The following is a 55,095-nucleotide window of genomic DNA, read 5'->3' as shown; positions in this document are numbered from 1 at the left end:
GCGGCGTCAAGGCCTCCGGCTTCGGCCGCGAGTACGGCCCCGAGTCCCTCGCCGCCTACACCCAGGTCAAGTCCGTCGTCGTCGCGCTCGGCTGAGCCCCGCCCACCAGGAGTCCCTACGATGCCCATCACCACCCGAGCCGCCGTGGTCGAGTCCGGCGGCGCGCCCTTCACCCTCAGCGACGTCGAACTCGACGAGCCGGGGCCGTACGAGGCGGTCGTCCGCATGGTGGCCACCGGCCTGTGCCACACCGACCTCAGCGTGGCGAGCGGCGCCCTTCCCTTCCCGCTGCCCGGGGTCCTGGGCCACGAGGGCGCCGGAGTCGTCGAGGCGGTCGGCTCCGCCGTCACCGCCGTGGCCCCCGGCGACCATGTCGTGCTGTCCTTCACCTCCTGCGGCAACTGCCGCAACTGCCACGGCGGCCACCCCGCCTACTGCGCCACCTGGCTGCCGCTCAACCTGATCGGCGGCCGCCGCGCCGACGGCACCGGCACCGTCGTCCGCGACGGCGAGCTGCTCGGCGGCCACTTCTTCGGCCAGTCCTCCTTCGCCGAACGGGCGCTGGTGGACGAGCGCAGCCTGGTCAAGGTCGATCCCGAGGTCCCGCTGGAGACGATCGCCCCGCTCGGCTGCGGGGTGCAGACCGGGGTCGGCGCCGTGTGGAACGTACTGGAGCCGGCCACCGGCAGCACGATCGTCGTCCTCGGCGCCGGCGCGGTGGGCCTGTCGGCGGTCATGGCGGCCGCGCTCACCCCGGCCACCACGGTCGTCGCCGTCGACCGGATCGCCGAACGCCTCGAACTGGCGCGGGAGGTGGGCGCCACCCACACCGTCGACGCGACCCGGGAGAGCGTGCCGGAAGCCGTCCAGCACCTCTCCGGGGGCCACGGCGCCGACGGCATCGTGGAGACGACCGGCAGCGTCGCCGTGCTCCGCCAGGGCGTCGACGCGCTGGCCGCGCGGGGCACTCTGGTCGTCGTCGGCGCCCCGCCCTTCGGCACCGAAGTCCCCCTGGACGTCAACGGGTTGCTGGCCGGCAAGCGGATCGTCGGCCTGACCCTCGGCGACAGCGAGACCCAGGCCTTCATCCCGGCCCTGGTCCGGCTGGTCAGGGAGGGGCGCCTCCCGCTGCACCGGCTGATCAGCACCTACCCGTTCGCCGAGATCGACCGGGCGGTGCGGGACATGAGCACGGGCAAGGCGATCAAGCCCGTGCTCACCTTCTGACCCCGGGGCCTCTGCGGCTCCTGGGGTCAGTCCACCACCAGGACCAGCTTCCCCGTGGTCCGGCCGGTGCCGCCCAGCTCATGCGCCTTGGCGGCATCGGCCAGCGGGAAGGTGCCGGCGACGGTGGCCCGCAGCTTCCCCTCCGTCACCAGGTCGGCGACCGCCCGCATCCCGGCCCGGTCGGCGTCCACCAGCATCCGCACCGCCCGCACCCCGAGCCGCTCGGCCTCCTCGTACAGCTCCGCGGAGCCCACCGGCAGGATCGACACCAGGACCCCACCCGCCCGCAGCACCCGCAGCGAATCGACCGAGGTGTCACCGCCGATCGTGTCGAGCACGACGTCGACGTCCCGCACCGCCTCCGTGACGTCCACGGACCGGTAGTCCACCGGCTCGTCCACGCCGATCTCGCGCAGGAAGTCGTGCTTGGCGGCGCTCGCCGTGCCGATCACGTACGCGCCGCGTGCCTTGGCGATCTGCACCGCCACATGCCCGACCCCGCCGGCCGCCGCGTGCACCAGCACCCGCTGCCCCGGCTGTACGTCGGCGTTCTCCACCAGCGCCTGCCAGGCCGTCAGCGACACCAGCGGCAGCGCGCCCGCCTGGACGTGGTCGATCCCGGCCGGCTTCGGTACCAGGGCGCGGGCGGGGACGATCGCGTACTCGGCGTGCGTGCCGTGGCCGAACGGGTAGGACACCATGCCGAAGACCTCGTCACCGGGCTTGAAGGCGGCGACACCGACCCCGGTCTCCTCGACCGTGCCGGAGACGTCCCAGCCGAGGACGAAGGGCGGCTTGCCCAGGAAGCCACCGGTCTCCCGGTGCTTCCAGTCGGTCGGGTTGAGTCCGGCGGCCCGCACCCGGACCAGCACCTCGTTGGCGCGCGGCTGGGGCCGGGCCGCCTCGATCACTTTCAGTACCTCGGGGCCGCCGAGGACGTCCTGGCTGACCACACGCATCGTGTTCACATTGCTCATGGTCACCCAGCCTGCCGGGATGCGCCCGCCCGGGAAATGGCACGATGGCCAACCTTCGATGGAATCGTGCCATCCCTGGTGGTGGCGCACCCTCGCCTGCGCCGGCACTCTCAGCGGCTCATGTGCAGGGCGACCAGCAGTTGCCAGACCTGGTCGGCGACTTCGTCGGGGCCGGCGTCCAGCAGGCCGTGCAGCCAGTCCGCCAGTACCCCGGCGAAGGTGGCGGCCACCGCCGAGGCCACCAGCGGGGCGTCCGCCGCGCCGGCCAGCTCGCGCTCGGCCAGGCTGCGGGCCCGCAGGTCCCGGTGCAGCACTCGGCCCAGCGGGCCCCCCCCGCCCGGCGCGAGCAGCTCCCGGTACAGGGCCGTGTGCGGCACCAGCCCCGCGAAGAACTCCAGCAGCGCCGGCGGCGCGTGCACCGGATCGGGCCGTCCCCGCCAGGCGTGCAGCGCGTCCACGGCGTCCCGTACGACGTCCGCGCAGGTGTCGACCGCCAGCGCCTCCAGGCCGTCGTAGTGGACGTAGAACGTGGCCCGGCCCACCCCGGCGCGGCGCACCAGCGCGGCCACCCCCACCTCCGCCAGCGGCCGCTCGGCGCACTCCGCCAGCAGGGCCGCCCGCAGCCGCGCCCTGGTCCGGGCGGCGCGTGGGTCCTCGACCGCAGGGCGGGGCACCGGGCCGGTCACCGGGCGGCGAGGACGGCGGCCAGCGCGAGGGCGCCGGGCAGCGCCTGCGCGAACAGGATCCGCCGGTTGGCGGTGACCGCGCCGTACACCCCCGCGACCACCACGCACGACAGGAAGAACACCTGGGCCCGGAAGCCCGTCGGGTCGGCCGCCACCAGCCCCCATACCAGGCCGGCCGCCAGGAAGCCGTTGTACAGGCCCTGGTTGGCGGCCAACGGCGCGGTCCGCCGGGCCAGTTCCGGGTCGAAGCCGTGGAAGCGCATGCCCGGCCCCTTCTGCCACAGGAACATCTCCAGCACCAGGATGTACATGTGCAGCGCGGCTATCAGGCCGACCAGCACGTTCGCCAGGATTTCCATGATCGACGGACCCTCCCATTCACTTGGACAGGTGTCCACTATAGCGGGACAGGTGTCCAGAAGGCGTCCCGGCCGCCCGGAGTCCGGCCGAGGGGAACATGTCGGCAAGTCGCAGGCAGAGATGGGTATTTGTTGATTTGCCACCAACTGGCGGAGCGTGACGGAACCCTCACTTCCTCTCGCCGCCGAGGTTGATCCTTTCGGGTTCAAACCCGATAAGCTCCAGTCCGTCACAGCGAGTTGACGCACCCCACGGTGGGTCCGTCCCGCCGTGCGCAGTCATGGGTGCGACCTCGCACACTGCCCTTGTTCGCTGTTGTTCGATTGTGTTGCTTCGAAGGATGCAGATGGAACTCGCCACTCCGCCGCCGGCGGCGCGGGCCCCTGTCGCCTGGTACAGCTGGTGGCTGATGCCACTGGCCTTAGGGGGAGGGACTGTCGCCGCCACGTTCATGAGCTCCGAGCGAATAACCGCGGCCGTCGCCGGCGCCGCGGCCACCGTGGCGAGCACCGTGTGCGTGCGGCTGCTGATCCGCTCGCAGCGTCAACTACGCAGCGCCGAAGGGGCGTTCCGCAACTCACAGACCGAGCACTCCCAGCAGTGGCAGCAGCATGTCTCGGGCCTGGAGCGGAAGTTCTCCGCCGAGCGCGCCACGCTGGAGAGCCAGCTCAACGAGCAGTCGGCCGGGTTCGACGCCCAGCTCGGTGAGCGGACGTCCGCGTTCGAGGCCGGGCTCGCCGACCGGACCGCTCACTACGACGCCCAACTGGCCGAGCAGGCACGGGCGTACGAGGAGCGGCTCGCCGACCAGCTGAAGTCCTCCGAGGCACAGCTCGCCGACCAGGCAGAGGTCTGGCAGGAGCAGCTCACGCATCAGCGGGCCGCGATCTCCCGGCTCGCCGACGAGCAGCTGCCCGACGCGCTGAAGCGGCTGCGCGACGGCGACGCCATCGACGATCTGCTGCCGGTCACCGAGCAGTGCGCCAAGGTCGACAAGGACGTCCGTGCCGACCTCCGCCGCATCCTGCGCACTTCGCTGATCGGTGTGGAGGAGGAGTTCAACCGCTCCACCTCCGCCGAGCAGGCCGTGATCAGCATCGGCAACCGCATCCACGTCCTGACCAGCAAGCTGCGCGGCCGGCTGCACGAGATGCAGGGCGAGCACGGCCGGCTGCCCGCCGTGGCCCGCGGTCTCATGGAGCTCGACCAGGAGCTCGGCCCCGCCGACTCGCTCGCCGGCAGCATCGGCGTGCTGGGCGGCTCGGACCGCCCGGGCCGCCAGTGGCAGGAGCCGCAGCGCCTGCTCAGCGTGGTACGCGGCGGCATCGGCCGGATCAAGGACTTCCACCGCGTCGAAGTCCGGCATCTGCCCGAACTCGGCGTCGACGGCGGTCTGGTGGACCACCTCACGCTGATCTTCGCCCACCTGCTGGACAACGCGGCCCGCTACTCGCCGCCCACCGAGCCGGTCGTCGTCTCCGGCAAGGAGGTACCCAACGGCGTCGGCATCGAGATCCAGGACTCCGGCAAGGGCCTGAGCGAGGAGAAGAAGCGCGAGGCCGAGCACTCCCTGGCGGGCACCGAGCACGGCCCCGGCATCGGCGGCATCTCCGAGGACGCCAACATCGGCCTGCGGGTCGTCGGCATCCTGGCCCGCCGCTACGGCATCCGGGTCACCTTCGCGGACTCGCCCTGGCTCGGTACCTCGGTGGTCGTCGTGGTCCCGCACAAGTTCTTCAGCCCGCTGCCCGCGGCCGGCCCGGCCCCGGTGTCCGCGTCGGCCGCTCCGGCCGCCGCGTCCCCGGTGCAGGCGCACGGCCCGGTCACCGTCGAAACCGTCACTCAGCCGGAGTCCGGCGAGGCCCCGGACACCACCCCGGGCGGACTGCCCCGGCGGCGCAGCCGGCGCCGCGAGGAGGAGCAGCCCGAGGAGCGCACCGCCCGCACGGAGGGCGCCGCGTTCCCCGCGGTCCCGCCCGAGGAGTCCTTCGCGGGCCTGGCCGCCTTCGCCACCGCGGGCCGCGCGCCCGTGGCGGACGAAGCCGCGGACAGCGAGGCCGAGTTGACCGGAGACGTAGACGACGCGGCACCCGCGACCCCGGCCGGCGCCGATGACGCCGCCGCCGGACGCGAGTCCGCCGAGCACCGCACTGAAGAGAGCGACTAGTCCACATGACGCAACAGGGAACCGACGTGAGCTGGGCGCTCCGCGATCTGGTGGAGAGCATCCCGGAGATCCGCTTCGCCCTCGTGGCCTCCAGCGACGGCAAGGCCATCACCTCCTTCGGGGCCGAAGACCCGGACGACGTGGACCGCTTCGCGGCCGTGGTGGCGGGACTGCAGGCGCTCGCCCAGCCGGTCGCCGAGCAGTTCCCCAAGTACGCGGGGCAACTGCGGCTGGCGATGATCGAGGTCGACGGCGGCCACCTCTTCGTCGTACGGGCCGGTGTGGAGACGTATCTCGGGGTCCTGGCCCGCGAAGGACTCGACCAGGGGCTGCTCGGGCACCAGATGAGGGACCTGTCGCGGCGGATGGGCGAGCTGCTCGGCACCTCTCCGCGTCTGGAGGAGCACTCTGGATGAGTGCTCCCCGTCGGCCAACGGACCCGTCCGGTCTAGAGCGTTATTACGTCCTCACCGGGGGACGCAGTGGACCGGGCGGGTCGGCGTCGAGCCTCGACGTGGCGACCCTCGTCGTCTCCCGCACCGCCCCGGTCCCGGGGATGCAGCACGAGTACGAGGAGATAGTCCGGCGTTGCCGCGATCCGCTGTCGGTGGCCGAACTCACCGCCCATCTCGGATTGCCCTTCAACATTCTCGCGGTGCTGTTGGCGGATCTGCTGGACGCAGGCCGTATTGAAGCCCGTGATCCGATTCCGGCCCACCACGCCGGCCGCGGGCCCGACCTCGCGCTCCTCCAGGAGGTACTCAGTGGACTTGAAAGGCTTTGACCATCCCGGCGACCCCGGTGCCGGGGGGACCCGCTCGGTCAAGGTGATGATCGCCGGGGGATTCGGCACCGGTAAGACCACCATGGTCCGCTCCGTCAGTGACATCAAGCCGCTCACCACTGAGGAGACCCTGACCCAGGCGACCGTCGGCGTCGACAACCTCATCGGCGTCGCGGACAAGGCCGAGACCACGGTCAGCCTCGACTTCGGCAAGATCAGCCTCAACGAGGGCCTGATGCTGTACCTGTTCGGGACCCCCGGGCAGGAACGGTTCTGGTTCCTGTGGAACGGCCTGTTCAAGGGCGCGCTCGGCGCGATCGTCCTGGTGGACACGCGCCGGCTGGCCTCAAGCTTCCGGGCGATCGAGGAGATGGAGCGGCAGAACGTGCCCTTCGTCATCGCCCTGAACGTCTTCCCGGACTGCAAGGAACACCCCATCGAGGAGATCCGGGACGCCCTCGACATCTCCCCGCACACCCCGATCGTGGCCTGTGACGCCCGTGACCGGGCCTCCAGCCGTGACGTACTGATCGCCCTGATACGTCATTTGAAGGAACGCTCCGCCGTCGCACTGGAGCCGCGATGAACGACCAGAGCCTCGACAGTCCCGGCGCCCCCCGCGGCTGCCCGGTCGCGCACGGTTCGCCCGACCTGGCCCGGCTGTACGGGCCCGAGGCGGCGACCGACCCGCTCGGCATCTACGAGCGGCTGCGCAAGGAGCACGGCTCCGTCGCGCCGGTGCTGCTGGAGGGCGACATCAACGCCTGGCTGGTGCTGGGCTACCGGGACAGCCGGCGGGTGCTCGACAATCCCCGCCAGTTCGCCCGGGACGCGCGGATCTGGCGAGACTGGCGGGAGGGCCGGGTCGCGGAGAACCATCCGCTGGTTCCGATGGTCGCCTGGCGGCCCGACTGTGTGTCCCAGGACGGCGAGGCGCACCGCCGGCTGCGCGGTGCCGTCAACGACGGGCTCCAGGCAGCCGTGGGCCGCGGCATCCGGCGCCACGCCACGCACTTCGCCAACAAGCAGATCGACGCGTTCGCGGACAACGGCCGCGCCGATCTGGTGGCGGACTACGCCGGCTACCTGCCGATGCTGGTCCTCACCCGCATCCTGGGGCTCACCGAGGCGGAGGGGCGCCGGCTGGTCGAGTCCAGCGCCCTGGTGTTCCAGGGCGGCGAGAACGCGATCCTGCACGACGGCATCATCCGGGAGATCCTCGGTGAACTCGTCGAGCGCAAGCGGGCCGAGCCCGGCTCCGACTTCACCACCGGCCTGCTGGAGCATCACGCGGCCCTCGACCACGACGAGGTCGTGAGCCATCTGCGCCTGGTGCTGATGGCCGGGCACAACACGACCAGCAATCTGCTGGCCCGGGTGCTCCAGCTGATCCTCACGGACGCCTCGCGGCTCTCCGACCTGACCAGCGGGCAGCTGACCATCTCCGCGCTGGTGGAGGAGGTCATGTGGAACTCGCCACCGCTGGCCGTCCTGCCGGGGCGCTTCGCCGTCAGCGACGTCGAACTGGGCGGGCACCGCATCGAGGAGGGCGACCTGCTCGTCCTCGGCCTCGCACCGGGCAACCTCGACCCAGAGGTCCGGCCCGACCCGGACGTCTCGGTGCAGGGCAACGGGTCGCACCTGGCGTTCAGCTCCGGCCCGCACGAGTGCCCCGGGCAGAGCATCGGGCTGTCCATCATCGAGATCGCGGTCGACATCCTGCTGCACCGGCTGCCGGGCCTGCGCCTGGCCGTGCCGGCGGAGGAGCTCACCTCGACCGCATCCACATGGATGTCCCTGCTGGACAGCCTGCCGGTCGAGTTCGCGGTATAGGTCCGGACACGCCGCTGCCCGGTCGGGTCACCCGACCGGGCAGCAGCCGTACGGAGGCGTCAGCCGTCGAGCCAGTCGCCCGCGACGTCCGTGGGGCGGTATCCCGTGGCGTTCCAGAGGAAATGCGGGTGGGCGCAGCCGAACATGTAGGCGAGCAGGGTGGTGTCCTCCCTCCCGGTTCGAGGGTCGTGCAGGGCGTGGAATCGTTCGGCTCCGACCGCGCCGGCGTCTTGTTGTACCTGACGGGCGCGGGCCGTGGACGGTGTGGCGCCGGCCGCCTCCACGGCGGCGATGTAGGTGCGGCGCAGGATCTCCCATGTGCTGTCGGTGTCGCCGTGCCAAGGGCCGTGCAGTGCTTCGAAGGCATGGAGCTCGGCGTCGAAGAGGGGCCATGTCCCCGGGTACTGGGCTCGGCAGCGGGCGGACAGCTCGGCGGTCCGGGGGCTCAGTGCCGGTGCGGTGGGCCGCGGGGCGATGGTGAGGGTGGTGCCGTGGGTGAGGATGCCGGTGCATGCGTTGGGCTGCAGGTCGCACAGCGGGCACCCCTCGGCCGGGGGGAGGCCCTGGGTGATGCCGTCGAACCACAGGGCGTGGCGGCCCGTGAGCCCCATCCAGACGATGGTGGTGGTCATCAGCCAGGTGTTCCACATCGGGCGATGTGCCTCGGGCATGCAGCCGTACTTGACCAGGGCTATGGCGCAGGCCGCGTAGAGGGCCTTGGTGTGGGTGGGCATCTCGGCGAGCCAGAAGTTGCTGATCTCGCCGGTGAGGGCGTCGGCTCGTACGTCGGCCATGTCGTCGATGACGCGGCACAGCAGCAGGGAGGCGAGGTTCTCCTCCTGCCAGAGCTCGGTGTCGGGTGCGACGTGCCAGAACAGGCAGTCCAGCATCTGCAGGAGTGAGTAGGTGCTCTGGCCGAGAGGGTTGGTCTGGGGGAGCGTGACGCTGCCCGCGTGGTGCTGCTGGAGCCAGTACTCGTCGACGGATCGCTTGTGGGCCGCGAAGAGTCCGGAGACCAGGGCCCGTGCGCTGTTGGTGCTGAAACTCTCGGCCAAGCGGCCTTCGACGTGCTGAGTCAGGCGCGTGGTGTCGATGGTGTCGATCACGCGCTTGTATTCGTGGAAGACGAGGATGTCGTCCTCGAAGCGGTGGCGGAGGCCGAGGTCTCGTTCAAGGTCGTTCATCTGCCGGGTCCAGGACCATCCACCGGTCAGGACGCTGTCCAGTTCCCGGCGGTTCGGCCAGGTCTTGACGGTGAGGGGACGACCGGCGCTCTGCCGCCAGCTGTAGTCGCCCAGCGTGCGTGCGGGGGGCGTGGGCAGCCGGCGGCACAGCGGGCAGGCGCAGGCGGTTGTCGGCTCCTCCTCGCGCGGCGGGGCGAGTGCCCGGCTCCGCCAGGCCCCTTCCAGCATCGTGCAGGTCAGCCGGCAGAGCTCGACATCGGTGCTGACCTGGGGGAAGGCCGCTTCGATCATGCGCAGGCTGGTGTCGAGCCGTTTCAACCTGGCGTAGCCCTCCTCATCGGGCGGGAGGAACGCGCGTGGCGCCAGTTGGAGGGCTCCCTCCACATGCAGCGTGGTGCCGGCGTGGGGGGATCCGAGTGCGTCCAGCCGCTGCTGAGCGGCGTTCTGGGCCCTTCGGTACTGCTCCGTGCTCCCATGGATGCGTTTCACCAGGAGGCCGGCCAGGGCGTTCCCCGCCTCCGCGGGCTGCAGCTGGGCGCTTGGCTGCGCCGGGAGCAGGCTGTCGGCGGACGCCTTCTGAACAGCACCTACGCCTTGAGATGTCACACCGGTCTCCTTCAATGTGGTCCTGGCAACGGAATCGACCGACCGTGGTCGTGGGCCGGTCGTGTCCGGGAATCTTCTGTTTCTTCCGCGACGGCCTCGCCGAACAGCCGGACTCGCACGCCCGGCTCCGGCTCCTGCTGCGAACGACCGCGAAGGGTACGACTGCTGCGTTCACGGCCCAGGAAGTGGAGCCGGTCGCCCACCTGCCCTTCGAGGACGAACCGCCGGTGCCCGCCCGGGTTCTCCAACGCGGCGAGCCGCTCGGCCATGGCGGATTCACCCTCGACACCGCGGGCCTTCCATGAGCGGGCCGCCCCTGTCGAAGCACTCTTGCTACAGGACGAGCACCTGCATCGCCGCTTCAGCTGTGGTGATCGGGAAGCACTCGCGGCCCGTCAGGCGTGGCGCGACCCCCGGATCCGAGGTGCGTGACCACTCCGGGAAGGCCAGAGGATCCGACGACGGCCGCCCCGTATGCCCGATCAGCGCCCGTCTCGCTTCGAACGGGCAGGGCGACCCACGGCCTGCGGCAGGTCCCACGACGTGTACTCCTCGAACCCGGCTTCGCCGTTCACCGGGTCCATGTCCCGGATCCGGCACGGATGGTGGGCGCGCGCGAACTCCGGATGCTCACTGACGGGGGTCTCGAAGGGCAGGTCGAAGGTGACGTCCTGAGGCATGTGTTTCCTTTCGGGCGACAGTGCGCAGAGTCCCCCCGTCCCTGCGAACGGGTGGCCTGTCGGCCACCCGTGCACTCGAACTGGCCTTCGTGGCTCGAAAGTTGAGCCGTGAGGCGCTACGAGGCTGCCCAGAGCGTAAATGATCTACGCGTGACCTGACCGTGACGTGTGTTACTGCTCACGCCTCCTGAGCTGAGTACACTCGCGCGCCCGCCACGTATGTGTGCGCGACGCGTGTGTCCGCGATGCGCCCGGGGTCCCCGGTGAACGGATCGCGGTCCAGGACCACCAGATCCGCGAGCGCCCCGACCGCCACCCGCCCGGTGTCGTCGAGGTGGTTCACATAGGCCGATCCGGCCGTGTACGCCGTGATCGCGTCCCTGAGCCCGAGCCGCTCCCCGGGCAGGAACACCGGCGCGTCGCCGCCCGGTTCGACCCGGTTCACCGCGACATGGATGCCCTGGACCGGGTCGGGGCTGCTCACCGGCCAGTCGCTGCCGGCCGCCAGCCGCGCCCCGGAGCGCAGCAGCGCCCCGAACGGGTACTGCCATCCGGCCCGTTCGGACCCCAGGAAGGGGATCGTGAGCTCGTCCATCTGCGGCTCGTGCGCGGCCCACAGCGCCTGGATGTTCGCGGTCGCGTCGAGCCGGGCGAAACGCGGTACGTCGGCGGGGTGCACGACCTGGAGATGCGCCAGGTGGGGCCGCGTGTCGCTGGGACCGTTGGCGGCCCGCGCCGCCTCGACGGCGTCCAGCGCGTCCCGTACGGCCCGGTCGCCCAGCGCGTGGAAGTGGCACTGGAAGCCGAGCGCGTCCAACTCGGTCACGTACTGGGGAAGGTGCGCCGGGTCGATGAAGCTCTTGCCCCGGTTGGCCGTGGCGCAGCCGCACTTGTCGAGATACGGGTCCAGGAGCGCGGCCGTGCCGTTCTCGGCGATCCCGTCCAGCATCAGCTTGACCGTGCCCGCCCGGAACCGGCCGTGGCTCAACGCGGCCCGCTTCTCGACGAGTTCGGGGATCTGCTCGGTGCCGCGCTCCCGGTCCCACCACAGCGCGCCGACCACCCGCGCGGTCAGCGAACCGTCCCGGGCCGCCGCCAGATACGCCTGCGACGGGTCGTCCATGCCGAGGAAGTCCCCGACCAGCGCGTCCTGCCAGGCCGTGATACCCAGCGCGTGCAGATACCGCTGGGCGTGCAGCAGCGCCGCGAGCCGGTCCGCCGGGGTGGCGGGCGGCGCGAGCCGGCCGACCAGTCGCATCGCCCCCTCCTGGAGCGTGCCGCTCGGCGCGCCGGACGCGTCCCGCTCGATCCGCCCGTCGGCCGGGTCGGGCGTGTCGCGGCCGATCCCGGCCAGCTCCAGAGCCCGACTGTTGACCCAGGCCCCGTGATGGTCCCGGTTCGGCAGATACACCGGCCGGTCCGGTACGACGGAGTCCAGCAGCTCCCGCGTCGGCGTACCGCCCGCGAACGCCTCCATGGACCAGCCACCGCCCAGGATCCACTCCCGCTCCGGATGCGCCTCGGCGTAGGCGCGTACGGCGGCCACGGACTCCGCGGCGGTCCGCACCCCCGTCAGGTCGCACTGGCTCAACTCGAGGCCGGCCGGCACCGGATGGACGTGCGCGTCCTGGAAACCGGGCAGCAGCAGCCGCCCGGCGAGGTCGACCACCTCGGTGCGCGGCCCGGCCAGCTCCCGCAGCTCCTCGGCGGAGCCGACGGCGGTGATGCGCTCACCGGTGACCGCGACGGCGGTGGCCGTCGGGCCCTCGGGGGTGAGAACGGGGCCACCGGTGAAGAGCAGATCTGCGTGCATCGTTCCTGTTCCTTAGTTGGGGGTCGTGAGCAGCTGAGGTGCGTCGGCGTCCGTGCCCTCGCCGGTGCGGAAGTGCGGCGAGCGGCGCACATACTTCGCCCATCCGGCCGCGACGAACCCGGACGCGATCATCACCAGCGGAGTGGTCAGCAGGAACCAGCCGTTGTCCGCGCTGACCTCGAAGTGGTCGGTCGAGGTGAAGAAGGACCAGCCGAGGTAGCCGCCCAGGCCGAGCAGCGCGCAGGCGCTCAGCGCCGGGAGCACCACCGCCCGGACGCCCTGCCGCAGGTCCTCCCGCAGCAGCGCCCGGAAACGCACGGCGGCGGCCAGCGCGGTGAGCGCGTACGACAGGGCGACGACGATGCCGACCGCGTTCACCGTCGCCATGATCATGTCGGCCAGTCGCGGGATCACCAGGGCGAGCGCGGCGACCGCCGTGGCCAGCGCCCCGATCAGCAGCGTCCCGGCCGCCGGGGTGCCGTACCGGGGGCTGACCCTGGCCCACACCGGCCCGAGGGTACGGTCCCGGCTCATCGCGAACATGCCCCGCGCCGTCGGGATCACCCCGGCCTGGAGCGAGGCCATCGCCGAGAACATCAGCGCCACCAGGGGCAGCGCGGCCCACGGCTGGGAGGCGAGGCGGTCGCCGAAGAACGCCAGCCCCTCGGCTCCGTGCCCGGCCAGCTCCGGCTCCGACAGCACGCGCTGGAAGGCCACCGAGCCCAGCAGGAACAGCCCCAGCATGGTCACCAGCGTGATCAGCCCGGCCCGGGAGGCGTCCCGGGGGTCGCGGACCTCCTCGTTGACGCTGAACGCGGCCTCGAAACCCCAGTAGCAGAACACCGAGAGCAGCATGCCCTGCGCGAGCGCCGTCGCCGACGGGATCGCGAACGGGTCGAACCAGCTCAGGCTGAAGGGATGCGGGCCGGTGACGATGCCGTAGCCGCAGAACCCGAGCAGCACCACGTACTCGAAGACCAGCAGCCCGGTCTGGAGCCGGGCGGCGGTGCGGATGCCGGTCACCGCGGTCAGGGTGACGGCGACCAGGACGACGATGCCGACGGCCGTGGTCTGCGCCGTCGAACCCGGGTCCAGGGCGAGCCCGCCGACGCGGTGCACCCCGGCCTCTCCGGCCAGTTGCAGCATCGCCGACCCGGTGACCGCCGTGGTGTACGCGAGAAAGGCGACCGTCGCCACGATGTTCACCCAGCCGACCAGGAAGCCGAGCCAGGGACTGAGCGAACGGCCCACCCAGACATAGCCGTTGCCCGCGTTCGGCTCCACCCGGTTCAGCCGGGAGTAGGCGCCCGCGATGCCGAGCACCGGCAGGAACGCCAGCAGCATGATGGCCGGCAGGTGCAGCCCGACCACCCCGGCTGTCACCCCCAGGCCGATGCCGATGCTGGTGGTCGCGGCCGTACTGGAGGCGGCGACCGCGACGCCGTCGAGGACGCCGAGGGACCTGCGCAACTCAGGGGGGTCGACTGTGTAGGGCTTGTCGGTCATGGCCAGCACTCCGCTCGCACCTGGGGGCCGGACCTGGTCGGCCCCGGTGACCGCACATGAAACTGCCGGTGCACTTCACAGGTCAACGGTGTTGTCATAAGGTGCGCCACCAGGAAGGGAGGCCCCATGAGCGAACGAGTCGTCCCGGCCGCCGACCGGCGGCGCAGGCGCCCCACCAAACAGGGCGTGGTCCTCTCCGAGGAGCTGATCGTCGAGACCGCGCTGCGGCTGATCGAGGAGCATGGCGCCGAGGCCCTGTCGGTGCGCCGCCTCGGCCGCGCATTGGGCGCCGACCCCAGCTCCCTCTACCGCTACTTCCGGCACACCGACGACCTGATGCTGGCCGTCGCCGACGAGCTGATCGGCCGTACCCTGCGCGTCTGGCGGCCCACCGGCGACTGGCGCGCCGACCTGCGCGACCTGGGCCTGCGCATGCATGCCGGCGCCCTCGCCCACCCCCGGGCGGCGGTGCTCAGCGCCCACCGGGTGACCGGGCGGACGTACGAGATCCAGGCCGTCGAGACCATCCTCGGGGTGCTGCGGAGCGCCGGTTTCCCGGACCCGGAGGCGGTCCGCGTCTATCACGCCTTCGTCGACCAGGCCCTCGCCTACAGCGCCCTCGACTCCGCCAACACCGCCCTGCCCAGGCCCGCCCGCGAGGCCGAGGCGGACGTGTGGCAGGCGACGTACGCCCGGCTGCCCGCCGCCACCCACCCGAACATCGCGGCCACCGCCCGCCACCTCGTGGCCTCCATGCGGGGCAGCTCCTACCCGGCCGCCCTGGACCTGCTGCTCACGGCGGCCGAGGCCCGGCTCGCGCAGATCCACGGGGCCGCGGGGGCCTGACGGTCGCGCGGACCCGCCCTTCCCGAACCACCACGGCGCCCGGGCGCCGGACCGGGTACGACCGGAGGTGACCGGAGGGCGGCCGACTGAATCCGGTGATCGGGGACAGACGCACCGGGAGGACCCCCCCGAGGAGGAAGCATGGCACTGGTGACCGCGGCCGTCGTGGTGCTCGACTGCGCCGAGCCCGAGAAACTCGCCTATTTCTACCGGCAGTTGCTGGACGGTGAGCCGGGTGACACGTCCACCGGCCACGTGGAGGTGCGCCGCGCCGACGGCATCCGGATCGCCTTCCGACGCGACGGCGTCTCGACCCCGGCCAGCTGGCCGCGCCCCGAGAACTCCCTCCAGTCCCATCTCGTCTTCCTCGTCGACGACATGGACGAGGCGGAGCGCCGGGTGGTCGGCCTCGGCGGACTGCCCACCGAGACCCGGGACCCGACCGGACCGTACGAGGAGCGCGGCTACTCCGACCCGGCCGGACACCCCTTCACGCTGCGTCCGGCCCTGCCGGCGGCGGGCTGACCCGGTCCCGGCCGCCCCTGCGGGTCGTCGGCCATGCCCCGGTGGAGCGCTCGATGGCGGTGGCGCCGGTGCGGTCCACGGCACTGCGCACCACCGCGAAGACGGCGCCCTGGAGGGCCGCGGCCAGCAGCACCTCGCCCCAGCCGCGGTCCCGGTCCAGGGCGTCCGGCGCGTCCTCCTCGCCGCGCAGGGCCCTCCAGGTCCGGCGGAAGGCCAGTGCGCCCAGCGCCCCGCCGGCCCAGCTCAGCAGAAAACCGAGCGGTGCGTAGACGAGAGGGAGCTTCTGTTTCTTCCTGCGCTTGGCCATGTCTGCCTCCGCGTTGTCAGGGCCGCCCGGCGACCGGGACCTCCTCGGCCGCCGGCACCGGGCCGGGCGGCGTCCCGTCCCCGAAGGGCCGGCCGCCCAGCTGCTCCCGGTGATGGGGCGTCAGCCACCCGGCGAGATCCGGGCCGAGGGGAACGATACGGGTGGGGTTGATGCCGGTGTGCACCTGGTAGTAGTGCCGCTTGATGTGGTCGAAGTCGACGGTGTCACCGAATCCCGGCGTCTGGTAGAGGTCCCTGACGTACGCCCACAGCACCGGGTTCTCCGCGACCTTCCAGCGGTTGCACTTGAAGTGGCCGTGGTAGACGGCGTCGAACCGCACCAGCGTGGTGAACAGCCGGATGTCGGCCTCCGTGATCGTCTCCCCGACCAGGTAGCGCTGCCCGGCCAGCCGCTCGGCGAGCAGTCCGAGCCGCCGGAACACCGCCGCGCACGCCTCCTCGTACACCTTCTGCTCGTGCGCGAACCCGGCCCGGTAGACACCGTTGTTGACGTCCTCGTAGACCTCGGCCAGCACCGTGTCGATCTCGTCCCGGTGCTCGGCCGGGTACAGGTCCGGCGCCCCGTCCCGGTGCAGTGCCGTCCACTCGGTGGCCAGGTCCAGGGTCAGCTGCTGGTAGTCGTTGGTGACCAGTCGCCCGCTCGGTACGTCCACGATCGCGGGCACGCTCACCCCGCCCGGGTAGCCGGTCTCCCGGCGGTCGTAGGCCTCGCTGAGGAACTGGATGCCGAGCACCGGGTCACGGTCGCCGGGGTCGAGGGTGAAGCGCCAGCTGCGGTCGTCCTGGATCGGGTCGGTGACGGCCAGCGACAGGGCGTCCTCCAGGCCGAGCAGCCGCCGTGACACCAGTGCCCGGCTTGCCCACGGGCAGGCACGGCTGACCACCAGACGGTAACGCCCGGCCGCCACCGGCCAGCCGTCCCGCCCGTCCGCCGTGATCCGGTCCGCGAAGTGACTGGGGGACCGTGAGAACGCCTTGTGCCCGAGCGAGGTGTTGCCGCTGTCACCGCTCATGGTGCCTCCTTGCCGATACGCGCCCGATGGGCCGTGTTCCCCGATCTTGCCCGATTCGCGCCTCCCGTACGTGTGATCAGCTCGGGCCGGGGCAGTCGGCGGGCGTGAGTGGGACTTCATCGAAAGAGCAGCCGAGGGAACAGCCGAAAGAGCAGCCGCACGGGCGACCGCAGGAACAGCCGGAAGAGCATTCGGGCCGGTCGAACGCCGATCGCAGGACACGGCTGACCGTGTTCGTGGCGCTCGCCGCCAATCTGGTGATCGCCGCGGCCAAGGCCGTCGGCGGAGTCGTCGCCGGCTCGCCCGCACTGCTGTCCGAGGCCGCGCACTCCGTCGCCGACAGCCTCAATGAGGTGTTCCTGCTGGCCGCCCTGCGCCGCAGCCGCCGGCCGCCCGACGAACGGCACCCCTTCGGCTACGGCAAGGAGCGCTTCTTCTGGTCGCTGCTAGCGGCCGTCGGGATCTTTGTCATGGGCGGCTGCTTCTCCGTCTTCCAGGGCGTCGAGGCGCTGCGCAACGGCGCGGACGAGAAGCTCAGCGGCTACGTGGCGGGCCTGATCGTGCTGGGAGTCGCCCTGCTCGCCGAGGGCGCCTCGCTGGTCCGGGCGCTGCACCAGGCCCGCCGGGAGGACCGGGGGCTGCGGGACCCGGCGCTGCGCACGGTCGTCGCCGAGGACGGCACCGCGGTGCTCGGGGTGCTGCTCGCGATGGCCGGCATGGTGCTGCACATGGTCACCGGGCAGGTCGCGTGGGAGGCCTCCGCCTCGCTGGCCATCGGCGTCCTGCTGGTGTTCGTGGCCTACCGGCTGGGCGCCGACGCCCGCGCCCGGCTGATCGGGGAGGCGGCGGACCCGGAGCTGAGCCGCACGATCCGGCAGCGGCTGGCGGAGGAGCCCGAGATCGACAGCGTGGAAGCGCTGTTCACGATGAAGCTGGGCCTCGACGCGACCCTGGTCGCGGCCCGGATCGACCTGGTGCCCGGCCTGGACAGCGAAGAGGTCGAGGAGGTCCTGGTGCGCATCAAGCGGTCCTTGGACCAGGAGTTCGGCGAGACCGACCAGATCTTCCTGGACGTGACCGACCGCTCGGCGCAGGAGGCACGGGAAAGCCCCGCCGCGACGGGGGAACGCGGCGGGGCCTGACATTCGGCTGCCCGGCAGGATGCCGGTTCATGCCTCCGGGAAACAGATTTTTCTAAATTCCGACGTTCCCCGGCCGGAAAGGATTCCCGGAACCGTCAGTTCCCCTGTTGCGGCTCCAGCACGAACACCGGGATCTCCCGCTCGGTCTTCTTCTGGTAGTCGGCGTACGGTGGGTACGCGGCGACCGCCCGCTCCCACCACTCCGCCTTCTCCGCACCGGTGATCTCACGGGCGGTCATGTCCTGCTTGACCGACCCGTCCTGGAGCTCGACAAGCGGCTGCGACTTGATGTTGAAGTACCAGACCGGGTGCTTGGGCGCGCCGCCCTGCGAGGCGACCACGGCGTACTTCCCGTCGTGCTCCACCCGCATCAGCGGCGTCTTGCGGATCTTCCCGCTCTTCACCCCCAGGGTGGTCAGCAGGATGACGGGCATCCCGGTGTCCAGCAGGGTGGTGCCCTTCGTCCCGCCGGAGCTCTCGTACAGCTCGACCTGCTCGCGCACCCAGGCTGTCGGGCTGGGCTCGTACTCGCCCTCAAGAGGCATGTGAGGTCCGTCCCCTCATCGCTTCCAAGACTGACGCCACGATTCAACACCGGGAGTGCCCCGGATCATCCGCACGACACCGGGCCCTCCTTACCTCACGGGTAATCGCACGTGCCGCACGCCACGGGCACAGTCGTGGACACACCCCGTCCGGCCGACACCCGAGGCAGGTCATGACCATGTCCCCCACCCAAGCCGTCGTCGAGGAACTGCTCCGCCGGATCGGCGCCGGCGACCCCGAGCGGATCGCCGAGCTCTACGCCGAGGACGCCGACTGGCGGCTGAACTGGCCGCAGGACGAGCACGACCGCCCGGACACCCCGTGGATCACCCACCGCACCGGCCGCGCCGGAGCCGCCGCGCACTACCGGGACCTCGCCGCGCACCACGTCCCCGAACGGGCGGACACCCGGATCGAACGGGTGCTGGTCGACGGCGACGACGCGGTGGTGCTCGGCGAGATCCGGGGGACCGCGAAGCCCACGGGACGCTCGTATCACGCCAGGTTCGCCCTGCACCTCACCGTCCGGGACGGAATGGTCGTACGGCACCACGTCTACGAGGACAGCCTCGCCGTCGCCCGTGCCTTCGCGCCCTGAGCGCGCCCGGGGGCCTCAGCCCGGCGACAGCACCATCCGGGCCGCCAGCCCCAGCATCACGCAGCTCGACAGCAGCGCCGTGACCAGGCGTCCCCGGTGGCCGGTCAGGCCCCGGCCGAGCAGCGCGCCGCCGCCCGCCAGCAACAGCTGCCAGCTCGCGGAGGCGGCGAAGGCGGCGAGGACGAAGACGCCCTGCTCCAGCGGCCGTACCGGCTCGGCGGAACGCGTGCCGACCACCAGGGCCGCGAAGTAGATCACCGTCGTGGGGTTGAGCAGCGTGATCCCGAGCAGGCCGAGATACGCCCGTCCGGGACCGGGTACCGGCCGCTCGGCCCGGGTCGAAAGACGCCGCTCCCGGTACTGGCGCAGCGCCACCGTCGCTCCGCGTACCGCGAGGCCCACCAGGACCAGGGCCGAGAGCAGGCGCAGCGGCCCGAGCACCGGCAGTAGCGCCGTCGCCAGCGCGGCGCCGCCGACCGCGGCGAGCAGGGCGTAGAGGCCGTCCGCGCTCGCGACGCCGAGCGCGGCACAGGCGCCGGTCCGCAGTGACGTGCGTGCCGTGAGGGACACTAGATACGTGCCGACCGCGCCGACCGGGACGGCGATCCCGTACCCGGCGAGCAGGCCGGCGACGAGCGCGGCCGTCACGGGCGTGCGGGCTCGGGCCTCCAGGGGCGCCTCGGCTGCTGCTGGACCCGCCCCCGACCGACGGTCGCGAAGGTCAGCGGCACCACGGCGTCAGGAGTGTTCATGCGCAGATCCTGGGGTCCGCCTCGTCGTCCCGGCAAGCCAATTTCGGCGCGGAATCGTCCCCCGACCGCGTGCGGTTCGGCCAGATCACCCGATTCACCGATCTGGCTGAACTTGCGGTCGTCCCATAGGTGCCCCGGGCATCTAATGAAGATCGGCACGACGTACGACATTCGTCTGCGAGGTCTTCCATGAACGAACTGACGGACCTGACGGAACCCACTACTCCGGTCCACCGGGCCGACCCTGTGGCCTGGCCACAGGACCGCACGTGCCCCTACCACCCGCCCACCGGCTACGACCCGCTGCGTGACGGAACCCCGCTGTCCCGTGTCACGCTCTACGACGGCCGCACCGCCTGGGCGGTCACCGGCCACGGCACGGCCCGGGCGCTGCTCTCCGACCCCCGGCTCTCCAGCGACCGCCGACGGGACGACTTCCCGATGCCGAACGCCCGTTTCGAGGCGGCCCGGGAGCGCCGCAAGATCGCCCTGCTCGGCCTCGACGACCCCGAGCACCAGACCCAGCGCCGGATGCTGATCCGGGACTTCACCCTCAAACGGGCGACGGGGATGCGGCCGGCCATCCAACGGATCGTCGACGAGTTGCTCGACCGGATGATCGCCCAGGGGCCGCCGGCCGACCTGGTGAGCGCCTTCGCCCTGCCCGTGCCGTCCATGGTCATCTGCGACCTGCTCGGTGTGCCGTACGCCGACCACGAGGTCTTCGAGGCACAGTCCCGGCGGCTGCTGCGCGGGCCGGCGGCCGCCGACTCCCTGGACGCGCGCGACAGGCTGGAGGCCTATCTGGGCGACCTGGCCGACCGCAAGAGCCGGGACGAGGTGCCCGGCGAAGGCGTCCTCGACGACCTCGTCCACGAGCGGCTGCGCGAGGGTGCCCTGGACCGCGACGAGGTCGTCGCACTCGCCCTCATCCTGCTGGTCGCCGGGCACGAGACCACCGCCAACATGATCTCGCTCGGCACCTTCACCCTGCTCCAGCAGCCCGAGCGGCTCGCCGAACTGCGCGCCGACCCCGCGCTGGTGCCCGCCGCCGTCGAGGAACTGATGCGGATGCTGTCCATCGCCGACGGGCTGCTGCGCGTCGCCCTGGAGGACATCGAGGTGGACGGCACCACCATCCGCAAGGGCGACGGCGTGCTCTTCGCGACCTCGGTCATCAACCGCGACGACTCCGTGTACGACGACCCGGACACCATCGACTGGCACCGCCCGGCCCGCCACCACGTGGCCTTCGGCTTCGGCATCCACCAGTGCCTGGGCCAGAACCTGGCCCGCACCGAGCTGGAGATCGCCCTGCGCACCCTGTGGGAGCGGCTCCCGGACCTGCGGCTCGCCGCCCCTCCCGAAGAAATTCCCTTCAAACCCGGCGACACGATCCAGGGGATGCTGGAACTCCCCGTGACCTGGTAAGAGGCTCCTGCCATGCACATCGAGATCGACCAGGACATCTGCATCGGCGCCGGCCAGTGCGCCATGACGGCACCGAACGTCTTCACCCAGGACGACGACGGATTCAGCACCCTGCTCCCCGGCATGGAGGACGGCGGCGGCGATCCGCTGGTCCGGGAGGCGGCCCGGGCCTGCCCGGTACACGCCATCACCGTCAAGGAACCGACAGGTTAGCGAGGACCGGCGGTGCCTCCGGCACCGCCGGTTCCAGCCCGCGCAGCTGTCCGCGCGGGGCATCCACGAGGCCCGTCCGCCGGCGCCGGTACGGCGGACCGGGCGCGCCGGCGCAGCAGCACCGTGCCCTCGGCGGCCGCCCGGGCGCCCCGCGGCTCCGCCGCCACTCCGGGCGGCAGGGTCGCGGGGCCGGCGTGCCGGACCACGTCCGGGGCCGACAGGTCGAGCGGTCCGCCCGGGGAACCGCCCCGGGCGGCGGCCGCCGCCTCGTTCGCGCAGCCCCGGGCCGTGTTCCCGGTGCTCACCGCGGCCTGGCCTCAGCGGTCGCGCAGCAGCGCCCGGGCCGCCTCGCGCGCCTCGGCCGCGGGCTCCGGGCTCCCGGTGATGCCCGCGGTCACCATCGCCCCCTCGGCCAGCAGGAACAGCGGCCCGGTGAGCGCGGTGTCCAGCCCGGCGCCCGCCACCAGGGCCGCGAGATAGTCCCGGAAGGCCTGCTTGTGGCCCCGCACCTGGGCCACCACCCGCTCGGAGGTGGCGCCCAGCTCGCCGTACGCGTTGATCCACGCGCACCCCCGGAAGTCCTCCTCGCCGAACCACCCCGCCAGCCAGTCGAAAACGGCGAGCGGTCGCTCCCGTGGATCCGGCTGCCGTGAGACATGCGCGGCGAGCCGCTGCCGCCAGTGCACGTCCCGGCGCTCCAGATAGGCCACCACGAGCTGTTCCTTGGCGGGGAAGAGCTGGTAGAGCCGTTTGAGGGAGACTCCGGAGGCGCCGCGTATGTCGTCCATGCCGACGGACTGCACTCCCCGCCCGTAGAACAGCCGCTCGGCGGCGTCCAGGGCCTGCTCCCGTGCGACCGCGCTGTCCATGACCACTTCCGATGGCTCCTTGACGAGAGAACGTGCGTTCTCCTACGTTAGCAGCGACCGGGAGAACGCACGTTCTCCGCTTGAGGAGGAGATCATGGCCGACCGTCCGCCCCTGCCGCCCTTCACCCGCGAGACCGCCGCCCAGAAGGTCCAGGCCGCCGAGGACGCCTGGAACACCCGCGACCCGCAGCGCGTGGCGCTCGCCTACTCCGAGGACTCGGTGTGGCGCAATCGCGACACCTTCGTCACCGGCCGCGCCGAGATCGTCGAGTTCCTCACCGCGAAATGGGACCGGGAACTCGACTACGCGCTCCGCAAGGACCTGTGGGCCTTCGACGGCAACCGCATCGCGGTCCGCTTCCAGTACGAGTGCCACGACGCGGCCGGCCAGTGGTGGCGGTCGTACGGCAACGAACTCTGGGAGTTCGACGGGCACGGGCTGATGACCCGGCGCGAGGCCAGCATCAACGACGTCCCGATCGAGGAGCACGAACGCCGTCTGCACGGGCCGCGCCCGGAGTCCGAGCGGGGCCTGTCCTTCCCGCTCCGGTAGCACCCGCATAGGGTTCCCGGATGACCGCTGCGCCCTCGAAGCCCTTTCTCTACCTCGTCGTCTGCGGGGCCGGCATCGCCGCAGGCGTCGGCAGTCTGATCACCGCGGCAAAGGAACGCGGGTGGGAGGTCGGGGTCATCGCCACACCGGTCGCCATGAACGGCTTCTTCGACATCGCCGAGGCCGAGGCGCGCACCGGCCATCCCGTCCGGTCGGCCTGGCGCCGCCCCTCCGACCCGCGCCCCTTTCCGGCGCCGGACGCGGTGGTCGTCGCCCCCGCCACCTTCAACACCGTCAACAAATGGGCCGCCGGGCTCGCCGACACCCTCGCCGTCGGCACCCTCTGCGAGGCCCTGGGCCTGGGCGTCCCGATAGCCGTCCTGCCCTGCGTCGCCGACGCGCTGGCCGCCCACCCCGCCTACCGGGAGAGCGTGACCCGGCTGCGCGGGCTGGGCGTCCGCTTCGGCGACCCGCACACCGGCGGAGCCGAATCGGACGGCCGGCGCCCCGAGTTCGCCTGGGAGCGGGCGCTGGACCTGCTGCAGCAGGGCTGACGCGTCCGATTACCGCCGTCGGCAGGGGAGACCGGACCACGGGCCGACGTACGCTCGGCTCTGTACGACGTGATCTCGAAGGTGGGAGACAACGATGGAGTACGTGAAGCTCGGCCGCACCGGTCTGGACGTGTCCCGGATCTGCCTCGGCTGCATGACCTACGGCCTGCCCGACCGCGGCACCCACGAGTGGACCCTCGACGAGGAGGCGTCCCGCCCGCTGATCCGGCAGGCGCTGGAGGCGGGCATCAACTTCTTCGACACCGCGAACGTCTACTCGGACGGCACCAGCGAGGAGATCGTCGGCAAGGCGCTGCGCGACTTCGGCCGGCGCGACGAGATCGTCCTCGCCACCAAGGTGCACGGCCGGATGCGCTCCGGTCCCAACGGCGGCGGTCTGTCCCGCAAGGCGATCCTCACGGAGATCGACCACAGCCTCAGCCGCCTCGGCACCGACTACGTCGACCTCTACCAGATCCACCGCTTCGACCACGACACGCCGATCGAGGAGACGATGGAGGCGTTGCACGACGTCGTCAAGGCGGGCAAGGCCCGCTACATCGGGGCCAGTTCGATGTACGCCTGGGAGTTCTCCAAGGCCCAGTACACGGCCGAGCGCAACGGCTGGACCAAGTTCGTCTCCATGCAGAACCACTACAACCTCCTCTACCGCGAGGAGGAGCGCGAGATGCTGCCGCTCTGTGCCGACCAGGGCGTGGGCGTGCTGCCGTGGAGCCCGCTGGCCCGGGGCCGCCTCACCCGCGACTGGGGCACGGTCACCGAGCGCAGCACCACCGACAACTTCGGCAACCGCCTCTACCAGGACGGCGACCGCGCGATCGTCGAGGCGGTCACCCGCATCGCCGGCGACCGGGGCGTCCCCCGAGCCCAGGTGGCCCTGTCCTGGCTCCTCCACCAGAACACGGTGACGGCCCCGATCATCGGAGCATCGAAGCCGAACCACATCGCGGACGCGGTGGCGGCCGCCGACCTGAAGCTCAGCGACAAGGAACTGGAGGAGCTGGAGGAGCCCTACGGCCCCCATCCGATCTCCGGCCACTGACAGACCCCGTCAGGGGCAGCGCCCCGATAGGGGCGCGGGGAACTGTGCGAGCAACCACATCGCACCCGCACCCGAATCACAACCGCTCAGTCCCGCAAGGACCCGCCCCCTCACTCTCCAGCAACGGAACCCTGTCCCCACCCATGCTCAACGTCCGGTAGTACCCCCCGATTCGCTCCGCCGACCGTCCCACGTAGTGGCCGATGAACGACCGTCGGTACCGCCCAGCGGAGCGATTCGGCTGTGACCCGTGCACCAGACTCCCGTTGAAGAACAGCACATCCCCCGGCCCCATATCGACCGGCACCGCCACCAAGCCCTCCGGCGGTGCCACGTACTCCCGCGCGAACGACAGCTCCGCATCGGACTCCTCCGGGCAGAACAGCTCCATCCGATGTGTCCCCGGCACCACCTCCAGGCCGCCGTTCTCCCGGTCGATCTCCTCGCAGGCGATCCACGCGGCGACGCACGTCCCCGGCTCCACCCGCAGATAGAAGTTGTCCTGGTGCAGTGCCTGCCCCCGGGCCCCCGGCGGCTTGAAGTAGAACATGCTCTGCGCGGCCAGCACCTCCTCCCCGAACAGCCCCTCCAGGATCACCCGCAGCCGCGCGTCCAGCAGGAACCGCCGGGCGAGCGCGCTGATCTCGTGCGGCTGCATGACGCGGGGATACCGGTGCAGCGGATCCGCCGTCGGCCCCGGCCGGAAGTGGCCCGGCACCGGCCGCCCCGCCGCGTGCAGCGCCGCGAACTCGGCGCACAACCGGTCGATCTCGTCGTACCCGAACAACCCGCGTACGACGGTGAACCCGTCCTCCTCGAACTGCTGCACCATGGTGGTGCCGATGCCCGTGACTGCCATACCCGCGCTCCTCGGTCCGGTGCCCTGGGCCTGCCACGCTAGGCCGACGTGTTCGCGGAGAGGATGCCCATGACCGCTGAGGGATTGCCCGGGACCGCTGTCCCGGCACCGCCGCCGGGCATGGTCGTCACCGGCCGCTACGACCAGGGTCCCGGCTACCGGATCAACCGCCCCGAGGGGTCGGGCAGTTGGCTGTTCACCTGGACCACGGACGGCGGCGGCCTGCTCCGGCAGGGCACCGCGCAGGCCCGGGCGCGCCCCGGCGAGCTGGTCGTCCTCGCCCCCGGCGTCCCGCACGACTACACGGTGGCGCCCGGCGCGAACCGCTGGCGTTTCTGGTGGACCCACTGCCAGGCCCGCCCCGGCTGGGCGCGGTGGCTGGGCCCGTGCGCCGTGGGCGACGGCGTGTACGCCGTCGGCGCGCCGGACGACACGCACGCCCGGATCGAGGCCGCCTTCCACCGTCTGCTGGCCGACTCCCGCTGGACCGGCAGCGGCGCGCCGCCCGCGCCCGTACCCGGCGAAGCGCCCGTCGCCGTCGCGTACGGCAGCGCGGCACGCGAACTCGCCCTGTGCGCGCTGGAGGAGGTGGTCCTGCTCGCGACGGCCGGCGCGCACCGGGCGCCACCCGGTCCGGACGCCCGGGACGGGCGCGTGCGCCGCGCCGAGGAGCTGATCGCCGCCGACCCGGGCGCCCCGCACACCGTCGACTCGCTCGCCGCGCGTGTCGCGCTGTCGCCGTCCCGCTTCGCCCACCTGTTCACCCGGGGGACCGGCGTGTCCCCGATGCGCGCGTTGCGCGAGGCGCGGCTGCGACACGCCGCCCGGCTGCTGGAGAGCACCGACCTGACCGTCGAGCGGGTCGCCGCCGCGTCCGGATTTCCCAGCCCGTTCCATTTCAACCGGGTTTTCCGCGAAAGATACGGTGTCCCGCCCGGCGCCTACCGTTCCGGTGAACGTCCGTAATGCCTGCGGCCATTGGTTTGCGGACGCCGTCGGCCGGAGGGTTTGCGCAGGTCGGGACGTGGTTCAATGGTTGGTGCGGATGCCGGGGCGGTCGGCCCCGAATCCTCGCGTCAATTGCGATGTCGATACAACGACAAAGCGCGAACGCACTCATTGACGATTCGTCAAATTAGCGCAAGCTCCAGGCAATGCGGAAAACCCTGGGATCCCTTGTTCTGCCCTGCTGGCCTGTGCAAAGGTGTGCCGTGTCGGCATGCGGACAATTATTTTCACCCCGCATGCGCGAGGCCGCTCCCGTACGCCCCCCACGCTTCAAAAGAGCTGCCGACGGCGGACGTTCGAGCGCCGAACCCCCAACAGGCCCATCCGACCATGGTGTCGGCCGGGTCGCATACCGGTCACATACCCGACGGTATGGACTAAATTCCGCGTTGCGTCTGGAAGGAATGCCGCCGTGAATGACGCAGGCCTGGGGAATTCCCCTACCCCCGCCCGGCCGTTCGACGTCACCGACGAGCAGCTCAGCGCCGAGCTCAAGCAATGGACGGGCGCCGCGCCCGCGCTGCACCCCGTCGGTGAACTCCTCGACCGGCACTGGGAAGCGGCCTTCGCCTACGCCCGACTGTGCACCGACGGGTCCCGCGGTGCGGGAATGCTCACCACCGCCGCATTCACCCGGCTTTTCGGTGAATCCCTCCGCCAGACCGGCCCCACCGCTGCCTGGCGCCCCCAGCTCCTTGTCACCGTCCGCCGTATCGCAGCCGAATGGGACAACGACGGCCGCAGCGAACTCCTGCACCCCGAACTGCGCGTCGGCGAGGGGGAGCGGGCCGCCTCCCGGCTGCTCCCGCCCGCGAACCGGCGGCTGCTCTCCCGCGCCTTCCAGCGCCTGACCCAGTCCTCGCGGGCCGTGCTGTGGCACACCGAGGTCGAGTCGGAGCCGCTGTCGACGCCCGCCGGACTGCTGGGCCTCGACGAGCAGGACACGCGGGTCGAACTGCGCCGGGCCCGCGAGCGGCTGCGCGAGGAGTGCCTCCAGGTGCACCGCGAACTCGCCCACGAGGACGAGTGCCAGCGGTACGTCCGGATGATCGACGTGACCTTCCGGCGCGGCGGCGTCGACATCGACCGGGACCTCCAGCAGCACCTCAACGGCTGCAGCCACTGCCGGTACACCGCCGACCAGCTCCACCAGTTCAACAACAGCCGCAGCCTCGGTCTCGCCCTGGCCGAGGCCGTGCTCGGCTGGGGTGCCCGCGGGTATCTGGAGTCGCGGGCCGGCCTTACCAGGGAGCCCGCCGAGCAGGAGGCCAGGCCCGGCGGCCGCCCCGCGGTCGGCGAGAACTTCGCCCCGGCGGCCGGGCCGGGCAAGGACCTGGTGGTGCACCCCGCCCTCTCCCGTCGCGCCAAGCAGCGGGCCGCCCGCCGGGTGCGCCGCCGCAACCTCGCCGTGGCCGTGGGCACGGTGAGCGGGCTGGTCGTGCTGCCGCTGGTGCTGTGGGCGGTGCTCGGCTCCGGCGACGACGCCGGCTCGACGGCCGCGGGCAAGCCTTCCGCCACGCCCGGCAAGGGCGCCGCCAGCTCGGGCCCGTCCTGGATCGGCACCAGCCAGACCACCCAGGGCACCCTGCGCGGACGCCTGCACAACATCGCCTCCGGCCTGTGCATCGGCTTGGTCGGCAAGAAGCCCGCCAAGGGCGCCGAGACCGAGCTCGCCGAGTGCTCCTCGGACGCCGGCCAGCAGTGGACGTACGAGAACGACGGGCTGCTGCGCAACGGTGCCGACCCCGGCCTGTGCCTCGACTCGCACCTCGGCTACTCCGTCCAGCTCGCCCCGTGCTCGGCCGCCGCCGGCACCGGCGGCCGGAGCATCCGCTACGACTTCACCCTCCAGGGCGCCCTGGTGCCCCGCTGGGACCAGGACCTGGCGCTCGCCCCGGCCGCCACCGACGGCGGCGGCTCCCTGGTGGTCAAGACCCGGGCGAACGTCGCCGCCCAGCGCTGGGTGATGGACACCTCCCAGCCCGACCTGCAGATGCAGATCGTCAACTGGGACGCCGAGACCACCCCGACGCCGACCCCCACCCCTTCGGTCACCCCCACACCCAAGGCCGCGAAGACCGCCACGCCGACACCCACCCCGTCGGCGTCGCGGACGACAGCGCAGCCCACGCCGTCCAGCAGCACACCCAGCTACAACCCGTGCGAGGAGTACCCGGGCTACTGCTACGGCGGCGGCCAGAACGGCGACGGGTGGGGCGACGGCGACGGCTACGGCGGCGGTCACCACGGCCACTGAGCCGGTACGGGCTCAGTGGTGGTACGGCGGCGGGGGCGGCATCGTCGTCAGGTCCGGCGCCCCCTCCGGCCACACCAGCAGCACCGGGCAGGGCGCGTGGTCGACGGCGAACCGCACCGCCTTGCCCAGGCTGTGCGGCCCCAGCCGGGACCGGTCGCCGTCCCGGGCCACGATCAGCAGGCCGGCGCCCTCGGCGGCGGCCACCACCTCCCGCTCGACACGCCCGGTCCGCTCCAGCCGGGTGCACGGCCGTCCCAGCCGTGCCTCGGCCGCGTCCAGGAGTTCCGCCGCCGACGTGCCGCCGAGCTCCACCAGCCGCTGCTCGGGGTCCGGTTCCGAACCCGCCCGGCCCAGCAGCCCCGCGAACGCGCCGTGCGCCAGGCCGGCCACCCCCGGCTCGGTCACGTGCAGCAGCACCACCTCGGACGTGTCCCGCGCGTAGTCCCGCGCCGCGTCCACACAGGCGGGCCAGGTCCCCTCGACCAGCCAGACGATCACCCGCATGTCCATGGCCTCCCGTCTAGATCCCGACCACCTGGAGCGCCCCCCACAGTGCCACCACCGCACCGGCCAGCGCGGTCGGCACGGCGAGCAGCCCCAGCCGGGTGAACTCCCCGAGGTCCACCCCGTGGTCGTGCTGGTGCACGATCCTGCGCCACAGCAGCGTGGCGAGCGAACCGGCGTAGGTGAGGTTCGGGCCGATGTTCACCCCGAGCAGCACCGCCAGCACCGCGCCCGGCCCGGTCTGCGCGGCCAGCGGCAGCAGCACCAGCACCGCCGGCAGGTTGTTGACGACATTGGCCAGTACGGCGGCCAGCGCGGCGATCCCGAGCAGGGCCGGCAGCCCTGTGCCGTCGGGCAGGACATGCCCGAGCGCGTCGGACAGCCCGTTGTCGACGACCGCCCGCACCACGATCCCGAGCGCGAGCACGAACGCCAGGAACGCCGGAGCGGCCGCCTTCACGACCGACAGCCCGGTCGCCTGCCGCCGTACCAGCGCCCGCCCGGCGAGCACCAGCGCGCCGGCGAACGCGGCCCACGCGGGATCGATCCCGAGAGCGGAGGTGAGCACGAACCCGGCGAGCGTGCAGACCACCGTCACCACCGCGAACAGCGGCAGCCGGGGCGGCTCGCCGGTGTCCTTCGCACCCGGGGCCGCCGTGGACAGGTCCCGGGCGAAGAACCGCCGGAACACCAGGTACTCGGCGCCGATCGCCACCAGCCAGGGCAGCACCATCAGCGCCGCGAACCGGGTGAAGCTCAGCCCGCTCGCCGCGAACGCCAGCAGGTTGGTCAGGTTCGACACCGGCAGCAGCAGCGAGGCGGTGTTCGACAGATGCGTGCACGCGTAGACGTGCGGCTTGGCCCGCACCCCGGACCGGGCCGCCGTCGCGAACACCACCGGCGTCAGCAGCACCACCGTCGCGTCCAGACTCAGTACGGCGGTGATCACCGAGGCCAGCGCGAACACCGCGGTCAGCAGCCGCACCGGCCGCCCGTCCGCCCAGCGGGCCATCCACGCCCCGCAGGCCTGGAACAGCCCCTCCACATCGCAGAAGTGGGCGAGCACCAGGACGGCGGCGAGGAAACCGACGACGGGCCCGAGCCGTTCGGCCTCCTCCCGGGCGTGCTCCAGCGAGATCGCCCCGGTGGCGATCACCACCCCCGCCGCGGGTACGGCGAGCACCGCCTCCGGCCAGCCGCGGGGCCGGATCACGGCCCAGGCGAGGACGGCGGCGAGCAGCAGGACGGACAGGGTCTCGGCGAGCGGGGTGTTCAGGGCACGTTCCTCGGGGCGTGATCAAGTGCGGTCCGCCCATGAAAGCAGACGGACCCGGTCACGAGGACGGGGTACCTGCCGCGCCGAGGAACTCCCCCCAGCCGCCCGTCGGCTCCTGCCCCGGGTTCAGGGTGCGCAGGGTGCGCAGCACCGCCGGGTCCTGCGCCTCCAGCCACGCCACCAGCTGCTTGAAGGAGACGAAGCGCACGTCGTCGTGCTCGGCCATCTTGCCGATCGCCTCCTCGACGGCGTCCATGTAGATGCCGCCGTTCCAGCGCTCGAAGTGGTTGCCGATGAAGAACGGCGCCCGGTTGGTGGAGTACGCCCGTTCGAAGCCCGCCAGGTAGGTGTCGCGGGCCTGGGTGCGCCAGGCGTCGTACTGGGACTTGTCACCCAGCGGGTTGCCGGCCGACTGGTTGTACATCATGTTGTAGTCCATCGACAGGACCTGGAAGGAGTGCCCGGAGAACGGTATGGACTGCAGCGGGAAGTCCCAGATGCGGTTGCCCTGCACCTTGCCCGGCCAGATCTGCAGACCGCCGGGGGAGCTGGCGTCGTACTTCCAGCCGAGCGCGGCCGCCGTGGGCAGCAGGTTGGTCTGGCCCTCCAGGCACGGGGTACGGCCGCCGATCAGCTCCTTGCGGTAGTCGAAGGGCAGCGGGTCCAGGTCGGTGAAGCCGGTGTTGGTCTTCCACTTGGTGACGAAGTCGACCGCCTGGTCGATCTCGCTGCGCCACTCGGCCGGGGACCAGTTGCGCACGCCGTCGCTGCCGCAGAAGTGCCCGTTGAAGTGGGTGCCGATCTCGTGTCCCTCCAGCCAGGCGGCGCGCACCTGCTGGAGCGTGTTGTGGATGTGCCGGTCGGAGAGGTAGCCGATCGCGGAGGCGCCGACCTCGTGCTGCGGCGGCCGGTAGAGGTCCTTCTTGGACTCCGGCAGCGTGTAGATGCCGGACAGGAAGAACGTCATCTTCGCGCCGTGGTCCGCTGCGACCCTGCGGAAGCGGGAGAACAGCTGGTTGCTCAGCTCGCCGGCGCCGTCCCAGGAGAACACCACGAACTGCGGCGGCTTGGCGCCGGCCGCCAGCCGGGTCGCCTTCGGCTGGTGCGGCTGGGCACCGGTGTCGGCGGTGGAACCGTCCCCGATGAGCTTCAGCGGCTTGGTCGGCACGCCGCTGCTCTTGCCGTTGCCGTTGCCGGTGCCGGCGGAACCGCCGCCGCCCACCGTCCACTCGCCGTTCGAGCACCCCGACACCGCGCCCAGTGCACCCAGGGCGCCCGCCGTCGCGCCCGCCGTCAGGATCCGCCTGCGGGAGATGCCGCTCATGTCCGTCCCCGATTCCGTCGTCCCGGCCCCTCGCGGGGCCTTCTTCCTGTGTGGTCGACGGGTTCGATGGCGGGGCGGGCGAAAAAGATCGGAGCCGGGTCCGCGTGTTGCACGCCTGTGACAGTCGTGGTCCGGACATGACGAACCCCGCTGCCCGGGGGAGTGGGCAGCGGGGTCCGGGTGTGGGGTGATCAGGCCCCGGGAGGCCGGCGTCTCGGCCGGTCAGACGCCGGTGCCGGCGCTGAGCACGGTCAGCCGCACCGAGGAGGAGTTCCCGGACACCGGGACCGTGCCGCCCTTCCAGGTGACCTTCAGCGAGTCACGCTCGTCCGGCGGGGTGACCTCCAGTGCCGCCGGGGTCGCCGTCTTGGCGCCGCTGATCTCCGGGTTGGAGAAGGTCAGCCCTGCCCAGGCGCTCTGGCCGGGCTTGAGAGTGACCGTCGCGGGGGTGCTGGCGGAGGTCTCCCGCTTCGGGTCGGGGCCGAGCTGGGTGCCGGCGGCGTTCACGAAGGCGGCGCCGGGGAAGCCGCGGACGGTGCAGGTGCGGCCCGACTTGTTGGTGAACACGATCGGGAAGTTCTCCTGACCGGCCCCCGGGTCGTTGCCGCCCACCGAGGCGGTCAGCTCCGAGGTGTGACAGCGGCTGCTGGACGCGGTGCCGGCGGTCGTCGTGCCGCCGTCCGTCGAGGAGCCGCCGTCCGTCGACGAGCCGGTGCTCTGGGACGAGGACGAGGACGAGGACCCGGTGCCGGACGGCGCGGAGCCGCTGTCCGACGCGCTCGAACCCGCCGAGTCGCCGGTCGCGGGCGCGGCCGTGCCCGACACCGACTCCGGCGCCTTGCCCGGGCTGTCGTTGCCGCAGGCGGTCAGGAGGCCCAGGGCGGCGACCGTGCTCGCGAGCAGGGCCGCCCCGCGCCGCAAGGACTGGGACGTGTGCGCCATGTCTCTCCACACTCCTGGATGTTCGCGGCACGCCGCGAGGCGTGCCCGAGGCGCTCCGTGCGCCGTCACTCCCATCCGATGCGAGAAACGGCGGAAAAGTTCGGGGGCACGCCGTGATTCATCGGGTCAGGTGACCCGGATCGACCGAAGTATGCCCTCGGTGGCGGTGTCGTCGACCGCTCCCTTCTGCCGTACCTGCACGTACACCTGGGGCTGGTCGTCCCCGTCGGCCGGGGCGAGGGCTGCCTCCTGGACCGAGCCGCCGGCGCCGGAACAGTCGCTCCAGGTCCGGACCCGGCCCTTCCAGGTGCTGCTCGTGAAGGCACGGCTGCCGTCGTAGTGGCACTGCGCGTGGGACAGGGCGTTCACCTTCGCGGCGACGTCGCCGTGCTCGCTCAGGCCGATGAACACGCCGTTCACCGCGGTCGACAGGTCCTGCCACTCCGACACGTCGTCGGCGACCTCCAGCCCCGGCTCGTGCCCCGAGGCCAGCCCGAGCGCCTTGGGATTCCAGCCGGAGTTCCGCAGCTCGCCCGCCCACCCGGACGGCACCTCGGCCACCACCCGCCCGGTGGAGTCGGCGACCCTCGTCTCGTCGCCCGCCGAGCCGCCCCGGTCGACCAGCGTGACCGCGAGGGCCGTGCCCCCGGCCGCCAGGACCGCGGCCACGGTCAGCGTGATGGCGTTGAGCCGTCTGCGGACGCCGTCCAGGCGCCGCGGCCGGCGTGCCGCCGCGGCAGCGGCCAGCCGGTCCAGCTCGTCCGCGAAGGCCTGCGCGGACGGCCAGCGCCGCTGCCGGTCCGGCTCCAGGGCCCGCATCAGCGCCCGCTGGACGTCCTCCCCGAGGTCCGGCCGCAGCCGCTCCGGCCGCACCACCTTCCCGGGCGCCGCCGGCACCGTCCCGGTGACCAGCTCGTAGCCCACCGCACCCAGCGCGTACACGTCGGCACGCGCGTCGATGCCCTCGCCGGGCTGGGCCTGTTCCGGTGGCTGATAGCCCGCGGAACCGGCCGCAAGGGTCAGCCCCGACGCCTGCGCCAGGCTCTTCGCCAGCCCCAGGTCGGCCAGCAGCACCCGCCGGGTGCCGTCCTGCGCGGTGCGCAGCAGCACATTGGTCGGCTTGATGTCCCGGTGCACGATCCCGGCCCCGTGCAGATCCGCCGCGCCGCGTGCCGCCAGCGCGGTCAGCAGCAGCGCGTCGGGGATCGGCAGCGGGCCCGCCGCGAGCAGGTCGGCGAGGGTGCCCGCGTCGGCGTACTCCATCACGAAGTACGGCCGCCCGTCAGGGAGTTCGCCGATGTCGTAGACCTGCACCACCCGCTTCGAGTCGGCCCGGCGCAGCAGCCGGGCCTCGGACAGGAAGCGGTCGTGGATGTCGAGACGGTGGGACCAGTTGTCGGCGAGCACCTTCACCGCGACCGAGGCGTCCAGCTGGTCGTCGTGGGCGAGCCAGACCGTCCCGAAGGCACCGGTGCCCAGACGCCGTTCGAGGCGATAGCGGCCGATCCGCTCCAGGGGTTGCATGCGACTATCATGCCTGCCCTGAGATCGACTTCGAGGGGGACCTCCCGTGCCGGACGCCGCGCTGACCGAAGACCTCGCCCGGCGGGCCGCCGCCGGCGACCAGCTGGCCCTGAACCAGCTGCTGACCGAGGTCTGGCCCGACGTCGTACGACGCTGCGGACGGTTCCTGCCGTGCCGGGAGGACGCCGAGGAGGCGGCCCAGGACGTGCTGCTCCAGATTTCCCGGAAGATCTCCACCTTCGAGGGCCGCAGCCGCTTCAGCACCTGGCTGTACACGGTCGTCGCCAACTGCTCCCGGCAGAAGTACCGGGACCTGAAGCGGCGGGCGGCGGAGCAGCCGGCGCTCATCGAACCGGCCGAGCATGTCGACCCGCGTACCACCAGCGTGATCGCCGGTTCCCGGATCGATCTGCTGGAGGCGCTGGACCGGCTGGAGCGGGAGCATCCGCAGCTGGTCGCGCCGCTGGTCTACCGGGACATCTGCCAGCTGGACTACGCCGAGGTCGCCGAGCGGGTGGGGATCCCGCTGGGGACGCTGAAGTCGCGGCTGCACGAGGCGCGCAAGCAGGTCCGGCCCTGGCTGAGCGCGCCGTGACTTGGAACGGCAGGCGCGCCGTGACGGCAGTGGCAAAAAAAGCGGTGGCAAAAAAATAGGGCAAGGAGTTCAGCCGCTCCTCGCCACTCTCAACTTATAGCGCACAGGGGGGCTTGCGGCAAGGCCCCCCTCGTCCCGCAAAATCGCAGGCCGAAGCCAGAACCTGCGGTATTTGGGGGATTCACCACGTGCGTGTGTTGTTGATGGGATACGGGTCGCGCGGGGACGTCGAACCGTTGGCGGGACTCGGGCTGGCGCTGCGGGAACTCGGTGCCGAGGTGCGGGTGTGTGTCCCGCCGGACCAGGAGTTCGCGGAGCTGCTGGCCCGGGCGGGCGTGGCGCACGTGCCGTTCGGGCCGTCGGTGCGTTCGGTGGTGACCAGGCCGAATCCGCAGCCGTCGGACGCGTTCCGGCTCGCCGCCGACCTGGTCGCCGCGCACTTCGACGCGGTCGCCGCGGCGGCCGAGGGGTGCGACGCGGTGGTGGCGACCGGCCTGATGCCGGCCGGCGTGCGGTCCGTGGCCGAGAAGCTGGGCATCCGGTACGTGTTCGCGTGCCCCCACCCGTTCGGGATGCCGTCCCCGCACTTCCCGCCGGCGGGCCGCCCGGGCCGCCCGGCTCCGCCGGACGCCGACCTGCGGACGCTGTGGAAGGTGGACGGCGAGCGGGTGGACGCGCTGTACGGCGAGGCCCTGAACACCCATCGGGCGGCGATCGGGCTGCCCCCGGTGGACGACGTCCGCGCCCACGTCCTCACCGGCCGGCCGTGGCTGGCCGCGGACCCGGTCCTGGGACCGTGGCAGCACCTGACGGACCTCGACCTGGTGCAGACCGGGGCGTGGCTGCTGCCGGACGAACGCCCGCTTCCGGACGAGCTGGCGGCCTTCCTGGCGGCCGGTGAGCCGCCGGTGTACGTCGGCTTCGGCAGCATGGCGATGCGCGGCGCGCCGGACGCCGCCCGGACGGCCGTCGAGGCGGTGCGTGCCCAGGGCCGCCGGGTGCTCGTCGGGCGCGGCTGGGCCGGTCTCGCCCCGATCGACGACCGGGCCGACTGCCTCGCGATCGGCGAGGTCAACCACCAGGCGCTGTTCCGGCGGGTGGCCGCCGTCGTGCACCACGGCGGCGCGGGCACCACGACGACCGCCGCCCTGGCCGGCGTGCCCCAGGTGGTCGTCCCGCAGATCGTGGACCAGCCGCACTGGGCCGCCCGGGTGGCCGAGCTGGGCATCGGCGCGGCCCACGACGGCCCGACCCCGACCGCCGGCTCCCTCTCCGCCGCGCTCGCGACCGCCCTGACCCCCGGGACCCGCGCCCGGGCGGCCGCCGTGGCCGCCGACATCCGCCCCGACGGCGCGACGGCGGCCGCGAAACTCCTGCTCGAAGAGGCCGACCGGAAGACGCCGCGCGTGTCCGCATGAGCAGCACCCGACCGACATCCCCTCCCGGCACCTCCGGACGAGGCGGTCCGGAGGACGCCGCCGGTCTCCGCGTGAACCGCGTGGAAGCAGACCCGCCCGCACCCGTCGCGGCGCCCGGCACCTCCGGACGAGGTCGGCCGGAAGACGCCGCCGGTCTCCGCGTGAACCGCGCGGAAGCAGAGCCGCCCGCACCACCCGCCGCCGTGCCCGGCACCCCCCAACGGAGCTGATGCAGTGAACCCCCTGACCACCCGCGCCTTCGACCTCCCCGAACGGCTCTCCGCCAAGGCCGCCCCGGCCCTGATCGCCGACGACGAGCAGCACTTCGCGGCCATCGCGCGCTGCCTCGACGAGACGATCGCCGAGCTGTCCGACCGCCTCGACACCGAACTCAGGGCCCCGGGCGGCACCGGACGGGCCGCGATGGACCGGGACATCGAGGTCCACCGGCTGACCGGACGGCTGCGCACCCTGCGCCGCTTCGGCCTGGACCTGTGCCTGGGACACATGGTCGCCGCGAACGACCCCGAGCCCGTGTACATCGGCCGGCTCGGTCTCACCGACAGCGAGGGCCGCCGGCTGCTGCTCGACTGGCGGTCACCCGCGGCCGAACCGTTCTTCGCGGCGACCCACGCCGACCCGACGGGGCTGCGCAGCCGCCGCCGATACCGCTGGACGGACGGCCGGATCAGCGACTACTGGGACGAGGTGTTCACCGCCGACGGGCTCGAAGGGCACGCCGCGCTCGACGACCAGTCCGCCTTCATCGCGAGCCTCGGCGCCGACCGGTCGGAGCGGATGCGGGACGTGCTCGCCACCATCCAGGCCGACCAGGACGCCATCATCCGCGCGGGATCCCGGGGCGCCCTCGTCGTCGACGGCGGTCCGGGCACCGGCAAGACGGTCGTCGCCCTGCACCGCACCGCGCACCTGCTCTACTCCGACCCGCGCCTCGGCCACCGGCGGGGAGGTGTGCTGTTCGTGGGCCCGCACCGGCCCTACCTGAACTATGTCTCCGACGTGCTGCCCAGCCTCGGCGAGGAGGGCGTGCAGACCTGCGTGCTGGCGGACCTCGTGGACGAGGGAGCCGCGGCGACGCCCGAGGCCGACCCGGAGGTGGCCCGCCTGAAGTCGTCCGCGGACATGGTGCGGGCGATCGAGACGGCCGTGCGCTTCTACGAGGAGCCGCCCGCCGCCGGCATGACGGTCGCCACCGACTGGGGCGACCTGTGGCTGAGCGCCGACGACTGGGCCGACGCGTTCCGGGCACCGGGGCCGGGCACACCGCACAACGAGGGCCGTGCGCAGATCTGGGAGGAACTGGCGACCATCCTGCTGGACAAGTACACCGGCGACGACGTCCCGCTCGAGCGGTTCCGCAGGTCGCTCCAGCAGGACAGGGAGCTGGCCGACGCCCTGAACGGAGCCTGGCCGCTGCTGGAGGCCACCGACCTGGTCGGCGACCTGTGGTCGGTGCCGGCCTATCTGCGGATGTGCGCCCCCTGGCTCGACCGCGACGACGTACGGCTGCTCCAGCGCGCCGACACCCAGGCCTGGACGGTGTCGGACCTGCCGCTCCTGGACGCGGCCAGGCAGCGGCTCGGCGACCCGGAGGCGGCCCGGCGCGGGCAGCGGCAGGAGGCCGCGCTCGCCGCCCAGCGCGAGCGCATGGCCCAGGTCGTCGACAACCTGATCGGGGCCGCCGTCGACTCCGGCGCCGACGGGGACGACGGGGAGGGCCTGGTGCGGATGCTGCGTGGCGAGGACGCCAAGGTCAGCCTGGTCGACGAGTCCGAACTGCCCGCCCTCACCCCGGACCTGCTGGCAGGCCCGTTCGCGCACATCGTCGTCGACGAGGCCCAGGAACTGACCGACGCCGAATGGCAGATGCTGCTGCTGCGCTGCCCGTCCCGGAGCTTCACCATCGTCGGGGACCGCGCCCAGGCCAGGCACGGGTTCGCGGAGTCGTGGCGGGAGCGCCTGGAGCGGGTCGGATTCGACCGGATCACCCTGGCCTCGCTCGGCATCAACTACCGCACACCGGAGGAGATCATGGCGGAGGCCGAGCCGGTCATCCGCGCCGCGCTCCCGGACGCCAACGTGCCGACCTCGATCCGCGGCAGCGGCCTGCCCGTCGTCCACGGATCCGTCGACCGGCTGGCCCCGATCCTCGACGGCTGGCTCGCCGCCCACGCCGAGGGCACCGCCTGCGTGATCGGCGACCCCGCCTTCACCGCGACGCCCCGGGTCCGCTCGCTGACCCCGGAGCTGTCGAAGGGGCTCGAATTCGACCTGGTCGTCCTCGTCGACCCGGAGGACTTCGGCACCGGCGTCGAGGGCGCCGTCGACCGCTATGTCGCCATGACCCGGGCCACCCGCCAGCTGGTCGTCCTGACCAGCACCCCCTAGGAGATGTCCTCCGGGAACAGGGACAGCTCGGCCCAGATCGTCTTGCCCTCGCCGGTGTGCCGGGTGCCCCAGCGCTGGGTCAGCTGTGCCACCAGCAGCAGGCCCCGGCCGCCCTCGTCCCAGGTCTTGGCCCGGCGCAGGTGCGGGGCGGTGTGACTGGTGTCGGAGACCTCGCAGATCAGCCTGGTCGTGTCGTGGATCAGGCGGAGCCGGATGGGGTGGGAGCCGTAGCGGATGGCGTTGGTGACCAGTTCGCTGACCACCAGCTCCGCCGTGAAGGCGGCCATGGTCAGGTCCCACACGTCCAGCTGCTGCACGACCTGCTTGCGGATCGGCGCGACCAGGGCCGGGTCGGCGGGGATGTCCCAGGTCGTGACCCGGGACGGCGGCAGGCCCTGGGTGCGGGCCAGCAGCAGGGCGATGTCGTCGGCCGCGCCGCTCGACGGCAGCAGGGCGTGCAGGATCCGGTCGCAGGTCTCGTCCAGGGAGTCGCTGTACGCCGCCAGCGCCTCGTGGAGGAGCCGGCGACCGGTGTCCGGGTCCCGGTGCCGGGATGTGATCAGCCCGTCCGTGAACATGGCCAGCACGGTGCCCTCGGGCAGCTCGATCTCGGTGGACTCGAACGGCAGCCCGCCCAGGCCCAGCGGGGGACCGGCGGGCAGGTCCACCTCGTGGAGGCGGCGGCCCGGGCGCAGCACGACGGGGAGCGGATGACCGGCGCGGGCCAGCGTGCAGCGCCGGGACACCGGGTCGTAGACGGCGTACAGGCAGGTGGCGCCGACCTCGCCGGGGCTGCCCTCGCCGCCGTGCTCCTCCGAGAGCCGGACCACCAGGTCGTCGAGGTGGGTGAGCAGTTCGTCCGGGGCCAGGTCGATGTCGGCCAGGGTGCGGACGGCGGTGCGCAGCCGGCCCATGGTCGCCGAGGCCTGCACACCGTGGCCGACGACGTCCCCGACGACCATGGCGACCCGCAGCCCGGACAGCGGGATCACGTCGAACCAGTCGCCGCCCACCCCGGCCCGGGCGGCCGGCAGATAGCGGGAGGCGGCCTGCAGGGCGGCGGTGTGCGGCAGTGTCCGGGGCAGCAGGCTGCGCTGCAGGGCCAGGGCGGTCTCGCGCTCCCGGGAGTAGCGGCGGGCGTTGTCGATGCAGACGGCGGCCCGGGCCGTGATCTCCTCGGCCAGCAGCACGTCGTCCGGGCCGAACGGGTCGGGCCGCCGGTGCCGGGCAAGCACCGCGACCCCCAGGGTCGTCCCGCGTGCCTGGACCGGCACGGCCATCGAGGAGTGGACGCCGAACTCGCGCACCCGCTCCTCGCGGAGCCCGTGCCAGGTCAGCCACTGCGCCATCTCGCCGGACGCCACCTGGGCCACGATGCTGTGCCCCGCGGTCAGCGAGTCGGCCTGCGGGGAGGAGGCCGGGTAGGACTCGCTGTGGCCGGGCTTGAGCACCGCCTCGGGGACGCCGGGCAGCACGGACTGGTGCGCGATGCGGCGCAGCGTGACCGGTGCCGTCAGCCGGGTCGGGAGGTCGCCGCCGTTCTCCGGCGGGTCCAGCAGGTCGACGGTGACGAAATCGGCGAGGGCCGGCACGAAGACGTCCGCCAGTTCCTGGGCCGTACGGCAGACGTCCAGGGTGGTGCCGATGCGTACGCTCGCCTCGTTGACCAGCTGGAGCCGCTCCCTGGCCAGGTAGTTCTCGGTGATGTCGTGCGCGGCCAGGCTCACCCCCAGCACGCGTCCCGCTTCGTCGGTGACCGGCGCCATCCGGGCCAGCCAGGCATGCGCCCGGGCCTCGCCGCCGGTGCGCATGAAGGTCTCGACGTCCAGCGGGCGGCCTGTGGCCAGCACCCGGAGCATGTTCTGTTCCAGTTCTTCGCCCTGCGGGGTGCCGTCGATCTCGGTGATCCTCAGCCCTTGGATCCGCTCCGCGGGCAGCCCGATGAGCTGGGCCATCATGCCGTTGCCCCGGTGCAGCCTCAGCTGTTCGTCGTAGACCGCGATCGCGCACGGCGACTGGATCAGCGCGGCCGTGGCCAGCGGATCGCCCGCGGCGGCCGGGCCGTCGGCGGTCGCCGGGGCGAAGACGAGCCAGTGTCCGGCACGCTCGTCGTGTGCCGTGCGGTGGTGGGCGACCAGCCAGACCGGGACCGTACGGCCGTCCCGGTGACGGAGGTCGAGGGAGCCGCCCCAGCGGGCGCCGACGGGCACGGGCGGTGGGTCCCCGGCGAGCAGCAGCGCCGCGGGCCGGCCCACGACATCCTCGGCCGGGTGGCCGAGGAGCCGCCGTGCGCCCTCGTTCCACTCGGCCAGTGTGCCGTCCTCGTCGATGACAGCCCGGGCCGTCGCCGCATCGTCGAACGGATAGACCCGGCTCATCTCGCCACTCCCAAGCGCACGCTCACAGTCAACAGGTGCACCACAGGTGTTCAGCCTAGTGCGTCGGACCCGCCTGCGACCGCCAGGCACCGGCGGCCGCCCGGCCGGGACCGGTACCCGTCCGGGCAGCCGAACGGAGACCGGCCGACGGGACGAAAGTCATGGCCGACCGCCTCCGGACCCTTGACGACCGCAAGTGGCACACCGTCAGAATCTGTTTGTTCACGATCAGTTGTGAGTAGTTCTGGGCCCTGATGAGGGAGAGCCGCACCATGACGGTCACTCGCAGATCGGTTCTCGCAGCCGCCACGACAGCCCCGACGGCCGGCGCACTGCTGGGCGCCCCGGGCGCCTGGGCGGCCCCGGCGGCGGATACGGCCACGCAGGTCACCGGGCGCCGCACGGTCGCCCTGCGTGACGGCTGGCGGTTCGCGCTGGTCGACCCCGGCGGGATCACCGACCCGACCGGCGCCTACGCGGGCGCCGCCGACCCCGGGTACGACGACTCGGCCTGGCGCCAGGTCGCCGTACCGCACGACTGGAGCATCGAGCAGACCCCCACCACCGACCACGGCACCACCAGCGGCACCGGCTTCTTCCCGGGCGGCCTCGGCTGGTACCGGCTCGCCTTCACCCTGCCGCCCGGCTACGCCGGCAAACGGATCTCGGTCGAGTTCGACGGCGTCTACATGGACTCGTACGTCTACTGCAACGGCACCGAGGTCGGCCGCCACCCCTACGGGTACACCGGCTTCGCCCTCGACCTCACCGGGCTGCTGCACACCGACGGCAGCACCGAGAACGTCCTCGCGGTCAAGGTGCATAACCAGCTGCCCAGCAGCCGCTGGTACTCGGGCAGCGGCATCTACCGCGAGGCCCGCCTGGTGGTGACCGACCCCGTGCACGTGGCGCGCTGGGGGACGTACGTCACCACACCGGACATCACCGCCGAGCGGGCCGTGGTACGGGTGCGGACGGCGGTCGTCGACGAGTCCGGGGAGGGCGCGGACGTCACGGTCGTCTCCCGGATCGTCGGCCCCGACGGCCGTACGGTCGCCCGTACGTCCTCCACGGTCACCGTGACCGAATCCGGCCCCGGCTCCGGCTCCGGTGAGACCGCCGAGACCCATGAACTGACCGTCAAAAGACCGAAGTTGTGGTCCATCGAGGCCCCGCACCGCTACACCCTGCACACCGAACTCCGGGTCGGCGGCACCACCACCGACACCTACCGCACGGTCTTCGGCATCCGCGGCTACCGCTTCGACCCCGACGAGGGCTTCTCCCTCAACGGCGTGCCCACCAAGATCAAGGGCGTCGACCTCCACCACGACCAGGGCGCCCTCGGCGCGGCGATCAGCGCCGACGCGGTGCGCCGGCAGATGACCATCATGAAGTCGATGGGCGTCAACGCCTTCCGCACCTCGCACAACCCGCCCTCGCCGCAGATGATCGAGGTCTGCGAGGAGCTGGGCATCGTGATGATGGTGGAGGCCTTCGACTGCTGGCGGACCGGCAAGACCAAGTACGACTACGGCCGGTTCTTCGACGAGTGGTGCGAGAGCGACGCCACCGAGATGGTCCTCGCGGCCCGCAACTCGCCCGCCGTCGTCCTGTGGTCCATCGGCAACGAGATCCCCGACTCCACCTCGACCGCCGGCCTCGCCATGGCCGACCGGATCATCGCCGCCGTCAAGGCCGCCGACGACACCCGCCCCCTGGTCATCGGCTCCGACAAGTACCGCGGGGTGCCGAAGCAGGGCTCCGCCGCCGACCTGATGCTCGCCAAGCTCGACGGACTCGGCCTCAACTACAACACCGCCAAGTCCGTGGACGCGCTGCACGCGGCCTACCCGCACCTCTTCCTCTTCGAGTCCGAGTCCTCCTCGGAGACCTCGACCCGCGGCGCGTACCAGGAGCCGGAACACCTCAACACGGGGGAGAACCACACGCCCGGCCGCCGTGCGACCTCGTCGTACGACAACAACCTGGCCTCCTGGACGATGAGCGGCGAGTACGGCCACAAGAAGGACCGGGACCGGAAGTGGTTCGCGGGCCAGTTCCTCTGGTCGGGCATCGACTACATCGGCGAGCCGACGCCGTACAACGTGTTCCCGGTCAAGGCGTCCTTCTTCGGCGCGGTCGACACGGCCGGCTTCCCGAAGGACATGTACCACCTCTTCCGCAGCCAGTGGGTGAGCGAGCCCATGGTGCATCTGGTGCCGATGAGCTGGAACCACGGGGCGGGGGACACGGTCGAGGTGTGGGCGTACGCCAACGTGCCCTCCGTCGAGCTGTTCCTGAACGGAAAGTCCCTGGGGGTGCGGGAGTTCGACACCAAGACGACGACCGACGGCCGTACCTACCTGGAGACCACCGAGGCCACCGGCGACGACAAGACCTTCACCACCGGCACCTACCCCGGCAGTTACACCAGCCCGAACGGCAGCGCGGGAAAGCTGCACCTGACCTGGAAAGTGCCGTACCGGCCGGGCGAGTTGAAAGCCGTGGCCCGGCGGGGCGGCAAGGCGGTCGCGACTGACGTCCTGCGCACCGCCGGCGCCCCGCACGGCGTTCGCCTCGTCGCCGACCGCGGGTCCCTGGCCGCCGACGGGCGTTCACTGGTCTTCGTGACCGCCGAGATCGTCGACGCGCACGGCGTGGTGGTGCCCGACGCCGAGCACCTCGTCTCCTTCGCCGTTTCCGGCGGCTCGCTCGCCGGGCTCGACAACGGCCGGGAGGAGAGCGCCGAGCGCTACCAGGCCAGTACCCGGACCGCCTTCCACGGCAAGGCGCTCGCCATCGTCCGCGCCGGCACGGAGCCGGGCGCCCTCAGGGTGACCGCTCGGGTGGACGGCCTGCGCAAGGGCACCGTCACCGTCCACACCACGCCCGCCCGCGCGGCGGCCCGCACCCCCGCGCCCGACTTCGGCCCGGACCATCCGGCCCCGCCGAACTATCCCTACGCGGACGCCAGTTACTCGGGCCGTCCGGACACCCTCCCGGCCGCCATGCTCGACGGCGACGCGGCCACCGGCTGGTCCAACGCCTTCGCCAAAGCGGCCACCGCCCTGCTGCCCGCGTTCAGCGGCGCCCGGACCGAGGACTGGGTGTCGGTCGACTTCGGACGCACCCGCACGTTCGACCGGGTGGACGTCTCCTTCACCGTGGACACGGCCCACGCGCTGCCCGCGTCGGTCGAGGCGGCGGTCTGGGACGGCACGGCGTACCGGGCGGTGGCGGGTACGGCGGTGGACTGGGCCGGCGCCTCGGACACCCCGACCGTCATCACCTTCACCCGGGTACGCGGCTCCCGGCTCCGGCTGACCCTGACCAGCGCCCACCCGGGGGAGACCTCGGGGGCGGTGCGGATCAGCCGGCTCGACATCTGAGGCCGACGGGCGCGGTGCGGACGCCCGGCCGACGAGGCGACGGGCCGCGCCCGGAGGTACCGCGGGGAGTCTGTTCTGACCTGCGGGTATTTACGGGTGAGTACCCGCGCGGTACGGTGAAGGGTATGCCAGCTCTCAACGTGGAGTTCAGTGACCGCGAGCTAGAGGACCTGAGGCAGATAGCCAAGGAGCGCGGTACGTCCATGAAAGCCCTCGTCCGTGAGGCGGCCGCCGCCGACATCGCCCGGCACCGGGCGTTGCAGGAGGGGGCGCAGGAGTTCCGCCGGTTCTTCGCCGCGCACGCCGCCGAGTTCGCGGCCGCGTTCCCCGACGACGAGGCGCCCGCGAAGGGCGAGGCCGCCTGAGCCATGCCGCCGGTCATCCATATCGACGTGCCCTGGCTCCTGCAGCGTCATGAGGAAGTGCTGCCGGACCAGCCCACCGTCGATGATTTCTCCGCGCTGGTCGCCGCGGTCGCCCGGCACCGGGTCGACCCGCCCCGGCTCGGTGTGGACTCCGGCCCGGCCTGGCGGGCCGCCGCTCTGCTGCACACCCTCGCCCTGCTCAAGCCGCTGCCCGCGGCCAACGCCCGGTTCGCCTGCGCGACGGCCGTGGCCTACATGTTCGTCAGCGGTGTGGGCATCGACCCGCCCTACGGCGCCCTCGTCGACCTCGCCCGCGACCTGTTGGACGGCAAGACCGACGTCTACGGCGCGGCGGACCGGCTCCGTTCCTGGCAGCTCTGACCTGCCCGGACCTGCGGGTAAAGCTGCCTCCGGCGCCTCTGGGGCCGCCGGCCACGGGCGGGAGGAACGGGGTCGGCGACCTGTTTCGCGCAGAAGAGCCGCCGTTCCGCGCGGGGCCGTACGAGGAGGGCCGGTCACCAGTGGACTACCCGCACGGGTGGGCCGGGAGCGTGCGCGCGGGACCGGAGTGGGCGCACCGTTCACACGGGGTGTGCGTAAAGGTGAATACGACCGTGACAGGACAATGGCCGCAGCCGTCTTTCTGACATTCTGTCAATGCTGTCGATGTTGTACAGGTGCCTTGTTGCTTGTGTGAGACTTGTGCGAGGGTGAATCATCCCCGCGGGGGGTAATGGCCAGGAACTATTCCGCAGTTGGGGAACGCGACCGACGCCATACCGGTCAATTCCCGCTCCCCGTACGCGCACCGAAGAGGTACGCACCACCGCACCAAAGGAATCCGCTCAGTGCCCACCCCCCACCCGCCTCGACCTCCCTATCCGCCGCCGGGCGCTGGTTCAGGGGAGTCCGACGAGTCCCTCGCCGCTCCGCTGCGCGCCGGGTCCGACATCGAGGCCTCCCGTTCCGCCGCGCTGCTCATGGCCCGGCACTGGCGTCCGGTACAGGAATACGCGGTCATCTGCCTGGCCGTCTCCGGGCCCGTCGCCCACATGGTCGCGGCCGCCGCCTTCCACCAGGTCCTGGACCGGGTGGCCCTGGGGGAGACCGCCGACGCGCTCCGGCCCCGGCTGCTGGTCTCCGTCCGCGACACGGTCGCCAACTGGTCGGCCGAGGACCGAATAGCGGAGGTTCTTCCGGACCTCGGGAAACCGGCCGGTGGCCGCGGTATGCGCGCCACGAAGTCCATGACACCGGAAAACCGCACCCTCGCGGAGCGTTCATTCCTGGGTCTTCCGGCGCTCGCCCAGAGTCTGCTGTGGCACATCGAGGTCGAGGCGGAACCCATAACCGTACCGGCCGGTCTGTTGGGCATGGACACGGCAACCGCGGGCGCCGCTCTCGAAGACGCCCGGGAGAAATTCCGGGAGGGGTGTGTCCGTGCCCACCGGGAACTCGCGCCGTCCCAGGAGTGCCGCTACTACAACCGGCTGCTGGACGTCCCGCTGCGCCGCGGCGGCGCTCTGCTGCCGGATGTCCAGGAACATCTCGCACAGTGCCCGTACTGCCGGGCCGCCGCCGAGCAACTCGGCCAGGTCGATGGCGGCCTCGGGGGGCTGCTCGTCGAAGCGGTGCTCGGCTGGGGAGCCCGCCGCTACCTCGACTCGCGCCCGGGACGCAAGGGCAGCGAGGTCGAGCCCCGTACCCGTTCCGCCTCCCGGAGGTCCGGAGGCGGCCGTCGCCGCGCGACGGCTCGGAACCGGATCCTGGCCCGCATCACCGTGCCGGTGCCCCGGCCGCCGGGGTCCTGGTCGTCGAAGACGCTGCTGACCAGCGTCGGCGTCGCCGGGGCGGGCCTGCTGGCCTCCGTCCTCGCGGTCAGTGCGCTGTCGGGCGGCGGCGACGGCAGCGACGCCGTGGCCTCCGCAGGCCTGGTGCCCGGCGATTCCGACCCCGAGGCGACGCCCACCTCCGGTACGGCCGCCGGACTGCCCGCCGCCGACCACGCGACCCGGCTGCGCAACGTCGCCGCCCAGCTGTGCCTTGACATCAACGGTGAGCCGAAGGCCGGGGCGAGTGTCGTCCTGGCGGTGTGCTCCTCGTCCTCGACCCAGGAGTGGACGTACGAGACCGACGGCGAGCTGCGCAGCGTGGCCGACCGTGAGCTGTGCCTGGACTCGCACGCGGACGGCGGGGTGGTCATCGTCGGCACCTGCGCGGACGCCGGTACCGAGCGCGGTGACGACGTGCGCTACGACCTCACCGTCCAGGGCGAGTTGCTGCCCCGCTGGGACCAGACCCTCGCCCTCGCCACGGCCGGCGTGGACGCGGGCGCCGACGTCGTCGTGAAGGTCCGCGACCGCTCCAGCACCCAGCACTGGCTGACCGACCCGCCGGCCCCGTCCCAGAGCTCCGGCTCCCTCTCCATCGCCGGAACCGGCGGTCCTTCGGCCCAGCCGGCGGAGCTGTCCGGCAACTAGGCGCTTCGCGCAAGGCGCCGGGCCGGGCCGGTGGCCGCTCCGGGCGGCCGTGCCGCCGGGCCCGGCCCTTCGCGGCCACGGACCCGGCTCCGGCGCGGCCTGCGCACCCGTGCGGCGGCTCCCGGTTGCCGCCGCGGCCCTCGTGGACCGGGCCTCCCGGCCACATCCCGGCGCCGCGGAGCCTCGCGAGCGCGCGGCCCCTGCGCGCGGCGCCGCACCTGGCCGCCGGCGCGCCCGCCGTGACCGGTCGGGCACACCTGCCGGAGCCGCACCTCGGTACCGCACCGCACGTCGGTACCGCACCGCGCCCCGGTGGGGCGCGGCCGAGGAGCCCGCGTCAGCTCGCGGCGGTCGCCGCGGGCCGGGTGATCTCCGGTTCGGTGCCGGGACCGGTGATCGGGGGCACCGGGACCTCGACGGTCGGGACCAGCCGGGGCCCCTGGGGGCCGTAGACGGCGCGCGGCTCGGGGAACAGCCGCAGCAGCGTCAGGAACAGTACGGCGGCCACCGCGAGGGACAGCGGCAGGCTGATGTCGACCCCGCCTGCGAGGTCGCCCAGCGGGCCGACGAACTGGCCCGGGATGTTGGTGAACAGCACGCCGATCACCGCCGAGACCCACCAGGCCGTCATCCCGCGCCAGTTCCAGCCGTGCGAGAACCAGTAACGGCCGCCGCGCTGGCGGCGGTTGAAGACCTGTAGGGCGTCCGGGTCGTACCAGCCGCGCCGGGTCCAGAAGCCCAGCATCATCACCACCATCCACGGCGTGGTGCAGGTGATGATCATGGTGGCGAAGGTCGAGATCGACTGCACCAGGTCCAGGCCGAACCGGCCGATGAAGATGAACGCGATGGACAGCACGCCGACGAGCACGGTCGCCTGGACGCGCGACAGCCTCGGGAACACCGAGGAGAAGTCCAGGCCGGTGCCGTACAGCGAGGTCGTGCCCGTCGACATGCCGCCGATCAGGGCGAGCAGACACACGGGCAGGAAGAACCAGCCGGGGGAGATGGCGAGCAGCCCGCCGACGAAGTCCGGGGCCGCCGGGTCGACGTACTTCGGTGCCTTCGCGGCGATGATGCTCGCGGTGGCCAGGCCGAAGACGAACGGCAGCAGCGTCGCGATCTGGGACAGGAACGCGGCCCCGACCACCCGTCGGCGCGGCGCGTCGGCCGGGATGTACCGCGACCAGTCACCGAGGAACGCCCCGAACGACACCGGGTTGGACAGCACGATCAGCGTCGCGCCGATGAACGACGGCCAGAACATCCCCTTCGTCGCCGCGTCCGCCGTGTCCGTGAACACACCGGCGTACGAGGGGTCGAAGTCCCCGGCGAACGCGATGGCGCCGAGCACGAAGAGCAGGCTCGCCGAGGCCACCGCGACCTTGTTGACGAACAGCATGAACCGGAAGCCGTACACGCACACCGCGAGGACCAGCACCGCGAAGAGCGCGTACGCGACGACGTACGAGAGTGTGGAGCGTTCCAGGCCGAACAGCCGGTGTGCGCCGCCGACCAGGGCGTCGCCGGAACTCCACACCGAGATGGAGAAGAACGCGATCGCCGTCAGGAGGGACAGGAACGAGCCGACCACGCGGCCGTGCACGCCGAGGTGAGCGGAGGACGAGACGGCGTTGTTGGTGCCGTTGACCGGGCCGAACACCGCCATCGGGCACAGGATCAGCGCGCCCGCGACCACCCCGAGCAGGGTGGCGGCGAGGCCCTGCCAGAAGGACAGGCCGAACAGGATCGGGAACGCGCCGAGCACACAGGTCGAGAAGGTGTTGGCACCGCCGAAGGCGAGCCGGAACAGGTCGAGCGGGGTCGCGGTGCGGTCCGCGTCGGGGATCCGCTCGACACCGTGGGCCTCGACTTCGGTGAGGGACTTCGCGGGGGCGGGGGCGGGGGCGGGGGCAGGTTGCGGGTGCTGCGGGTGCTGCGGGTGCTGCGAGGACAAGGGGGCTCCAGCGGGGGACGGCGGTGGAGCGCGGGGTGGCGCGGCGACGGGGCGGACGGCCGTCGGTGTCGCGGGGTGTGCGACGACCGGTGGCCGTCCCCGAGGGGTTCTGCCGACGCTAGAGCCCGGGTCGGGCCGGCGGCCAGAGGACTCTTCATCCAGCTTTCGCAGCGGCAGTGGATGATTCATCCATCACTGGACGGTCTCAGTCCTGCCCGGCGTCCGGCCCCTGAGCCCGGACCCGCTCGACATGCTCCAGCGAGTCGCGCAGTTCGGACAGCCAGTCGTCGGTGTGTTTCTGGACCAGCCGCACGCACCAGGCCAGTGCCTCGCTGCGGCTGCGTGCCACCCCTCCGGCGATCAGCGTGTCCAGCACCTGGCGTTCGGGCTGACGGAGCCGGGTCATCACCGGCGCGGCCACATGCGTGAACAGCGCCCGCTGCCCGGCGCACTCCACACCCCAGGACACCTTGCGCCGGAACTGGTGCTCCGCCTCCCGGGCCACCGCGACCCGGGTCTCCCGGGTGCGCTCCCGGAACTCCTGGATCCGGCCCTCCACGGCGGCCTCCCGCTCGGCGTCCGAGACGCCCTCCGCCAGCTTGGGCCCGGGGATGCGCCCGACGACGGTGATCTCCTCGCGGTCCACCGTCACCTCGGCCAGTTCCTCGAACAGGTCGTCGGGCAGCCGGCCGGCGAACCAGCCGCGCAGCTTGTCTCGTTGCTCTTGAGTAATCATGTAATGACGATTACTCCGTTGCAGTCCAAAGGCAAGGGCTTGCGGAGAAGTCCGCCGACAGCGGAAGCGGAATGTTTCAGGACGATTAACGAGGTGATGAGATCCGGCCATCCGGCCGTTTCGAGCGATCAAGAACCGCTCTGTTGTGCGGTCGACGCGCGTGAATTCCGTGACTTCACGCCACTGATTCAATACGCAAGGTTACTGAAACCTGTGGGTTCGATGTGTGTTTCGACGGCGGACTCGGCAGAGTGGCGCCCGCCGCCCCGGCACCCACCGGGCCGTGGGCGGCACCCGTCGAATCAAGCGGAAGGATGCACACAATGCGAACCACCGCGCGCTGGGCAGCGACCCTCGGCCTCACGGCCGCCGCCGTCTGCGGACCCCTGACCGGGGCCGCCGTCGCCGCCCCGAGCTCGCTCTACGCGCCCTCGGCCCTGGTGCTCACCACCGGTCACGGCATCGACGCGGCCACCGCCACGCCCGAGCGCGCCGTCACCCTGAACTGCGCCCCGGCCGCGTCCGGCACCCACCCGGCGGCCGCCCAGGCCTGTGCCGAACTCAGCGGCGCCGGCGGCGACTTCGACGCCCTGGCGCCCAGAACCGACGTGTGGTGCACCAAGCTCTACGACCCCGTCGTGGTCACGGTCGAGGGCGTCTGGCAGGGCAAGCGCGTCTCCTATGAGCGCACCTTCGGCAACCAGTGCATGAGGGACGCCTACGGGGTCAGCGTCTTCTCCTTCTGAGCCCGGGATCGCACGGTCCTCGTGACTGCCGGAACAGGTCCGCAACTGGGGAGTGCGGCCCCTGGAACGGGGAACCTGCGATCTCGCACCGAGGGTCGGCGGGCGGTGTGGGGCTGCCCGCCGACCCTCGGCATCACCGCCGCTCCCCGGCACTCCCGTCCCGGGGAAACCCGGGGAGCGGCGGAAATCGCCCCAGCAGACCCGAGGCCCTGAGCAGCCGCGGAACGCGGGGCCCTTCGCACACCAGCCGCAGCCGCCCGCCCCGCTCCCTGGCCCGCGCCTCGGCCCGGCACAGCACCCGCAGCCCCGAACAGTCGAGAAAGTCCAGCCGCCGCAGATCGACGAGCACATCGGGCTCGGCCCCGGCGGTGGCCGCGAGCAGATGCTCGGCGACCAGCTCCCCGGTGGCGATGTCCACCTCGCCGAAGACCTCGACGACGAGATACGTCCCGCACCGATGGGTCCGCGCGCAGGAGTTGGCGGCGGGCAGCCCGGGTTCGTCCGCTTCCGGCGTCATCTCTGCTCCCCCTGGTGCAGGGCGCGTACGGGACCGGTTGGTACCCGCCGGGAGCGCCTGCCATCCCTGAAGCGGGCGGCGCAAGATCAGGTTCACTCGACCCGGTGAATTTCTCTCAAGTGGCTTGACTTGAAGCGCTTGGTGAAAGGTGAAGGGCCGCCGTCTCCCTGCTGACGGCGACCCCTCGGTCTTCGGCGGCTCTCCGAAGCTCACGTCACATGTGAACGACCGGCGCCGCGTCCGCGTCCTGCTGCGGAACTCCCTTGCGGAACAGCAGGAAGGCGATCACCGCACCCGCCGCGAACATGCCGGCCGACCACCAGAACGCGGTCGTGTAGCTCTCGATCGTCGCCTGGGCCTGCACCAGCTTGCTGGTCGCGTCCCGCCCGGTCAGGTAGTCCGTCGCCGCGCTCGCCGCGAGCGTGTTGAGCAGCGCCGTGCCGATCGAACCGCCCACCTGCTGCATGGCGTTGACCGTCGCGGAGGCGACACCCGCCTCGTCGGCCGTCACCCCGCCCGTGGCCAGCTGCATGGCCGCCGGCATGACCAGGCCGAGGCCGAGGCCGGTGATGATCAGCTGCGGGAGCACCGCGCTGACGTAGCTGGAGCCGACGCCGATGTCGGTCAGCCAGGCCATGCCGATCGCGGAGACCGCGAAGCCCAGCGGGACGACCGCCTTCGGGCCGATCCGCGGCACCAGGACCTGGGTGCCGACCTGCGCGGTCACCATCAGGGCGCCGATCATCGGCAGGAACGCCAGACCGGTCTTCGTCGGGCTGAAGCCGAGGTTGAGCTGGAGGTAGTAGGTGAGGAAGAGGAACACGCCGAACATGCCGCCCGCGGAGATCAGCACGGCGAGGAACGAGGCCGCCCGGTTGCGCTCCAGCAGGATGCCCAGCGGCAGCAGCGGGTACTTGGCCTTGGTCTGCCACCAGGCGAAGGCCGCAAGCAGCACGACGCCGGCGAGCAGGAAGCCCCAGGTCAGCGGCGAGTCCCAGTCGTGCGTCTCGGCGTTGGAGAAGCCGTAGACCAGCGAGAACAGACCGGCTGCGACCAGGACCGTGCCCGGCACGTCCAGCTTCGCGTTCCCGGCGTCGCGGTGGTTGTGCAGCAGTGCCATGCCGCCCGCGAAGGCGACGACGGCGATCGCGACGTTCACGTACAGCGTCGAGCGCCAGTCGAACGTGTCGGTCAGGATGCCGCCGAGCAGCAGACCCACCGCACCGCCGGCACCGGCGATGGCGCCGTAGACGCTGAACGCCCGGGCCCGCTCACGGGCGTCGGTGAACGTGGTGTTGAGCAGCGAGAGCGCGGTCGGGGCGAGCAGCGCGCCGAAGGCACCCTGCAGGGCGCGCGCGGTCACCAGCATCCCGAAGCCGTTCGCGGCACCGCCCAGCGCCGACACGGCGGCGAAGCCGACGACGCCTATGAGGAAGGCGGTCTTGCGGCCGAACAGGTCGGCGATCCGTCCGCCGAGCAGGAGTAGGGAGGCGAACGAGAGGGCGTACGCGGTCACGATCCACTGCCGGTTGCCGTCGGAGAATCCGAGGTCGGCCTGGGCGGACGGCAGGGCGATGTTCACGATGGTGGCGTCGAGCACCACCATCAGCTGGGCGACGGCGATGACCGCGAGGATCCACCACCGCTTCGAGGAGTCGGCGGCCGGTGGTGCCTCCTTGGCACCGACGCGGACGTCGTCGGTCAGGGTCTTCTCAGACATGGGGGAACCACTCCAGGGAAGTCGTTCGGGATTTACCGAGAAACCGCTTCGGTATGACAGCCTGCCCGGCTGCGAACGAAACGGTTTCGTACACATCGAGAGTAGACCACTTCCAGCGAAACGGCAACGTTTCGCAGAGACGGAGACCGATCATGGGCAACGGCAGGCTCGCGGTGGACGGCGCGGAGCTCTACTACGAGGTACGGGGCGCCGGTCCGGCGCTGCTGATGATCAGCGGCGCGGGCGGGGACGCGGGCTACTACTCGGCGATCGCCGAGGATCTCGCGGACGCGTTCACCGTGATCACCTACGACCGGCGCGGCAACTCCCGCAGCACCGGCCGCACCGGCATCCCGACGACCCTCGGCGAACAGGCGGCGGACGCGCACGCGACCATCGGGGCCCTGGCCGAGGGCCGCGCCCTGGTGTTCGGCAGCAGCGCGGGCGCGATCATCGGCCTCACCCTGGCCGTCACGCATCCGGAGGCGGTGGCGGGACTCATCGCCCACGAGCCCCCGGCCGTGAACGTCCTCCCCGACGGCGACCCGGCCCGCGACTTCTTCCCGGAGCTGGCCGCGGCCTATGCCGAGGGCGGGGCACCGGCCGCGGGGCGCCGCTTCGCACAGGGCGTGCGCGGCGAGGGCACCTACCGCTGGCCGGACGACCTCTGGAAACGCTTCCTCGGCAACCAGGACCACCTGTTCACGACCGAGTGGCCCGCCTTCGCCGCCTTCGTCCCCGACGAGGAGGCGCTGCGCTCAGCCCCGTTCCCGATCATCCTGTCCGCCGGCAACGAGGACCGCGGCACGTACTACGCCCGCCCGTCCATCGAGATCGCCCAGCGGATCGGCGCCCCCTGGGCGGAGTTCCCGGGCATCCACATGGAGTACCTGCGCAACCCTGCTCCGTTCGCGGCGGCGGTCCGGGTGCTGGCCACGCAACTGCGGGGACCGGCGGGCCGGGCGCGCTGAACTGCCGGTCCGGTGCGGGGAACCGGTCCGAGTCCCCGGTCCGTTCCCGGCGGTGGCCACCGCCGGCCGCGGCTCAGGCGGGCTCCGGCTTCACCGGTGCGCGAGCACGCGGAACTCGTTGCCGTCGGGGTCGGCCAGCAGCACCGCGCCGTCCTGGCCGTCGGCGGAGTCGAGGCGCTTGGCCCCGAGGGAGAGCAGGCGCTCCACCTCCGCCTGCTGATCGCCGTCCGCCGCGAGGTCGAAGTGCAGGTCCTTGCCGGGGTTCGGCATCAGCGGCGGACCGCCCCACGTGAACTTGGTCCCGCCGTTCGGCGACTGGATGGCGGTCTCCTCGTCCTGGTCCCAGACCAGCGGCCAGCCCAGCGCGGCGCTCCAGAAGTAGCCCACGGCCTGCGAACCGTCGCAGGCGAGCGCTCCGACGAAGCCGGCGCCGGCGAGGAAGTCGTTGCCCGGCTCGATGACGCAGAACTCGTTGCCCTCGGGGTCGGCGAGCACCACGTGGGACGCGTCCGGTCCCTGGCCGACGTCGGCGTGGAGCGCGCCGAGGTCGAGCGCCCTGGCCACCGTCTCCTGCTGGTCCTCCAGGGAGGAACTGGTCAGGTCGAAGTGCAGCCGGTTCTGGGCGACTTTCTGCGCCTGGGTGGGACGGAAGCCGACGCGGTAACCGGCGGCGTTCCCGGATACCAGGGAGACGCCGTCGTAGGAGTCGTCCACCTTCTCCGACCTCAGGACCCCGGACCAGAAATGCGCCAGGCGCTCCGGCTGGTGTGCGTCGAAGGAGATTGCGATGAGCCGGCTGGTCATTGCGCCACGCTTCCTCGGTCCGTTGAGCGCCAACTGTCGACAGGGCCATGTCTGCACCTCCGGCGAGGATAGGTGCAACCCCCCTGCGCGGATCCACTGTTTTTCCGGTCTGCGGTACGGAGGCCGGCGCCGATCGCTTCGGGCGTACCCGCGGCAGGTCGTCGGTCGCCGGCCAGGTGGGAGTGAAAGAGTCAGAGGGGGAATACGGAAGCGACGGCACATTCTCCGAAGGACTGATCCCCATGCCCGCCGAACTCACCGGCACCTACCTCACCCTCGACGACGGCCGCCCGGCCGTCCGCTTCACCCGTACCTACGACCAACCCGCCGAGCGCGTCTGGCAGTTCGTGACGGATCCGGACGCGTCGGCCCACTGGTTCCCGTCGCGTCTCGACATCGAGCCGCGCGACGGCGGCACCGTCCGGTTCAGCGGCGACCCCCGCCAGGCGAACGCCACGGGCACGGTGCTCGCCGTCGACGAACCGCGGCACCTGTCCTTCACCTGGGGCGGCGACGAACTGGACTTCGGCCTCGAAGCGCTGGACGCGAAGCGCACCCGGTTCACCCTGACCCAGGCGCTGGCCGAGGAGAACGCGGCCGCCCGCAACGCCGCCGGCTGGGAGGTCTGCCTGCTCGCACTCGACGCCCTGGCCGCCGG

The 55,095-nt window shown here is 72.1% G+C and carries 54 protein-coding genes (2 of these 54 only partly in view); 29 read left to right on the top strand and 25 right to left on the bottom strand.

Features of this window, described 5'->3' with window-relative positions; genetic code table 11:
* A protein-coding gene (locus ACFWXC_RS23270) for an aldehyde dehydrogenase family protein (protein ID WP_384481506.1) crosses the window boundary here: on the top strand, positions 1-95 show its 3' end. The gene continues 1,363 nt to the left of window position 1, outside the view; only the last 95 of its 1,458 coding nucleotides appear in the window; the start codon falls outside the window, past its left edge; the stop codon is at positions 93-95.
* A gap of 25 nt (positions 96-120) precedes the next feature.
* Positions 121-1,227: an NAD(P)-dependent alcohol dehydrogenase gene (locus tag ACFWXC_RS23265; protein WP_384481504.1), complete on the top strand. Its 1,107-nt coding sequence runs from the start codon at positions 121-123 to the stop codon at positions 1,225-1,227.
* A gap of 26 nt (positions 1,228-1,253) precedes the next feature.
* Here ACFWXC_RS23265 and ACFWXC_RS23260 read toward each other — a convergent pair whose 3' ends face one another.
* The 3 genes from ACFWXC_RS23260 to ACFWXC_RS23250 form a co-directional block, all read right to left on the bottom strand.
* Complete coding sequence (locus ACFWXC_RS23260; protein ID WP_384481502.1) at positions 1,254-2,204, bottom strand: NADP-dependent oxidoreductase; 951 nt, start codon at positions 2,202-2,204, stop codon at positions 1,254-1,256.
* A gap of 110 nt (positions 2,205-2,314) precedes the next feature.
* Positions 2,315-2,878, bottom strand: coding sequence for a TetR/AcrR family transcriptional regulator (locus ACFWXC_RS23255; protein ID WP_384481500.1), 564 nt, complete (start codon positions 2,876-2,878; stop codon positions 2,315-2,317).
* Between the two features lie 8 nt (positions 2,879-2,886).
* The gene (locus ACFWXC_RS23250; RefSeq protein ID WP_384481498.1) at positions 2,887-3,249 is read right to left on the bottom strand and encodes a DUF1304 domain-containing protein; all 363 of its coding nucleotides are present in this window, start codon (positions 3,247-3,249) and stop codon (positions 2,887-2,889) included.
* A gap of 347 nt (positions 3,250-3,596) precedes the next feature.
* On the opposite strand from ACFWXC_RS23250, the gene ACFWXC_RS23245 reads away from it, so the two are divergent.
* The 5 genes from ACFWXC_RS23245 to ACFWXC_RS23225 are packed head-to-tail and all read left to right on the top strand — an operon-like array spanning position 3,597 to position 8,034.
* Entirely contained in the window at positions 3,597-5,417 is a 1,821-nt protein-coding gene (locus ACFWXC_RS23245) for a sensor histidine kinase (RefSeq protein WP_384481497.1), read from the top strand.
* Positions 5,418-5,422: 5 nt separating this feature from the next.
* Positions 5,423-5,833, top strand: a complete 411-nt coding sequence (locus tag ACFWXC_RS23240; RefSeq protein WP_046733906.1) for a roadblock/LC7 domain-containing protein — start codon at positions 5,423-5,425, stop codon at positions 5,831-5,833.
* Entirely contained in the window at positions 5,830-6,201 is a 372-nt protein-coding gene (locus ACFWXC_RS23235) for a DUF742 domain-containing protein (RefSeq protein ID WP_234537899.1), read from the top strand. The genes ACFWXC_RS23240 and ACFWXC_RS23235 overlap by 4 nt, the downstream gene beginning before the upstream one ends.
* Entirely contained in the window at positions 6,182-6,787 is a 606-nt protein-coding gene (locus ACFWXC_RS23230; RefSeq protein WP_351697096.1) for an ATP/GTP-binding protein, read from the top strand. Before ACFWXC_RS23235 ends, ACFWXC_RS23230 begins: the two co-directional genes overlap by 20 nt.
* Positions 6,784-8,034, top strand: coding sequence for a cytochrome P450 (locus ACFWXC_RS23225; protein ID WP_384481494.1), 1,251 nt, complete (start codon positions 6,784-6,786; stop codon positions 8,032-8,034). Before ACFWXC_RS23230 ends, ACFWXC_RS23225 begins: the two co-directional genes overlap by 4 nt.
* A 59-nt stretch (positions 8,035-8,093) precedes the next feature.
* On the opposite strand, the gene ACFWXC_RS23220 is transcribed toward ACFWXC_RS23225, so the two are convergent.
* Positions 8,094-9,824, bottom strand: coding sequence for a hypothetical protein (locus ACFWXC_RS23220; RefSeq protein WP_384481492.1), 1,731 nt, complete (start codon positions 9,822-9,824; stop codon positions 8,094-8,096).
* Positions 9,825-9,868: 44 nt separating this feature from the next.
* On the opposite strand from ACFWXC_RS23220, the gene ACFWXC_RS23215 reads away from it, so the two are divergent.
* Entirely contained in the window at positions 9,869-10,129 is a 261-nt protein-coding gene (locus ACFWXC_RS23215; RefSeq protein WP_384481491.1) for a hypothetical protein, read from the top strand.
* Positions 10,130-10,306: 177 nt separating this feature from the next.
* Here the strand turns inward: ACFWXC_RS23215 and ACFWXC_RS23210 are convergent, their stop codons facing one another.
* The 3 genes from ACFWXC_RS23210 to ACFWXC_RS23200 form a co-directional block, all read right to left on the bottom strand.
* Complete coding sequence (locus ACFWXC_RS23210; RefSeq protein ID WP_384481489.1) at positions 10,307-10,504, bottom strand: hypothetical protein; 198 nt, start codon at positions 10,502-10,504, stop codon at positions 10,307-10,309.
* Between the two features lie 178 nt (positions 10,505-10,682).
* Positions 10,683-12,317: an amidohydrolase gene (locus ACFWXC_RS23205; RefSeq protein ID WP_384481487.1), complete on the bottom strand. Its 1,635-nt coding sequence runs from the start codon at positions 12,315-12,317 to the stop codon at positions 10,683-10,685.
* A 12-nt stretch (positions 12,318-12,329) separates the two neighbouring features.
* On the bottom strand, positions 12,330-13,823 hold the full coding sequence (locus tag ACFWXC_RS23200; RefSeq protein ID WP_384481485.1) for an APC family permease: 1,494 nt from the start codon (positions 13,821-13,823) through the stop codon (positions 12,330-12,332).
* A gap of 126 nt (positions 13,824-13,949) precedes the next feature.
* On the opposite strand from ACFWXC_RS23200, the gene ACFWXC_RS23195 reads away from it, so the two are divergent.
* Together ACFWXC_RS23195 and ACFWXC_RS23190 are read left to right on the top strand one after the other, a co-directional pair.
* The gene (locus ACFWXC_RS23195) at positions 13,950-14,669 is read left to right on the top strand and encodes a TetR/AcrR family transcriptional regulator (RefSeq protein WP_384481483.1); all 720 of its coding nucleotides are present in this window, start codon (positions 13,950-13,952) and stop codon (positions 14,667-14,669) included.
* Between the two features lie 141 nt (positions 14,670-14,810).
* Entirely contained in the window at positions 14,811-15,194 is a 384-nt protein-coding gene (locus tag ACFWXC_RS23190) for a VOC family protein (RefSeq protein WP_384481481.1), read from the top strand.
* On the opposite strand, the gene ACFWXC_RS23185 is transcribed toward ACFWXC_RS23190, so the two are convergent.
* The gene (locus ACFWXC_RS23185) at positions 15,160-15,501 is read right to left on the bottom strand and encodes a DUF4235 domain-containing protein (protein ID WP_384481479.1); all 342 of its coding nucleotides are present in this window, start codon (positions 15,499-15,501) and stop codon (positions 15,160-15,162) included. The genes ACFWXC_RS23190 and ACFWXC_RS23185 overlap by 35 nt on opposite strands.
* Positions 15,502-15,517: 16 nt before the next feature.
* On the bottom strand, positions 15,518-16,534 hold the full coding sequence (locus tag ACFWXC_RS23180) for a glutathione S-transferase family protein (protein WP_384481477.1): 1,017 nt from the start codon (positions 16,532-16,534) through the stop codon (positions 15,518-15,520).
* 224 nt (positions 16,535-16,758) lie between these two features.
* Between ACFWXC_RS23180 and ACFWXC_RS23175 the strand changes: the two genes are divergently transcribed.
* A complete protein-coding gene (locus ACFWXC_RS23175) occupies positions 16,759-17,676 on the top strand; it encodes a cation diffusion facilitator family transporter (RefSeq protein WP_384481546.1) in 918 nt (305 codons plus the stop codon).
* Positions 17,677-17,771: 95 nt separating this feature from the next.
* On the opposite strand, the gene ACFWXC_RS23170 is transcribed toward ACFWXC_RS23175, so the two are convergent.
* On the bottom strand, positions 17,772-18,221 hold the full coding sequence (locus ACFWXC_RS23170; protein WP_384481475.1) for a nitroreductase family deazaflavin-dependent oxidoreductase: 450 nt from the start codon (positions 18,219-18,221) through the stop codon (positions 17,772-17,774).
* Positions 18,222-18,400: 179 nt separating this feature from the next.
* On the opposite strand from ACFWXC_RS23170, the gene ACFWXC_RS23165 reads away from it, so the two are divergent.
* Positions 18,401-18,820 carry a nuclear transport factor 2 family protein gene (locus ACFWXC_RS23165; protein WP_384481474.1) on the top strand — a complete coding sequence of 140 codons (420 nt, stop codon included), beginning with the start codon at positions 18,401-18,403 and terminating at the stop codon, positions 18,818-18,820.
* A 15-nt stretch (positions 18,821-18,835) separates the two neighbouring features.
* On the opposite strand, the gene ACFWXC_RS23160 is transcribed toward ACFWXC_RS23165, so the two are convergent.
* Positions 18,836-19,468, bottom strand: a complete 633-nt coding sequence (locus ACFWXC_RS23160) for a LysE family transporter (protein WP_384481472.1) — start codon at positions 19,466-19,468, stop codon at positions 18,836-18,838.
* 293 nt (positions 19,469-19,761) lie between these two features.
* On the opposite strand from ACFWXC_RS23160, the gene ACFWXC_RS23155 reads away from it, so the two are divergent.
* Both ACFWXC_RS23155 and ACFWXC_RS23150 read left to right on the top strand, forming a co-directional pair.
* Complete coding sequence (locus ACFWXC_RS23155; RefSeq protein ID WP_384481470.1) at positions 19,762-21,003, top strand: cytochrome P450; 1,242 nt, start codon at positions 19,762-19,764, stop codon at positions 21,001-21,003.
* Between the two features lie 12 nt (positions 21,004-21,015).
* Positions 21,016-21,216, top strand: a complete 201-nt coding sequence (locus ACFWXC_RS23150) for a ferredoxin (RefSeq protein ID WP_384481468.1) — start codon at positions 21,016-21,018, stop codon at positions 21,214-21,216.
* On the opposite strand, the gene ACFWXC_RS23145 is transcribed toward ACFWXC_RS23150, so the two are convergent.
* Together ACFWXC_RS23145 and ACFWXC_RS23140 are read right to left on the bottom strand one after the other, a co-directional pair.
* Positions 21,213-21,521, bottom strand: coding sequence for a hypothetical protein (locus ACFWXC_RS23145; RefSeq protein WP_384481466.1), 309 nt, complete (start codon positions 21,519-21,521; stop codon positions 21,213-21,215). The two genes, ACFWXC_RS23150 and ACFWXC_RS23145, sit on opposite strands and share 4 nt — an antisense overlap.
* A gap of 12 nt (positions 21,522-21,533) precedes the next feature.
* Entirely contained in the window at positions 21,534-22,085 is a 552-nt protein-coding gene (locus ACFWXC_RS23140) for a TetR/AcrR family transcriptional regulator (protein WP_384481544.1), read from the bottom strand.
* Between the two features lie 94 nt (positions 22,086-22,179).
* Between ACFWXC_RS23140 and ACFWXC_RS23135 the strand changes: the two genes are divergently transcribed.
* The 3 genes from ACFWXC_RS23135 (at position 22,180) to ACFWXC_RS23125 (ending at position 24,255) form a co-directional block, all read left to right on the top strand.
* On the top strand, positions 22,180-22,638 hold the full coding sequence (locus tag ACFWXC_RS23135) for a DUF1348 family protein (RefSeq protein ID WP_384481464.1): 459 nt from the start codon (positions 22,180-22,182) through the stop codon (positions 22,636-22,638).
* 20 nt (positions 22,639-22,658) lie between these two features.
* Complete coding sequence (locus ACFWXC_RS23130) at positions 22,659-23,192, top strand: flavoprotein (RefSeq protein ID WP_384481462.1); 534 nt, start codon at positions 22,659-22,661, stop codon at positions 23,190-23,192.
* A 94-nt stretch (positions 23,193-23,286) separates the two neighbouring features.
* Positions 23,287-24,255 (top strand): aldo/keto reductase, encoded by a 969-nt coding sequence (locus tag ACFWXC_RS23125; protein ID WP_384481460.1) that lies wholly within the window; start codon positions 23,287-23,289, stop codon positions 24,253-24,255.
* Between the two features lie 76 nt (positions 24,256-24,331).
* Here the strand turns inward: ACFWXC_RS23125 and ACFWXC_RS23120 are convergent, their stop codons facing one another.
* Positions 24,332-25,114, bottom strand: coding sequence for a phytanoyl-CoA dioxygenase family protein (locus ACFWXC_RS23120; RefSeq protein WP_384481458.1), 783 nt, complete (start codon positions 25,112-25,114; stop codon positions 24,332-24,334).
* A gap of 69 nt (positions 25,115-25,183) precedes the next feature.
* Here ACFWXC_RS23120 and ACFWXC_RS23115 point away from each other — a divergent pair, with 69 nt between their 5' ends.
* Both ACFWXC_RS23115 and ACFWXC_RS23110 read left to right on the top strand, forming a co-directional pair.
* Complete coding sequence (locus tag ACFWXC_RS23115; RefSeq protein WP_384481456.1) at positions 25,184-26,080, top strand: helix-turn-helix domain-containing protein; 897 nt, start codon at positions 25,184-25,186, stop codon at positions 26,078-26,080.
* Between the two features lie 454 nt (positions 26,081-26,534).
* Entirely contained in the window at positions 26,535-28,379 is a 1,845-nt protein-coding gene (locus ACFWXC_RS23110) for an RICIN domain-containing protein (protein ID WP_384481454.1), read from the top strand.
* A 12-nt stretch (positions 28,380-28,391) separates the two neighbouring features.
* Here the strand turns inward: ACFWXC_RS23110 and ACFWXC_RS23105 are convergent, their stop codons facing one another.
* From ACFWXC_RS23105 to ACFWXC_RS23085, 5 genes are all read right to left on the bottom strand, one after another.
* Entirely contained in the window at positions 28,392-28,883 is a 492-nt protein-coding gene (locus ACFWXC_RS23105) for a universal stress protein (protein ID WP_384481542.1), read from the bottom strand.
* A 16-nt stretch (positions 28,884-28,899) separates the two neighbouring features.
* Positions 28,900-30,159 (bottom strand): arsenic transporter, encoded by a 1,260-nt coding sequence (locus tag ACFWXC_RS23100; protein WP_384481540.1) that lies wholly within the window; start codon positions 30,157-30,159, stop codon positions 28,900-28,902.
* 58 nt (positions 30,160-30,217) lie between these two features.
* Positions 30,218-31,483, bottom strand: coding sequence for a hypothetical protein (locus ACFWXC_RS23095; RefSeq protein ID WP_384481452.1), 1,266 nt, complete (start codon positions 31,481-31,483; stop codon positions 30,218-30,220).
* Between the two features lie 222 nt (positions 31,484-31,705).
* Complete coding sequence (locus ACFWXC_RS23090) at positions 31,706-32,425, bottom strand: DUF4232 domain-containing protein (protein WP_384481450.1); 720 nt, start codon at positions 32,423-32,425, stop codon at positions 31,706-31,708.
* Positions 32,426-32,551: 126 nt separating this feature from the next.
* Positions 32,552-33,949 carry a serine/threonine-protein kinase gene (locus ACFWXC_RS23085; protein WP_384481448.1) on the bottom strand — a complete coding sequence of 466 codons (1,398 nt, stop codon included), beginning with the start codon at positions 33,947-33,949 and terminating at the stop codon, positions 32,552-32,554.
* Positions 33,950-33,995: 46 nt separating this feature from the next.
* Here ACFWXC_RS23085 and ACFWXC_RS23080 point away from each other — a divergent pair, with 46 nt between their 5' ends.
* From ACFWXC_RS23080 to helR, 3 genes are all read left to right on the top strand, one after another.
* Positions 33,996-34,544, top strand: a complete 549-nt coding sequence (locus ACFWXC_RS23080) for an RNA polymerase sigma factor (protein ID WP_384481446.1) — start codon at positions 33,996-33,998, stop codon at positions 34,542-34,544.
* A gap of 188 nt (positions 34,545-34,732) precedes the next feature.
* Positions 34,733-35,962 (top strand): glycosyltransferase, encoded by a 1,230-nt coding sequence (locus ACFWXC_RS23075; protein WP_384481444.1) that lies wholly within the window; start codon positions 34,733-34,735, stop codon positions 35,960-35,962.
* Positions 35,963-36,196: 234 nt separating this feature from the next.
* Entirely contained in the window at positions 36,197-38,371 is a 2,175-nt protein-coding gene (helR, locus tag ACFWXC_RS23070) for an RNA polymerase recycling motor ATPase HelR (RefSeq protein ID WP_384481442.1), read from the top strand.
* Here helR and ACFWXC_RS23065 read toward each other — a convergent pair.
* The gene (locus ACFWXC_RS23065; protein WP_384481441.1) at positions 38,368-40,749 is read right to left on the bottom strand and encodes a SpoIIE family protein phosphatase; all 2,382 of its coding nucleotides are present in this window, start codon (positions 40,747-40,749) and stop codon (positions 38,368-38,370) included. The two genes, helR and ACFWXC_RS23065, sit on opposite strands and share 4 nt — an antisense overlap.
* A 272-nt stretch (positions 40,750-41,021) precedes the next feature.
* Between ACFWXC_RS23065 and ACFWXC_RS23060 the strand changes: the two genes are divergently transcribed.
* The 4 genes from ACFWXC_RS23060 to ACFWXC_RS23045 all read left to right on the top strand — a co-directional run bounded on the left by ACFWXC_RS23060 (position 41,022) and on the right by ACFWXC_RS23045 (position 46,986).
* Positions 41,022-44,141: a glycoside hydrolase family 2 TIM barrel-domain containing protein gene (locus tag ACFWXC_RS23060; RefSeq protein WP_384481439.1), complete on the top strand. Its 3,120-nt coding sequence runs from the start codon at positions 41,022-41,024 to the stop codon at positions 44,139-44,141.
* A 125-nt stretch (positions 44,142-44,266) separates the two neighbouring features.
* Positions 44,267-44,506 carry a hypothetical protein gene (locus ACFWXC_RS23055; protein WP_384481437.1) on the top strand — a complete coding sequence of 80 codons (240 nt, stop codon included), beginning with the start codon at positions 44,267-44,269 and terminating at the stop codon, positions 44,504-44,506.
* 3 nt (positions 44,507-44,509) lie between these two features.
* Positions 44,510-44,887, top strand: a complete 378-nt coding sequence (locus tag ACFWXC_RS23050; protein WP_384481435.1) for a toxin Doc — start codon at positions 44,510-44,512, stop codon at positions 44,885-44,887.
* A gap of 467 nt (positions 44,888-45,354) precedes the next feature.
* The gene (locus ACFWXC_RS23045; RefSeq protein ID WP_384481433.1) at positions 45,355-46,986 is read left to right on the top strand and encodes an RICIN domain-containing protein; all 1,632 of its coding nucleotides are present in this window, start codon (positions 45,355-45,357) and stop codon (positions 46,984-46,986) included.
* A 337-nt stretch (positions 46,987-47,323) separates the two neighbouring features.
* Here the strand turns inward: ACFWXC_RS23045 and ACFWXC_RS23040 are convergent, their stop codons facing one another.
* Together ACFWXC_RS23040 and ACFWXC_RS23035 are read right to left on the bottom strand one after the other, a co-directional pair.
* On the bottom strand, positions 47,324-48,943 hold the full coding sequence (locus tag ACFWXC_RS23040; RefSeq protein WP_384481431.1) for a purine-cytosine permease family protein: 1,620 nt from the start codon (positions 48,941-48,943) through the stop codon (positions 47,324-47,326).
* A gap of 205 nt (positions 48,944-49,148) precedes the next feature.
* Positions 49,149-49,679 carry a hypothetical protein gene (locus ACFWXC_RS23035; protein WP_384481429.1) on the bottom strand — a complete coding sequence of 177 codons (531 nt, stop codon included), beginning with the start codon at positions 49,677-49,679 and terminating at the stop codon, positions 49,149-49,151.
* A 323-nt stretch (positions 49,680-50,002) separates the two neighbouring features.
* Here ACFWXC_RS23035 and ACFWXC_RS23030 point away from each other — a divergent pair, with 323 nt between their 5' ends.
* Positions 50,003-50,425: a subtilase-type protease inhibitor gene (locus tag ACFWXC_RS23030; protein ID WP_384481428.1), complete on the top strand. Its 423-nt coding sequence runs from the start codon at positions 50,003-50,005 to the stop codon at positions 50,423-50,425.
* Positions 50,426-50,558: 133 nt separating this feature from the next.
* Here ACFWXC_RS23030 and ACFWXC_RS23025 read toward each other — a convergent pair whose 3' ends face one another.
* On the bottom strand, positions 50,559-50,942 hold the full coding sequence (locus ACFWXC_RS23025; protein WP_384481426.1) for an STAS domain-containing protein: 384 nt from the start codon (positions 50,940-50,942) through the stop codon (positions 50,559-50,561).
* 214 nt (positions 50,943-51,156) lie between these two features.
* The gene (locus ACFWXC_RS23020) at positions 51,157-52,662 is read right to left on the bottom strand and encodes an MFS transporter (protein ID WP_384481424.1); all 1,506 of its coding nucleotides are present in this window, start codon (positions 52,660-52,662) and stop codon (positions 51,157-51,159) included.
* Positions 52,663-52,814: 152 nt separating this feature from the next.
* Between ACFWXC_RS23020 and ACFWXC_RS23015 the strand changes: the two genes are divergently transcribed.
* Positions 52,815-53,633 carry an alpha/beta hydrolase gene (locus tag ACFWXC_RS23015; RefSeq protein WP_384481422.1) on the top strand — a complete coding sequence of 273 codons (819 nt, stop codon included), beginning with the start codon at positions 52,815-52,817 and terminating at the stop codon, positions 53,631-53,633.
* A 90-nt stretch (positions 53,634-53,723) separates the two neighbouring features.
* Here ACFWXC_RS23015 and ACFWXC_RS23010 read toward each other — a convergent pair whose 3' ends face one another.
* Positions 53,724-54,437: a VOC family protein gene (locus tag ACFWXC_RS23010; protein ID WP_384481420.1), complete on the bottom strand. Its 714-nt coding sequence runs from the start codon at positions 54,435-54,437 to the stop codon at positions 53,724-53,726.
* A 242-nt stretch (positions 54,438-54,679) separates the two neighbouring features.
* Here ACFWXC_RS23010 and ACFWXC_RS23005 point away from each other — a divergent pair, with 242 nt between their 5' ends.
* On the top strand, positions 54,680-55,095 hold the 5' portion of the coding sequence (locus ACFWXC_RS23005) for an SRPBCC domain-containing protein (RefSeq protein WP_384481418.1). 115 nt of this gene lie beyond the right edge of the window; the window shows 416 of its 531 coding nt (coding positions 1-416); its start codon is at positions 54,680-54,682; its stop codon lies off the right edge, out of view.

Source organism: Streptomyces sp. NPDC058683 (assembly GCF_042716195.1).
GTDB lineage: Bacteria > Actinomycetota > Actinomycetes > Streptomycetales > Streptomycetaceae > Streptomyces.
This window is presented reverse-complemented; position numbering and strand designations above follow the sequence as displayed.

What these genes read in the sequence shown, in the direction of transcription:
- ACFWXC_RS23265 (WP_384481504.1), top strand. Translation starts at nt 121, where the DNA reads ATGCCCATCACCACCCGAGCCGCCGTGGTCGAGTCCGGCGGCGCGCCC.
- ACFWXC_RS23260 (WP_384481502.1), bottom strand. Translation starts at nt 2,204, where the DNA reads ATGAGCAATGTGAACACGATGCGTGTGGTCAGCCAGGACGTCCTCGGC.
- ACFWXC_RS23250 (WP_384481498.1), bottom strand. Translation starts at nt 3,249, where the DNA reads ATGGAAATCCTGGCGAACGTGCTGGTCGGCCTGATAGCCGCGCTGCAC.
- ACFWXC_RS23245 (WP_384481497.1), top strand. Translation starts at nt 3,597, where the DNA reads ATGGAACTCGCCACTCCGCCGCCGGCGGCGCGGGCCCCTGTCGCCTGG.
- ACFWXC_RS23240 (WP_046733906.1), top strand. Translation starts at nt 5,423, where the DNA reads ATGACGCAACAGGGAACCGACGTGAGCTGGGCGCTCCGCGATCTGGTG.
- ACFWXC_RS23235 (WP_234537899.1), top strand. Translation starts at nt 5,830, where the DNA reads ATGAGTGCTCCCCGTCGGCCAACGGACCCGTCCGGTCTAGAGCGTTAT.
- ACFWXC_RS23225 (WP_384481494.1), top strand. Translation starts at nt 6,784, where the DNA reads ATGAACGACCAGAGCCTCGACAGTCCCGGCGCCCCCCGCGGCTGCCCG.
- ACFWXC_RS23210 (WP_384481489.1), bottom strand. Translation starts at nt 10,504, where the DNA reads ATGCCTCAGGACGTCACCTTCGACCTGCCCTTCGAGACCCCCGTCAGT.
- ACFWXC_RS23205 (WP_384481487.1), bottom strand. Translation starts at nt 12,317, where the DNA reads ATGCACGCAGATCTGCTCTTCACCGGTGGCCCCGTTCTCACCCCCGAG.
- ACFWXC_RS23200 (WP_384481485.1), bottom strand. Translation starts at nt 13,823, where the DNA reads ATGACCGACAAGCCCTACACAGTCGACCCCCCTGAGTTGCGCAGGTCC.
- ACFWXC_RS23195 (WP_384481483.1), top strand. Translation starts at nt 13,950, where the DNA reads ATGAGCGAACGAGTCGTCCCGGCCGCCGACCGGCGGCGCAGGCGCCCC.
- ACFWXC_RS23190 (WP_384481481.1), top strand. Translation starts at nt 14,811, where the DNA reads ATGGCACTGGTGACCGCGGCCGTCGTGGTGCTCGACTGCGCCGAGCCC.
- ACFWXC_RS23185 (WP_384481479.1), bottom strand. Translation starts at nt 15,501, where the DNA reads ATGGCCAAGCGCAGGAAGAAACAGAAGCTCCCTCTCGTCTACGCACCG.
- ACFWXC_RS23180 (WP_384481477.1), bottom strand. Translation starts at nt 16,534, where the DNA reads ATGAGCGGTGACAGCGGCAACACCTCGCTCGGGCACAAGGCGTTCTCA.
- ACFWXC_RS23170 (WP_384481475.1), bottom strand. Translation starts at nt 18,221, where the DNA reads ATGCCTCTTGAGGGCGAGTACGAGCCCAGCCCGACAGCCTGGGTGCGC.
- ACFWXC_RS23165 (WP_384481474.1), top strand. Translation starts at nt 18,401, where the DNA reads ATGTCCCCCACCCAAGCCGTCGTCGAGGAACTGCTCCGCCGGATCGGC.
- ACFWXC_RS23155 (WP_384481470.1), top strand. Translation starts at nt 19,762, where the DNA reads ATGAACGAACTGACGGACCTGACGGAACCCACTACTCCGGTCCACCGG.
- ACFWXC_RS23150 (WP_384481468.1), top strand. Translation starts at nt 21,016, where the DNA reads ATGCACATCGAGATCGACCAGGACATCTGCATCGGCGCCGGCCAGTGC.
- ACFWXC_RS23140 (WP_384481544.1), bottom strand. Translation starts at nt 22,085, where the DNA reads ATGGACAGCGCGGTCGCACGGGAGCAGGCCCTGGACGCCGCCGAGCGG.
- ACFWXC_RS23135 (WP_384481464.1), top strand. Translation starts at nt 22,180, where the DNA reads ATGGCCGACCGTCCGCCCCTGCCGCCCTTCACCCGCGAGACCGCCGCC.
- ACFWXC_RS23130 (WP_384481462.1), top strand. Translation starts at nt 22,659, where the DNA reads ATGACCGCTGCGCCCTCGAAGCCCTTTCTCTACCTCGTCGTCTGCGGG.
- ACFWXC_RS23125 (WP_384481460.1), top strand. Translation starts at nt 23,287, where the DNA reads ATGGAGTACGTGAAGCTCGGCCGCACCGGTCTGGACGTGTCCCGGATC.
- ACFWXC_RS23120 (WP_384481458.1), bottom strand. Translation starts at nt 25,114, where the DNA reads ATGGCAGTCACGGGCATCGGCACCACCATGGTGCAGCAGTTCGAGGAG.
- ACFWXC_RS23115 (WP_384481456.1), top strand. Translation starts at nt 25,184, where the DNA reads ATGACCGCTGAGGGATTGCCCGGGACCGCTGTCCCGGCACCGCCGCCG.
- ACFWXC_RS23105 (WP_384481542.1), bottom strand. Translation starts at nt 28,883, where the DNA reads ATGCGGGTGATCGTCTGGCTGGTCGAGGGGACCTGGCCCGCCTGTGTG.
- ACFWXC_RS23095 (WP_384481452.1), bottom strand. Translation starts at nt 31,483, where the DNA reads ATGAGCGGCATCTCCCGCAGGCGGATCCTGACGGCGGGCGCGACGGCG.
- ACFWXC_RS23090 (WP_384481450.1), bottom strand. Translation starts at nt 32,425, where the DNA reads ATGGCGCACACGTCCCAGTCCTTGCGGCGCGGGGCGGCCCTGCTCGCG.
- ACFWXC_RS23085 (WP_384481448.1), bottom strand. Translation starts at nt 33,949, where the DNA reads ATGCAACCCCTGGAGCGGATCGGCCGCTATCGCCTCGAACGGCGTCTG.
- ACFWXC_RS23065 (WP_384481441.1), bottom strand. Translation starts at nt 40,749, where the DNA reads ATGAGCCGGGTCTATCCGTTCGACGATGCGGCGACGGCCCGGGCTGTC.
- ACFWXC_RS23060 (WP_384481439.1), top strand. Translation starts at nt 41,022, where the DNA reads ATGACGGTCACTCGCAGATCGGTTCTCGCAGCCGCCACGACAGCCCCG.
- ACFWXC_RS23055 (WP_384481437.1), top strand. Translation starts at nt 44,267, where the DNA reads ATGCCAGCTCTCAACGTGGAGTTCAGTGACCGCGAGCTAGAGGACCTG.
- ACFWXC_RS23050 (WP_384481435.1), top strand. Translation starts at nt 44,510, where the DNA reads ATGCCGCCGGTCATCCATATCGACGTGCCCTGGCTCCTGCAGCGTCAT.
- ACFWXC_RS23035 (WP_384481429.1), bottom strand. Translation starts at nt 49,679, where the DNA reads ATGATTACTCAAGAGCAACGAGACAAGCTGCGCGGCTGGTTCGCCGGC.
- ACFWXC_RS23030 (WP_384481428.1), top strand. Translation starts at nt 50,003, where the DNA reads ATGCGAACCACCGCGCGCTGGGCAGCGACCCTCGGCCTCACGGCCGCC.
- ACFWXC_RS23025 (WP_384481426.1), bottom strand. Translation starts at nt 50,942, where the DNA reads ATGACGCCGGAAGCGGACGAACCCGGGCTGCCCGCCGCCAACTCCTGC.
- ACFWXC_RS23020 (WP_384481424.1), bottom strand. Translation starts at nt 52,662, where the DNA reads ATGTCTGAGAAGACCCTGACCGACGACGTCCGCGTCGGTGCCAAGGAG.
- ACFWXC_RS23015 (WP_384481422.1), top strand. Translation starts at nt 52,815, where the DNA reads ATGGGCAACGGCAGGCTCGCGGTGGACGGCGCGGAGCTCTACTACGAG.
- ACFWXC_RS23010 (WP_384481420.1), bottom strand. Translation starts at nt 54,437, where the DNA reads ATGACCAGCCGGCTCATCGCAATCTCCTTCGACGCACACCAGCCGGAG.